The 57,671-nt window shown below is 33.0% G+C and carries 49 protein-coding genes and 1 tRNA gene (2 of these 50 cut by a window edge); 23 read left to right on the top strand and 27 right to left on the bottom strand.

Annotation, left to right across the window (positions count from 1 at the left end):
- From QMO11_RS06000 to QMO11_RS05975, 6 genes are all read left to right on the top strand, one after another.
- Nucleotides 1–11, top strand: partial view of an alpha-ketoacid dehydrogenase subunit alpha/beta gene (locus tag QMO11_RS06000; protein WP_282036483.1) — the final stretch only. Its footprint begins 2,038 nt before the window's first position; 11 of the gene's 2,049 nt are visible here — the last part of the coding sequence; its start codon lies beyond the left edge, outside the window; it ends in the stop codon at nt 9–11.
- A gap of 24 nt (nt 12–35) precedes the next feature.
- Nucleotides 36–542 carry a flavodoxin gene (locus tag QMO11_RS05995; RefSeq protein ID WP_282036482.1) on the top strand — a complete coding sequence of 169 codons (507 nt, stop codon included), beginning with the start codon at nt 36–38 and terminating at the stop codon, nt 540–542.
- A 1,221-nt stretch (nt 543–1,763) separates the two neighbouring features.
- Nucleotides 1,764–2,249 (top strand): helix-turn-helix domain-containing protein, encoded by a 486-nt coding sequence (locus QMO11_RS05990; protein ID WP_282036480.1) that lies wholly within the window; start codon nt 1,764–1,766, stop codon nt 2,247–2,249.
- A 263-nt stretch (nt 2,250–2,512) separates the two neighbouring features.
- Nucleotides 2,513–3,286 (top strand): dihydroorotate dehydrogenase electron transfer subunit, encoded by a 774-nt coding sequence (locus QMO11_RS05985; protein WP_075602417.1) that lies wholly within the window; start codon nt 2,513–2,515, stop codon nt 3,284–3,286.
- A complete protein-coding gene (locus QMO11_RS05980) occupies nt 3,280–4,191 on the top strand; it encodes a dihydroorotate dehydrogenase (RefSeq protein WP_282036479.1) in 912 nt (303 codons plus the stop codon). Before QMO11_RS05985 ends, QMO11_RS05980 begins: the two co-directional genes overlap by 7 nt.
- 88 nt (nt 4,192–4,279) lie before the next feature.
- Nucleotides 4,280–5,755: a transglycosylase SLT domain-containing protein gene (locus QMO11_RS05975; protein WP_282036478.1), complete on the top strand. Its 1,476-nt coding sequence runs from the start codon at nt 4,280–4,282 to the stop codon at nt 5,753–5,755.
- 278 nt (nt 5,756–6,033) lie between these two features.
- Here the strand turns inward: QMO11_RS05975 and QMO11_RS05970 are convergent, their stop codons facing one another.
- A complete protein-coding gene (locus tag QMO11_RS05970; protein ID WP_282036477.1) occupies nt 6,034–7,212 on the bottom strand; it encodes a hypothetical protein in 1,179 nt (392 codons plus the stop codon).
- Nucleotides 7,213–7,498: 286 nt separating this feature from the next.
- Between QMO11_RS05970 and QMO11_RS05965 the strand changes: the two genes are divergently transcribed.
- The 6 genes from QMO11_RS05965 to QMO11_RS05940 all read left to right on the top strand — a co-directional run bounded on the left by QMO11_RS05965 (nt 7,499) and on the right by QMO11_RS05940 (nt 12,092).
- Nucleotides 7,499–7,768, top strand: a complete 270-nt coding sequence (locus QMO11_RS05965; protein ID WP_139314825.1) for a hypothetical protein — start codon at nt 7,499–7,501, stop codon at nt 7,766–7,768.
- A gap of 39 nt (nt 7,769–7,807) precedes the next feature.
- Entirely contained in the window at nt 7,808–8,959 is a 1,152-nt protein-coding gene (locus QMO11_RS05960) for a lipoprotein N-acyltransferase Lnb domain-containing protein (RefSeq protein ID WP_282036476.1), read from the top strand.
- A 65-nt stretch (nt 8,960–9,024) separates the two neighbouring features.
- Nucleotides 9,025–9,513 carry a TlpA family protein disulfide reductase gene (locus QMO11_RS05955; RefSeq protein WP_282036475.1) on the top strand — a complete coding sequence of 163 codons (489 nt, stop codon included), beginning with the start codon at nt 9,025–9,027 and terminating at the stop codon, nt 9,511–9,513.
- Between the two features lie 41 nt (nt 9,514–9,554).
- Complete coding sequence (locus QMO11_RS05950; protein ID WP_282036474.1) at nt 9,555–10,145, top strand: thioredoxin family protein; 591 nt, start codon at nt 9,555–9,557, stop codon at nt 10,143–10,145.
- A 72-nt stretch (nt 10,146–10,217) separates the two neighbouring features.
- Nucleotides 10,218–11,537 carry a serine hydrolase domain-containing protein gene (locus QMO11_RS05945; RefSeq protein WP_282036473.1) on the top strand — a complete coding sequence of 440 codons (1,320 nt, stop codon included), beginning with the start codon at nt 10,218–10,220 and terminating at the stop codon, nt 11,535–11,537.
- Between the two features lie 75 nt (nt 11,538–11,612).
- A complete protein-coding gene (locus tag QMO11_RS05940) occupies nt 11,613–12,092 on the top strand; it encodes a globin domain-containing protein (protein WP_282036472.1) in 480 nt (159 codons plus the stop codon).
- Between the two features lie 93 nt (nt 12,093–12,185).
- Here QMO11_RS05940 and QMO11_RS05935 read toward each other — a convergent pair whose 3' ends face one another.
- Together QMO11_RS05935 and gyrA are read right to left on the bottom strand one after the other, a co-directional pair.
- Entirely contained in the window at nt 12,186–13,349 is a 1,164-nt protein-coding gene (locus tag QMO11_RS05935) for a tetratricopeptide repeat protein (protein WP_282036471.1), read from the bottom strand.
- Nucleotides 13,350–13,439: 90 nt separating this feature from the next.
- The gene (gene gyrA / locus QMO11_RS05930; protein WP_282036470.1) at nt 13,440–15,962 is read right to left on the bottom strand and encodes a DNA gyrase subunit A; all 2,523 of its coding nucleotides are present in this window, start codon (nt 15,960–15,962) and stop codon (nt 13,440–13,442) included.
- A gap of 413 nt (nt 15,963–16,375) precedes the next feature.
- Between gyrA and QMO11_RS05925 the strand changes: the two genes are divergently transcribed.
- Both QMO11_RS05925 and QMO11_RS05920 read left to right on the top strand, forming a co-directional pair.
- Nucleotides 16,376–18,910 carry an ATP-dependent Clp protease ATP-binding subunit gene (locus QMO11_RS05925; protein ID WP_282036469.1) on the top strand — a complete coding sequence of 845 codons (2,535 nt, stop codon included), beginning with the start codon at nt 16,376–16,378 and terminating at the stop codon, nt 18,908–18,910.
- 158 nt (nt 18,911–19,068) lie between these two features.
- A tRNA-Ser gene (locus QMO11_RS05920) sits at nt 19,069–19,153 on the top strand.
- A 284-nt stretch (nt 19,154–19,437) separates the two neighbouring features.
- On the opposite strand, the gene QMO11_RS05915 is transcribed toward QMO11_RS05920, so the two are convergent.
- The gene (locus QMO11_RS05915) at nt 19,438–20,472 is read right to left on the bottom strand and encodes a hypothetical protein (protein ID WP_282036468.1); all 1,035 of its coding nucleotides are present in this window, start codon (nt 20,470–20,472) and stop codon (nt 19,438–19,440) included.
- 3 nt (nt 20,473–20,475) lie between these two features.
- A complete protein-coding gene (locus QMO11_RS05910; protein WP_282036467.1) occupies nt 20,476–22,467 on the bottom strand; it encodes a phospholipase D-like domain-containing protein in 1,992 nt (663 codons plus the stop codon).
- 227 nt (nt 22,468–22,694) lie between these two features.
- On the opposite strand from QMO11_RS05910, the gene QMO11_RS05905 reads away from it, so the two are divergent.
- On the top strand, nt 22,695–23,645 hold the full coding sequence (locus QMO11_RS05905; protein ID WP_282036466.1) for a helix-turn-helix transcriptional regulator: 951 nt from the start codon (nt 22,695–22,697) through the stop codon (nt 23,643–23,645).
- Nucleotides 23,646–23,823: 178 nt separating this feature from the next.
- Here the strand turns inward: QMO11_RS05905 and QMO11_RS05900 are convergent, their stop codons facing one another.
- From QMO11_RS05900 to QMO11_RS05875, 6 genes are all read right to left on the bottom strand, one after another.
- On the bottom strand, nt 23,824–24,471 hold the full coding sequence (locus QMO11_RS05900; RefSeq protein ID WP_282036465.1) for a PQLLE family protein: 648 nt from the start codon (nt 24,469–24,471) through the stop codon (nt 23,824–23,826).
- Between the two features lie 678 nt (nt 24,472–25,149).
- Nucleotides 25,150–25,314, bottom strand: a complete 165-nt coding sequence (locus tag QMO11_RS05895; RefSeq protein ID WP_282036464.1) for a hypothetical protein — start codon at nt 25,312–25,314, stop codon at nt 25,150–25,152.
- 6 nt (nt 25,315–25,320) lie between these two features.
- The gene (locus QMO11_RS05890) at nt 25,321–26,223 is read right to left on the bottom strand and encodes a diacylglycerol/lipid kinase family protein (RefSeq protein ID WP_282036463.1); all 903 of its coding nucleotides are present in this window, start codon (nt 26,221–26,223) and stop codon (nt 25,321–25,323) included.
- A 97-nt stretch (nt 26,224–26,320) separates the two neighbouring features.
- The gene (locus QMO11_RS05885; protein WP_282036462.1) at nt 26,321–27,247 is read right to left on the bottom strand and encodes a phosphatase domain-containing protein; all 927 of its coding nucleotides are present in this window, start codon (nt 27,245–27,247) and stop codon (nt 26,321–26,323) included.
- Nucleotides 27,248–27,321: 74 nt separating this feature from the next.
- The gene (locus QMO11_RS05880) at nt 27,322–28,968 is read right to left on the bottom strand and encodes an ABC1 kinase family protein (RefSeq protein ID WP_282036461.1); all 1,647 of its coding nucleotides are present in this window, start codon (nt 28,966–28,968) and stop codon (nt 27,322–27,324) included.
- Nucleotides 28,969–29,000: 32 nt separating this feature from the next.
- The gene (locus QMO11_RS05875; protein WP_282036460.1) at nt 29,001–30,422 is read right to left on the bottom strand and encodes a M48 family metalloprotease; all 1,422 of its coding nucleotides are present in this window, start codon (nt 30,420–30,422) and stop codon (nt 29,001–29,003) included.
- 208 nt (nt 30,423–30,630) lie between these two features.
- On the opposite strand from QMO11_RS05875, the gene QMO11_RS05870 reads away from it, so the two are divergent.
- Entirely contained in the window at nt 30,631–31,365 is a 735-nt protein-coding gene (locus QMO11_RS05870; protein ID WP_282036459.1) for an outer membrane beta-barrel protein, read from the top strand.
- A gap of 65 nt (nt 31,366–31,430) precedes the next feature.
- Here the strand turns inward: QMO11_RS05870 and QMO11_RS05865 are convergent, their stop codons facing one another.
- The 9 genes from QMO11_RS05865 to rpsA all read right to left on the bottom strand — a co-directional run bounded on the left by QMO11_RS05865 (nt 31,431) and on the right by rpsA (nt 40,375).
- The gene (locus QMO11_RS05865) at nt 31,431–31,811 is read right to left on the bottom strand and encodes a DUF1987 domain-containing protein (protein WP_075602493.1); all 381 of its coding nucleotides are present in this window, start codon (nt 31,809–31,811) and stop codon (nt 31,431–31,433) included.
- A gap of 22 nt (nt 31,812–31,833) precedes the next feature.
- On the bottom strand, nt 31,834–32,382 hold the full coding sequence (locus QMO11_RS05860) for a SiaB family protein kinase (protein WP_282036458.1): 549 nt from the start codon (nt 32,380–32,382) through the stop codon (nt 31,834–31,836).
- 72 nt (nt 32,383–32,454) lie between these two features.
- Nucleotides 32,455–33,381 (bottom strand): serine O-acetyltransferase, encoded by a 927-nt coding sequence (locus QMO11_RS05855; RefSeq protein ID WP_282036457.1) that lies wholly within the window; start codon nt 33,379–33,381, stop codon nt 32,455–32,457.
- Nucleotides 33,378–33,905: an AAA family ATPase gene (locus QMO11_RS05850; RefSeq protein WP_282036456.1), complete on the bottom strand. Its 528-nt coding sequence runs from the start codon at nt 33,903–33,905 to the stop codon at nt 33,378–33,380. Before QMO11_RS05850 ends, QMO11_RS05855 begins: the two co-directional genes overlap by 4 nt.
- Nucleotides 33,906–35,492 carry a S41 family peptidase gene (locus QMO11_RS05845; RefSeq protein ID WP_282036455.1) on the bottom strand — a complete coding sequence of 529 codons (1,587 nt, stop codon included), beginning with the start codon at nt 35,490–35,492 and terminating at the stop codon, nt 33,906–33,908.
- Nucleotides 35,493–35,618: 126 nt separating this feature from the next.
- Nucleotides 35,619–37,148: a glutamine-hydrolyzing GMP synthase gene (gene guaA, locus QMO11_RS05840; RefSeq protein WP_282036454.1), complete on the bottom strand. Its 1,530-nt coding sequence runs from the start codon at nt 37,146–37,148 to the stop codon at nt 35,619–35,621.
- Between the two features lie 112 nt (nt 37,149–37,260).
- On the bottom strand, nt 37,261–38,181 hold the full coding sequence (locus QMO11_RS05835) for a ribonuclease Z (RefSeq protein WP_282036453.1): 921 nt from the start codon (nt 38,179–38,181) through the stop codon (nt 37,261–37,263).
- Between the two features lie 8 nt (nt 38,182–38,189).
- Nucleotides 38,190–38,540: an STAS domain-containing protein gene (locus tag QMO11_RS05830; RefSeq protein WP_075602500.1), complete on the bottom strand. Its 351-nt coding sequence runs from the start codon at nt 38,538–38,540 to the stop codon at nt 38,190–38,192.
- A 38-nt stretch (nt 38,541–38,578) separates the two neighbouring features.
- On the bottom strand, nt 38,579–40,375 hold the full coding sequence (rpsA, locus tag QMO11_RS05825) for a 30S ribosomal protein S1 (RefSeq protein WP_075602501.1): 1,797 nt from the start codon (nt 40,373–40,375) through the stop codon (nt 38,579–38,581).
- Between the two features lie 359 nt (nt 40,376–40,734).
- On the opposite strand from rpsA, the gene QMO11_RS05820 reads away from it, so the two are divergent.
- The 4 genes from QMO11_RS05820 to QMO11_RS05805 all read left to right on the top strand — a co-directional run bounded on the left by QMO11_RS05820 (nt 40,735) and on the right by QMO11_RS05805 (nt 45,742).
- Nucleotides 40,735–42,063 (top strand): UDP-glucose dehydrogenase family protein, encoded by a 1,329-nt coding sequence (locus QMO11_RS05820; protein WP_282036452.1) that lies wholly within the window; start codon nt 40,735–40,737, stop codon nt 42,061–42,063.
- Between the two features lie 78 nt (nt 42,064–42,141).
- On the top strand, nt 42,142–43,083 hold the full coding sequence (locus QMO11_RS05815; protein WP_282036451.1) for a UDP-glucuronic acid decarboxylase family protein: 942 nt from the start codon (nt 42,142–42,144) through the stop codon (nt 43,081–43,083).
- A gap of 3 nt (nt 43,084–43,086) precedes the next feature.
- Nucleotides 43,087–43,965, top strand: a complete 879-nt coding sequence (gene rfbD / locus QMO11_RS05810; protein WP_282036450.1) for a dTDP-4-dehydrorhamnose reductase — start codon at nt 43,087–43,089, stop codon at nt 43,963–43,965.
- 25 nt (nt 43,966–43,990) lie between these two features.
- Nucleotides 43,991–45,742, top strand: coding sequence for a phospho-sugar mutase (locus QMO11_RS05805; RefSeq protein ID WP_282036449.1), 1,752 nt, complete (start codon nt 43,991–43,993; stop codon nt 45,740–45,742).
- A gap of 144 nt (nt 45,743–45,886) precedes the next feature.
- Here the strand turns inward: QMO11_RS05805 and QMO11_RS05800 are convergent, their stop codons facing one another.
- The gene (locus QMO11_RS05800) at nt 45,887–46,828 is read right to left on the bottom strand and encodes a glycosyltransferase family 2 protein (protein ID WP_282036448.1); all 942 of its coding nucleotides are present in this window, start codon (nt 46,826–46,828) and stop codon (nt 45,887–45,889) included.
- A 23-nt stretch (nt 46,829–46,851) separates the two neighbouring features.
- Nucleotides 46,852–48,477, bottom strand: coding sequence for an ArnT family glycosyltransferase (locus QMO11_RS05795; protein ID WP_282036447.1), 1,626 nt, complete (start codon nt 48,475–48,477; stop codon nt 46,852–46,854).
- A 556-nt stretch (nt 48,478–49,033) separates the two neighbouring features.
- On the opposite strand from QMO11_RS05795, the gene QMO11_RS05790 reads away from it, so the two are divergent.
- Entirely contained in the window at nt 49,034–51,379 is a 2,346-nt protein-coding gene (locus QMO11_RS05790; RefSeq protein ID WP_282036446.1) for an arylsulfatase, read from the top strand.
- Between the two features lie 78 nt (nt 51,380–51,457).
- Here the strand turns inward: QMO11_RS05790 and QMO11_RS05785 are convergent, their stop codons facing one another.
- From QMO11_RS05785 to QMO11_RS05770, 4 genes are all read right to left on the bottom strand, one after another.
- Nucleotides 51,458–51,958 carry a Spy/CpxP family protein refolding chaperone gene (locus QMO11_RS05785; protein ID WP_282036445.1) on the bottom strand — a complete coding sequence of 167 codons (501 nt, stop codon included), beginning with the start codon at nt 51,956–51,958 and terminating at the stop codon, nt 51,458–51,460.
- A gap of 139 nt (nt 51,959–52,097) precedes the next feature.
- Nucleotides 52,098–52,643 carry a Spy/CpxP family protein refolding chaperone gene (locus tag QMO11_RS05780; protein ID WP_282036444.1) on the bottom strand — a complete coding sequence of 182 codons (546 nt, stop codon included), beginning with the start codon at nt 52,641–52,643 and terminating at the stop codon, nt 52,098–52,100.
- 1 nt (nt 52,644) lies between these two features.
- Entirely contained in the window at nt 52,645–52,974 is a 330-nt protein-coding gene (locus QMO11_RS05775) for a hypothetical protein (RefSeq protein WP_282036443.1), read from the bottom strand.
- Nucleotides 52,975–53,050: 76 nt separating this feature from the next.
- A complete protein-coding gene (locus tag QMO11_RS05770) occupies nt 53,051–53,599 on the bottom strand; it encodes an RNA polymerase sigma factor (protein WP_282036442.1) in 549 nt (182 codons plus the stop codon).
- A gap of 177 nt (nt 53,600–53,776) precedes the next feature.
- Between QMO11_RS05770 and QMO11_RS05765 the strand changes: the two genes are divergently transcribed.
- Both QMO11_RS05765 and QMO11_RS05760 read left to right on the top strand, forming a co-directional pair.
- Entirely contained in the window at nt 53,777–56,023 is a 2,247-nt protein-coding gene (locus QMO11_RS05765; protein ID WP_282036441.1) for a sensor histidine kinase, read from the top strand.
- A gap of 32 nt (nt 56,024–56,055) precedes the next feature.
- Nucleotides 56,056–56,754: a 16S rRNA (uracil(1498)-N(3))-methyltransferase gene (locus QMO11_RS05760; RefSeq protein ID WP_282036440.1), complete on the top strand. Its 699-nt coding sequence runs from the start codon at nt 56,056–56,058 to the stop codon at nt 56,752–56,754.
- Between the two features lie 31 nt (nt 56,755–56,785).
- On the opposite strand, the gene QMO11_RS05755 is transcribed toward QMO11_RS05760, so the two are convergent.
- Nucleotides 56,786–57,671, bottom strand: partial view of a uroporphyrinogen decarboxylase family protein gene (locus QMO11_RS05755; protein WP_282036439.1) — the 3' portion only. It continues 188 nt past the right edge of the window; only the last 886 of its 1,074 coding nucleotides appear in the window; its start codon lies beyond the right edge, outside the window; the stop codon is at nt 56,786–56,788.

The following is a 57,671-nucleotide window of genomic DNA, read 5'->3' as shown; positions in this document are numbered from 1 at the left end:
TATCGTTTTAATTATTGACTATAAGAAATTTAGATATGAAAAAGATAGGTTTATTTTATAGCTTTCATTCAGTAAAAACGAAACAACAAGCACAAAAGATTATTGCAGCTCTTGGAGCTGATAATATCGAAGAAGTTAATGTTGAAGAAGCTGATGAAGCAACTTTTAAGAAATATAGCAATTATATACTTGCAGTACCAACATGGTTTGATGGCGAGTTACCTAATTATTGGGATGAATTTCTACCTGCTGTAGAAGATGGATCTTTAAAAGGTAAAACTTTCGCACTTTATGGTGGTGGAGATCAAAAAGGATATGCTGAGAATTTTGTTGATGGTTTAGGTATTATGGCTGATTTCATTGAGGCTAGAGCCGGTAAAGTAATTGGCTTTACATCAACTAAAGGCTATGAATTTGAAGGGTCTAAAGCAGCTAGAGGTGATCAATTTGTTGGTTTAGCACTTGATATTGAGAATCAGGCAGCATTAACCGGTGAAAGAATAGAAGCTTGGACAGAACAGCTTAAAAAGGAGTTTAAATAGAGCAATAAACTCATACTTAATAATAAAACCTTGCAATTAGTTTTGCAAGGTTTTTTTTGTGTCTAAATATTTCAAGATCAGATAAAAAATAAGACCATAAGTTTTTAATGTCGAAATATAATTGATCAGCTACAAACAAAATAAATCGCAAGTAATAGAGCATAAAATAAGCTGAAATTTATTTACATAATTAAATCGATTAGAATTTAATATTCAGATCAAATATGTGCAACATTACGGTTATAATAATCGATTATTTCCTTCCATTTTTCTGAATTTAGGCAATAGAGCCAAATAATGAGAGATAAGATATACTCCGACCAAATTCTTTATGGAATATATCTAATTACAAATATAAACTTATGATGGATATTTAATTCTCACAAGAATTTTATTTACATATGTAAAGCATCCTATTTGAAACGTAGTATAATTTTTTAGAGATCTCAATTATTTGAATTACAAAAGTAATCGCAAATCCGACTAAATTAGTGTTGATATCTGTAACATAGAGTAGGGGAGTCTTATGGTTATCATTGCAAGATGTAACTTCCAAATTCGGTAAATGCATAAATATGCAAATAGTGGATAGCTGCAAAAATAATCCCAATACATATTTTAACAATGGATAAAAGTCCTTAATTATCATATAATTACATTATTTATATGAATTAATAAATAATGTATTCAGACGTTTTCTTTCTTTAAAGGCAATTTTGCATCAATCGCATTGTGTATAAATAACATAATTCATTGTAAGTCAGCGATATAAGAATTCTACCTAAACTAGTACTACAATGTTATCTACTATACGATTAAGTAGCTATAGTTGAGGATGATATAGTTACAACCAAACTGTACAGACTAGACATGTTTAACTAATCAACCATGGATATACTTCCTTATATATATATAGTCACAACTAAATCAATTACAACTACTTAAACTGTATTGTGTGAATTAATAATAACATGCATATTTACTTAAATATGAAATATAAAGGATCATAAGATTAAATTACTGAAAGTAAGTAATAACATTATTAGTTATATACAATTTTAGATAGTTTCATTTTGTAATTGAAATATATTAATTACATTTGTATCGAGCTTTTCATTACAAATGAAATTCACTCACTGATACACATGTAACAGGACTATAAATACTGCTGTTATATATGTAATTAATTATAATTTTATATTCTTATACAATATATTACATATGAAAACTCGTTTACAAACTTTATTATCCTCAGAAGGTATTGCTTCATCAAGATTTGCTGATGTCTTAGGTGTTAACAGATCGAGTATTTCTCATCTTTTATCAGGGCGAAATAACCCAAGCTTAGATTTTTTACAGAAAGTATTGGTTAAATACCCAAAGATAAACCCTGATTGGTTGTTGTTAGGGCAAGGTGAAATGTATAGAAATAATGCTGGTAAGGTAGAAAAACAAGGTGGTAGTGATTTGTTTGATATGGAAATTACAAATAAACCTAAGCAAATGCCTCAGCAATCTTCAAAAATGGTTAATAAACCTATTTTTAATAAGGTAAAAGAGGTAAGTCCACAAGTTGTTCCAGAGCCTGTAATATCAAATAATGTAGCACCTAAGGATCTAGTATCTTTAAGTTCTGATAAGAAGAAATTAAGGAAGATTGTATTCTTTTATGAAGACAATACTTTTGAAACTTTTGATGCTGATTAACGAATAAAGTATTTAATGGCTGTTGTTTCTGGCTTAGGGATAGCAGCGGCATCCTTTGTGAGCCTTTTTTGGCGAAGCAAAGATATAGCGCATAGCCCGCCCCTTGGGGAAGCCCCTTAATAATAACTCTCATTTACTAATTATTCAATTGTTTGGTTTTACATCTGATCAATTTGCTTATATTTGCAAAGTTTTTTAGATATGTACGTTTGTTTACATATGTAAAAGGCTGTTTATTTACAATGTAACAAGCTGAATAACAGATGAAGAAACACGTTGAGTTATTTAAAGTCACTCAAAACAGACGTATAAATGCGGAGTATATGATACTTCACGTCGCTAGTGAAAATAAACTTCCAGAAATCCTTCCTGGTCAATTTGTAGAAATTAAGGTTGAGAATGGGCCAAATACTTTTCTTAGAAGACCAATTTCGATACATGAAGTTGACCATGACAAAAATGAAATTATCCTTTTAATACAAGAAGTTGGCGAAGGAACTCAATTAATGGCTAAACTTCAACCTGGAGATGATTTGGATATGATATATCCTTTAGGTAATAGCTTTACTACGGAAGGTATCAAAAAAGCCGTTCTTGTTGGTGGTGGTGTTGGTGTTGCACCAATGCTTATACTTGGTAGAGAACTTAAAGCCAAGGGAGTTACGCCTTATTTCCTATTAGGTGCTAGAAATAGTGAAATTTTAATGGATCTGGATGAATATCTAAAAATTAACGAGGTAGGTGTTACTACAGAGGATGGTTCTCAAGGAATTAAAGGTTTTGTTACTGACCATAGCCTATTAAATGAGCAATTAGCAGATATGGACATGGTATATACCTGTGGCCCTGATCCAATGATGCGTGCTGTTGCAGCAAAAGCGAAGGAAGCCGGTGTTGATTGCGAGGTTTCGTTAGAAAATATGATGGCTTGTGGTTTTGGAGCTTGTTTATGTTGTGTAGTAGATACTTTAGGAGGTAATAAATGTACTTGTACTGAAGGTCCAGTGTTTAACACTAAAGAATTAAAAGGATGGTAAACTTAGCTGTAGATATAAATGGGTATACTTTAAAAAACCCTGTAATGACCGCTTCTGGAACCTTCGGATTCGGAGAAGAATATGAAGATTTTATTGATATTGACGCTTTAGGAGGTATTGTAGTTAAAGGTACTACGAGAGAGCACAGAGAGGGTAATCCTTATCCTAGAATGGCCGAAACACCTTCAGGTATGTTAAATGCTGTTGGACTTCAAAATAAGGGTGTAGAACACTTTGCAAGTAATATATATCCTCGAATTAAACACTACGATACAGGTATCTTTGTAAATGTATCTGGATCTACAATAGAGGACTATGTAGCAACTGCGGAAAGAATTAATGAACTTGACCATATACCCGGGATTGAATTAAATATTTCTTGTCCTAATGTTAAAGAAGGTGGAATGTCCTTTGGGGTGCATTGTCCATCGGCAATAGCTGTTACAGAGGCAGTTCGTAAAGTTTACAAAAAGCACATGATGGTGAAACTTTCTCCTAATGTTACAGATGTAACTGAGATTGCAAAAGGTGTTGAAGGTGCTGGTGCTGATTCTGTTTCTCTGATAAATACCTTATTAGGAATGGCCATTGACGCAGAAAAACGTAAACCACTTTTATCTACTATAACTGGTGGTCTGTCAGGCCCAGCTGTTAAACCTGTTGCGCTTCGCATGGTTTGGCAAGTATATAATGCTGTTAAAGTACCTGTAATTGGTATGGGGGGCATTATGAATGCTACCGATGCTATTGAGTTTATGTTAGCAGGAGCAACAGCAATTCAGGTAGGTACAGGAAATTTCGTTGACCCAACAATGACTATTAAAATACTTGATGGAATTAAGGATTATATGGAACGTCATAAGATTAATGATGTTAATGAGCTAATTGGTGGCATGCACGTATAGATTTTACATATTTTTACATATATTGAAAGGGCATTTAGTGCCCTTTTTTTGGCTCTAAACGTTAATATGTTTAACCTAAATATAATATATGAAACCATATTTACTATTTGCACTCTTTATTGCTTTAATAGCTTATTCATCCTGTAATCAAGCACCTTCTCAAAAAACTACTTCAGAAGAAATCAACAAAAAGTATAAGCATTTAGATAGCTTACGAGCGCGCTTAACTCCTATAGAAAAGGATTGGGAAGAAATTATAAAAGATGGTAAATTAAAAGTACTAACCACTTATAGTGGAACTAGTTACTTTCTTTATAAGGGAAGAACAATGGGTTTCGAGTTTGAACTCTTGAAGAAGTTTGCTGATGATATGAAGCTTGAAATAGATTTACATATTATCAAGGATATTGATAGTATGTTTATTTACCTTAATCGTGGCGATGGAGATTTAGTGGCACACACCATTGCTCAAACACGCAAACGTAATAACCTTGTAAGCTTTACAAAACCTTTATTTTCAAGTCATCAAGTTTTGGTGCAAAAAATGCCCGAAAAATGGTATGCCTTGCATTGGAAAGTTATTGAAGACTCATTATTGCACGATCCTATTGAGTTAATTGGCAAAAAAGTGAGTGTTAGAGCCAACTCTTCTTACCACGACAGATTATTAAATTTATCTGATGAAATGGGTGGTAAAATTATCATCGACGAGGTTCCTGGAGAAATGACTACCGAAGAAATTATAGAATTGGTTGCTGAAGGTAAATTAAAATATACTGTTGCTGATAATAATATTGCAAGTTTACTAGCCTCGTATTATCCTATTTTAAATACAGAAATTAAAATTAGTACCACTCAAAATATGGCATGGGCAACACGAAAAAATTCGCCAGTATTGCTTTCTAAAATCAACGAGTGGCTAATTCAATATAAGAAGGAAACAGATTACTATGTTACCTACAATAAGTACTATAAGAATAAAAAAGACTTTAGAAAGAGAGTGAATAGTGATTTTTATAGTTTAAAAAACAATCAGATAAGTAAATATGATGATTTAGTAAAAAAAGAAGCAGAACAGCTAAATTGGGATTGGCGATTATTAATGTCGCAAGTATATCAAGAGTCTCGATTCGATCCGCACGCAGTTTCATGGGCTGGCGCTTCAGGCTTGATGCAGATTATGCCTTTAACAGCTAAAGAATTGGGAGTTAAGAACCGAAATGATCCTAAGCAAAGTTTAAACGGAGGTGTAAGGTATTTAAAATATTTAATGGGACAGTTTGAAGATGTTCCGGACACCTTACAAAGGATAAAGCTAGCATTGGCATCATATAATTGTGGATATGGGCATGTAGCAGATGCGCAAAGGTTAGCCTTAAAAAAGCATTTAGATCCATACAAATGGGATGAAAATGTTGAAGAAATGATACTTGCTCTGCGATATCCTAAGAACTATAATGATGAGTCTGTTAAACATGGCTATACTAGTGGTTTAGAACCTTATACTTATGTAAGGCAAATATTTGAGAGATATGAACACTATAAAGTGTTTATTAGAGAGTAAGCCTATCGATATAGTAAGAAAGAAAACCACATCTGATATAAATAAGTATCAGGTGTGGCTTTTTTTATTGATTTGAGTTTCTTCAAAGTAAGAATGATTGAGAACCTATTGAGTGATCTATGCTAGTTTAGGGTTCCTAAACGAATAAGAGAATGATTTACAAATCTAAATTATAAAAGAAATAGGACTCTGAAAAGTGAGTTACATATGTAATGGTGATAATCTTTTATATCTATACATATGTAACGAACGTAGTAGTTACAATACTAAACATACTATTACCCCAAATTCCTCAAGTGGATATCTTTTTTGGAGGTTACATTAATAACTGGCCTGAAATTCTCCTTAATAAAAGCCCAGTCATTAGGGAATTCCTTAATCAGAATATTAATTCGTTCCTTATTCTTACTTAAGAAATCGGAAATGGCAGCTGCAGTAATAGGGCGTTCCATCGACTTACCAACATTAGAACTGGTCAAACTGATACCTTCTTCATATACCCAAGTAGCTGTTTCTTCTAGCTTATCTAAGAAGGCTTTTGTTTTTAATAAACGAGGTGATAATTGCTCTATTTTAATCTGATCCTCGCCGTATACATTTGTAACAAGGCTTCTTGATTCTTCCGTTTCCAATTGTAAGTATGATAATTCTATTTCAATACTATCTGTATTTACGTATGTAAATAATAATTTTGTATACTCTACAGCTCCAGCAATTGCTTTTTGTAATGGTAAAAATGGTCCTTTGTAATTCTGAATAAACTCGATACACTCCTTATTGTAAACATAATTAACTCCGTCAGAATTAGAAAATTCTGCTAAATATTGATGTGCCCATGATACAACGAAATCATTATTATTATGATCCTCTTTAAGTATCTTATTTTCAATATGCTGTTTGGTAATAATTGCTTTACTTTTTTGAGCAAAATCAGAGAATAGTTTATTATTTCGGTTAAAATCGTCTATAAATGAAAATACAGATCCAGATATTAAACTTGCTATAATAGACTTGTTTTGCGTATTCAGAACTTCCTTTGTATGATGAACTCCAAAATGGCTAATATCATCTTTAAAGTAAATAAAAATTAAACCTCGCGTTTCAACGTGGCTTTGCGGTATTTTTAACAAAAGTATTAAATGCTTGTACTCATCAAATATATTTTTTTGGAAAGTAGAAATATCGGTCTGTTCAAAAGGAATAGATTTTCGATCAACCCATTTAGATACATTATTCTCCTTTTGAAGCAATATTAACTTTTGGGCAGTCTCACTATCAATATTCAAAGTATATTCTACCAGTCTATTATTTAATAGTTTTAAACCAATTCCTTCAATAACATTCTCTGCTTCTTGCTGATTATAAATACCTATAATACGCTCTATACCATCAACCAATTTTACAATATGGTTAAAAGTAGCCTGAAATAAATTATATGGTGTTTTCGCGTTTGGCATCAATAATTAAGCAAATAAGATGTCATATTTAAGCTGAGTCCCTACAAATTTAAGCAAAATTTCGCTAGTTATTAAGTGATATTTAAGTTAAAATTTCAATACTTAAGCAGTTAAGTAAAGCTTTATTATAGCTTAAATTACTTAAATCACTATCAATTAGAACGGTATTGCCATTACTTTTGTAGTACAACAATTATAAATAAAATATTCTTAAGTTATGGCTTCAGTAAAATTAAGTTTTTCTATTATGCTAATTCATTGGTGTAACAAATTAATAGATTGGTTTATGAGGTTTTTTGAGGATTCAGATTTATACTGGACCGACTCATCAGAAAATGTAAAAATAAAAGATACATTTACAAAGGCTCAAAAAACTACTGCAAAAGTTGCGAAAAAGACGACTCCCTTCACTTCTCGAGTGAAACGATTTTTCAGAGAAAGAACCTTTCTAATTGTTATTTTAACAGTTATCATTATGCCGTTCTTTTATTTAAAGCATCAAATGAGAATAATATCTTCATCATTAAAAGGGTCGATTATTAATATGTTTGATTGACTAGGTAAAACCATTATATTTGAGGCAAAATAAGAAAACATGTCTCGAATTACCTTACTCATTATTTCAATTGTTATTTGCCAATACTCATGGTCTAAGCCATTAAAGCTTTCATCCAACTCTAAAATTTCAGTATTAACTTGTGACTCAGGAGAAGAATTATATTCAGCATTCGGACATAGTGCCTTAAGAGTTAAAGATAGTATCAATAATATTGATTTAACCTTCAATTACGGGACTTTTGATTTCGATACGCCTAATTTTTATCTGAAATTTGCAAATGGGAAGCTGAATTATATGCTTAGTGCTAGTAGGTTTAAGTATTTTCTTCCTTCTTATTTTCATGAGAATAGAACAGTTACAGAACAAGTCTTAAATTTAAATATAAAGGATAGGCAAGCGATTTACGATGCACTTATTTTAAACTATCAACCTGAAAATAGAAATTATAAATATGATTTCTTTTTTGATAATTGTGCAACCCGCATATATGATATTATTAACAATAATATTGAAGGTGGATTAATATTAAATAATTCTGCTAATTCAGAACTAACATTTAGAGAACATCTGCATACTTATCTAATTAATTCTCCATGGGTTGAAACAGGTTTAAATTTATTACTAGGTCTTCCGGCAGATGACATTGCAAGTATTGAAGAATCAACCTACTTGCCTAATTTCTTATTATTGGCTTTAGAGGATGCAACTTTGGTTAATGGCAGCAAAGCTGTTTCAGAAGAAATTGTACTTCTTGATTTTAGTGATACTCCAAAATCACCTCAATTGCCTATTACACCAGCCATACTGTTTTGGTTATTATTGGCTTTGGGAGTCGTTTTATCTTTGCTTTCTATAAAATACAACTTTAGTTTATTATGGTTCGATAATATGCTTTTTATAATATCAGGATTTATAGGTATATTCTTAAGTTATATGTGGTTTATAACAGACCATCAAGTTCCGCAAAATAATTTGAATGTTCTTTGGGCAGTGCCATTTGCAGTACTCATTCCTTTTGTTAGCAAACGTAAGCCTTTTGGAAAGCTATGTATAAAGTATCAGTTGATCAGTTTATCTATTTTTGTACTTGGGTGGTACTTTTTACCACAGAGCTTCCCTCAAGCAACTTTACCTTTTGCTATCTTACTTTTGTTACGAACAGGCTTTATTTATAAAAGATGTTCGTAATTTTAATTTAATCTGCATAAACATTAAGATAGTTGCTTTGTTTTAATGCTATAACAAATAGCAATATGAAGCATCTAATTTTAATTATTTTTCTTTCTCTATTTCTAGTAAATAGTTACTCTCAGCAAACTAATGTTAAGAGTGTCAATATCAACCAACTTAAGGCTCGTTTCGAAAATAGCAATGATACCATATTCTTTGTTAATTTTTGGGCAACATGGTGCAAACCTTGTGTTGAAGAAATGCCATTAATTGAGAACATTCAATCCAGTTTTAAAGGGATTCCTGTTAAGGTTCTTTTGGTTAGTTTAGATTTCAAAAGCCAATTAGAAAGTCGGTTAATCCCTTTTATTAAAGAAAACTACGTACAAAGTGAAGTACTAATTCTTGACGAAGGAAATCCTAATGAGTGGATACCTAAGGTTGATAAGAGTTGGTCTGGTGCTATTCCTGCTTGTTGGATTTACCATAATAAGCAAGAAGTCTTTCACGAAGGACAAGTTAATCCTAAAATTATAGATGACTTGTTAAGTAAGTCAATATCAAAACAATAATATAAAATTCAAACTGAAAATTAATAAATTCAAGAGTTGTTATGAAAAATATATTAAGCGTTATCGTTATCATGTGTATTAGCCTTGTTTCACAAGCTCAAACTAAAATAGGTGAACAGGCTCCAAATTTCACTTTAAAAAATATTGATGGCAAAATAGTAAGTCTAACAGATTATAAATCGCAAAAAGGTGTGATTATAGTCTTTACCTGTAACCATTGTCCATACTCTAAGTTATATGAGGATAGGATTGTTTCGTTAAATACGAAATATGAAAAAGAAGGATTTCCGCTAATAGCCATAAACTCTAATAATCCTAAAGATTATGAAGAAGACTCATATGAAAATATGATTATTAGAGCAAAAGATAAAGGATTTACATTTCCATATTTAGTTGATGATAAAGGTATTTATAAAAAATATGGAGCCAGTAAAACACCACATGTTTATCTGCTAGAAAAAAAGAATAATTCTTTCGAAGTAGTTTACATTGGAGCAATTGATGATAATGCAAGGGCACCCAAAGAGGTAAAAGAAAAATACTTAGAGAATGCTATTCAGGCAATAAAAAAGGGAGATAAAGTAAATCCTAGTGTAACAAAAGCAATAGGATGTAGTATTAAGCCTTATTAAGGCCATATAATATTTAGGTTTGTTTTAAACTAAAGTGCATTTTGCTATTTTTGTGTAAAATGCACTTTTTTAATGACATTCCTAAGAAAAATATTTATATCGTTAATTGTAATTACACTAATCACTACACTCAATGTAATTCTGTTCAGTTGGAATAACGCTTTTGATATTGATTTCATTCCACCAACGGTTCAAAACTCCTCGAATCACATTAACAATACTTTATCTGAAAGACCCGAGTTTAGACACATTGATAAAAATGTTGAACGGTTTATTAAACGAAATAACCTGGCAGGTGCATCATTAGCAATTACTAAGAATGGAGCACTCAAATTTGCTAAGGGATATGGAAGTGCTGATAAAGAATTAGATATTGCCGTTCAGCCATATAACATATTCCGGATAGCGAGTGTATCTAAGCTTGTTACTGCAACAGCTATTATGAAGTTGTGTGAAACCAATAAAATTTCATTATCGAGTACTGCATTTGGTAGTAATGGTATTTTAAATGACTCGATTTATCTCAATTATAGAGATAAAAAAGTTGAGCAAATTACAGTTAGAGATTTACTAAATCATACTAGTGGTTGGACCAACAGGTGGGGAGATCCTATGTTTATCCATAGAGCTGTCGCAAATCAACCGGAGTTCTCATATCCAATTACTGGAGAAGATATAATACGCTTCATGCTTAAGAAACGTTTACATTATCCTCCAGGAACACTATCATCATATAGCAATTTCGGTTATGCAATACTCGAGAAAATTATTGAAAAAGCATCAGGAACTAGCTATGAGAACTATGTGAAGACTGAAATCTTATATCCATTAGAGATATTTGATATGAAGATTGGAGGAAGCTATTTATGGGAAAGATATGATTTGGAGGTTAAATATTATGAACCAGATGAACCATACTTAGTACCTGATCATCTTGAACGAGATAAGCAAGCACTGCGTAGTTACGGTGGAAACGATATTAGAACACTAGGTGCTGCAGGCGGTTGGATAGCTTCATCAACAGACATATTAAAACTAGTTTCTGCAATTGATGGTTTTGAACACCCAGATGATATATTATCATTTGAAAGCATTAGGCAGATGACCGAAATTGAAAATTTAGGTGATAGTCCGTTGGGTTGGAGAGGTATACGAAAAGCATATTGGTACAGAACCGGAACTTTAGCTGGTAGTTCAGCATTAATTGTTAGGTATGATAATGGAATTTCGTTTGCTATAATCTTTAATTCAAGTTCATGGAAAGGACCAGAGTTTGCGAATGACATTAAAAAGATGATGGACAAATCGTTAAAATCAGTAAAAACATGGCCTGAATATGATTTGTATAATTTGAAACTAAACACCAATAATACTGAAGATATAATTTTCTAATATCTCAAAACAATAATAAATATGGAGTGTTTAACGAATATTAAACTCACATGTTCTTAATTAGGTTAAATAGAAATGATAAATATAGATAAATTTAAAATAAGCGAAATTCCATTTGGAGAAAGACGAACTACATTTAAACCAAATGTTGAATTGTATAATTACTTAGGAGAAGATGGATTTAGAAAGATTATTGGTAGCCATTATGATCTGCTAGTAAAGAGTGAAATAAAAGATATATTTCCAACGAGTGATGAAGAATTAGATGGTGCCAAGAAACGATCTGCAGACTTTTTCATTCAACGTTTTGGAGGTCCTGAGTATTATAAAATGACACGAGGTAATCCAATGCTTGCTAATAGGCATTTGCCTTTTAAAATTAAGCCAAGTGGTCGTAAAGTTTGGTTAGATTGCTACAGACAAGTTTTATCTCAGGTTAATGATGTTCCTGAGAACCTAATAATGGATTTGTGGAATTGGTTAGATGAATTCTCTAATTGGATGGTTAATACACCTGAAGAACCTAAATTCAAATTAGGATTTTCATTAAAATAGTACAATTATTATATTTGTCCTATAGTTTATATTATGTTAAATAGAATGTATTAAAAGAAACCGAGGCAATATAAACCTCGGTTTTCTTTTATATTATAAAGACTTTAATTTATCATTAACCTCTTTGTATTTATCATTCATTTCAAATCTGTAGTAAAGTGTTTTTAAACTCTCTAACACAGCAACCTCTTCAGGTTTAACAGATAATGCACGTTCAAAAAATGGTAATGACTCTTTGAAAGTTCCTTCAGCAGCTTCTTTTTTTGCTTCAAACTTTTTAAAGTCAGTTTCTTCATTAGCTAAGTTCATTTCTTCAACACCTTTGTTAAAATACATTACGCCAATATTATACAATGCATTAAAATACTCAGTATCAATCTCTAAACACTTATTATAATCAGCTAATGCAGCTTCGAACTCACCGCTATTATCATTTAAAACTCCTCTAGCGTAATAAAATGATGGATTATCTTTATCTCCTTCAATTGCTTTGTTAAGGTAATTTAAAGCTTTATCATTCTGATTGCTTTCTAAATAGAAATTAATCAAAGAAGTTAAAATTCTATCATCCTCAGGGTAAGTTTCAAAACCTTTAATTAAGTTAGGACCCATTTTTGCTGAATCACCAGTTGCGGTGTGTACTTGTTGTAATAATAAGATAGCATCTCCACCTCCATATTTGTAATCAACAGATTGATTAAAATACTTTTCAGCTTCCTCCCACATTTCGCCGTTATAAGCAGCTAAAGCAGTATTAAAAATGATTGATGTATCAACTTTCTCCCCTTGTAATTCAATCATATAAGGATGTGAGTTAATGGCTAATAGATCTTCAAACGCAGTTACAGCATCTTTAAAGTTCTCCTTATTGAATGCATCAACACCATCGTTAGTTAGTTCTCCTGAGAAAAATAGTAAAGACTGTCCAATCTCTTTCTTATATTTACCAACTTTCTTTCCTTTAGCATCACCTTTTTCATCTAGTTCTATAGCTTTCTTATAAAACTCAAATGCTTTAATAGTCCCTTGATCATCTTTACCTTTTTTATCAAGTTCACTATAAACTTTAGCTGCCATGATATAAGTCTTTGGCCAAGTGTTACTTTTCTCACTTGCTACGGCTTGATCAATAGCTTCTTTTGCCTTCATAATGTCGCCACTGGCCATTAATGTTTCGGCACTAGTTACTTTTCCTTTTTGGGCAAATACTGCTGATACAGAAAGCGCCAGTGTTAGAAATAAACTAATTTTCTTCATCGTATTACTTTTTAATTTTAGATTAACAGGGCTGATTTAATCTATTCAGCCCTGTTGTGTGTTATGATTTATTTATAGAATCTGTTTTTATTATTCTTCTGTTGGTATTTCAGGAGTACCTTCGCTGCCTTCAACTTGATCTTCTTCTGTTTCTGTTACTACTTCCTCTTTATAAGCAGGAACTCTTGCAACAGAAGCAATTTGATCTGTCTTTTTAAGATTTATCACTTTAACTCCTTGTGTAGCACGTCCCATTGTTCTTAATTCAGACATTGCTAGACGAATAGTGATACCTGATTTATTAATAATCATCAAATCATGTTCATCAGTAACATTCTTGATAGAAATAAGAGCTCCAGTTTTTTCAGTGATTTTCATGGTTTTAACCCCTTTACCACCTCTATTGGTAATTCTATAATCTTCTATTTTCGAACGTTTTCCAAATCCATTTTCAGATACCACAAGAGCATCTTCTTCTTGGATATTATTTACACAAATCATACCAACTACTTCATCTACCTCTGTATCAATACTTATACCCCTAACACCTTGACCTGTTCTACCAATAGTTCTGATGTTTGTTTCGTTAAATCGAATAGCTCTACCTGATCTTGTAGCCATTAAAATTTCGGTTTCTCCATTCGTTAATCTTGCTTGGATTAACTCATCATCCTCCTTAATTGTAATCGCATTCACGCCATTTACACGAGGGCGTGAATAATCAGCAAGTAGTGATTTTTTAATAATACCTTTTTTGGTACCCATCACAATGTAGTTGCTATTTACGTAATCTTCTTCGTTAAGTTTCTTAACCTTAATGAATGCTTTTACTTGATCGTCGCCCTCAATATTTAATAAATTTTGGATGGCTCTACCTTTAGTACTTTTGGCTCCCTCAGGAATCTCATATACTTTAAGCCAGAAACAACGTCCTTTCTTGGTAAAGAAGAGCATTGTATTGTGCATTGTAGCAGGATAGATATGCTCAATAAAATCTTGATCACGTGTTGTACTTCCTTTAGAACCAACTCCTCCTCTACTTTGCGTTCTGAATTCAGCAAGTGGCGTACGTTTAATGTATCCTAAATGAGAAATAGTAATGATCATTTCATCATCAGCATAAAAATCTTCAGGATTAAATTCTTCTGATGAATAAACGATTTCAGTTTTACGCTCATCACCATATTTTGCCTTAATTTCAACTAACTCTTCAGTAATAATCTCCATACGAAGACTCTCGTTAGATAAAATATCTTTTAAATGAGCAATTTCCTTAACCAACTCATCAAATTCGTTACGCAATTTATCTTGCTCAAGACCAGTTAATTGTCTTAAACGCATTTCAACAATTGCTCGTGCCTGAATATCAGAAAGTTTAAAGCGCTCAATTAAGTTATTACGAGCCTCTTCAGGATTTGAGGCTGCTCTAATAATTTTAATTACTTCATCTATATTATCACTTGCGATAATAAGTCCTTCTAAGATATGGGCTCTTTTTTCAGCTTGTTCTAACTCGTATTGCGTTCTACGAACTACAACATCATGTCTGTGCTCAACAAAATTACTGATCATGCCCTTTAAGTTCAATAACTCCGGACGACCTTTTACTAAAGCAATATTGTTAACACTAAATGATGATTGAAGTGCAGTAAATTTATATAGGTTATTTAAAACTACATTTGCAATTGCATCGCGCTTTAAATCAACTACAATACGCATTCCGCGTCTATCTGATTCATCATTAACATTGCTTATGCCTTCGATTTTTTTATCGTTAACTAAATCGGCAATCTTAATAATTAATTCAGCTTTATTTACTAAGTAAGGTATTTCAGAAATAACAATTTTTTCTCTTCCGTTACTATCTGTTTCAACCTCAGCCTTAGCTCTTACAACTACTTTTCCCCTACCCGTTTCAAAAGCATCTCTTACACCTTTGTAACCATATATAATACCTCCCGTAGGGAAATCAGGTGCTTTTACATATTCACATAATCCATCAATATCAATTTCTGGATTCTCAATGTACGCAACTGTAGCGTTAATAATTTCGGTTAAGTTATGTGGTGGCATGTTTGTTGCCATACCCACAGCAATACCTGAAGCTCCGTTTACTAATAAATTAGGAATACGTGTTGGTAATACGGTTGGCTCCTTAAGCGAATCATCAAAGTTTAACTGAAAATCAACAGTTCTTTTGTCGATATCAACTAAAGTTTCTTCAGCAATTTTGTTTAAGCGTGCCTCGGTATAACGCATTGCTGCAGGACTATCTCCATCAACAGAACCAAAGTTACCCTGTCCATCAACCAATGGATAACGTAAAGACCAATCTTGGGCCATACGAACCATTGCGAAATATACTGATGAATCACCATGCGGGTGATACTTACCTAGTACTTCTCCAACAATTCTAGCAGACTTTTTATATGGCTTTGAGGCTGTAACTCCTAGTTCACTCATCCCGAATAGCACACGCCTGTGAACGGGCTTAAAACCGTCCCTAACATCAGGAAGTGCTCTTGAAACAATTACCGACATCGAATAATCGATGTAGGCAGACTTCATTTCTTCCTCAATATTTATTTTAATTATTTTCTCTCCTTCAGCCATTTATATTTTAAATTTTGAATTAGAATAAACAAATAAAACAGACCTAATAAGTCTGTTTTTTCGACCGCCTAATTTAGCATTAATAATGCTAACAATAAAGACTTTTTTCATATTTTATTAAGGATCATTTAACGCTCTGAAATGCGCATTTTTACTGATATTTTTGATTTTCTACTAAAGAATAAATATATTCAAGTTTTTATTCATAAACCTACATCCAAATGAAACTATTTTTAAAGTATAAAATGAAAAATAAAGTTTGTATTTATTTGATTTATAATTGATCATTTTTTTTGTGTAAGAATATACACTCATCAAACTTTAATATGGTTTAACCTGTTATATAATCGTATATCTTCGAAAATTAAAGAAGATGTACATTTTTTCTGACATATTTAATTTGATATATTTTAATGAATTTAAATTTTTCACCACAAATAAATGATGTATTAAGCAATTCAAAAGCTGAAGCAATACGCATGGGAAACCCATATATAGCGCCTGAACATCTATTATTAGGAATAATTTTAGATACAAAAGGAAATGCTTATAAGCTATTAAAAGAGCTTAATATTGATTTAACAGAACTAAAAATAAAAATTGAGGATAAATTAAGAGAAAACGAACCTCTTAAACACAAAGATCATATACCACTTTTAAAGTCCACAGAGAGAATACTCCGGTTAGTTTTTCTTGAGGCACGTATTTTACAAAGCGAAAACATAAATACCGGACACTTGTTATTAGCTTTATTAAAAGATAACCATGGATATATCCCAGAACTTATGACAAAAGAGAATATTAATTATGAAAGAGTACACGGTTTGATGAATAATAACAAGCCGATGGCTAAGGCCGATTTACCCGAAGATGATGATCAAGATAGTCCATTTGCAGGAGGAAGTGCAGGTGGCGGCGATAACCCTAGAGCATCAAGCGGATCAAAAGGCTCAGACACTCCTGTGTTAGATAACTTTGGCATTGACATGACTCAAGCTGCTGAAGAAAACAAACTAGATCCAATTGTTGGTCGAGAGCAAGAAATTGAGCGATTGGCTCAAATTTTAAGTCGACGTAAGAAGAATAACCCAATTTTAATTGGAGAACCTGGAGTTGGTAAATCTGCAATAGCAGAAGGACTTGCCATTCGTATTCACGAGAAAAAAGTATCTCGAGTGCTATTTGATAAACGTGTTATTACACTCGATTTAGCTTCAATTGTTGCAGGTACAAAGTATAGAGGACAATTTGAGGAACGAATGAAGGCGATTCTGAATGAACTCAGTCGTAATCCGAATATTATTCTGTTTATTGATGAAATCCATACTATTGTTGGTGCGGGTGGTGCTACAGGATCTCTTGATGCTGCAAACATGCTGAAACCTGCCTTAGCGCGTGGTGAGATTCAATGTATTGGAGCAACAACCCTTGATGAGTATCGTCAACACATTGAGAAAGACGGAGCTTTAGAGCGTCGCTTCCAAAAAGTTATGGTTGAACCAACATCCATTGATGAAACTATTGAGATTTTAAATAATATAAAAGAAAAGTACGAAGATCATCATAATGTTGAGTTTACACCTGAGGCAGTAGAAGCTTGTGCTAAGCTTACAGAACGCTACATTACCGATCGTCATTTACCAGATAAAGCAATTGATGCTTTGGATGAAGCAGGATCGCGTGTACATATTTCTAATATTGTAGTTCCTGAAACCATCTTAAAACTTGAGGAACAGATTGAAGAAACAAAAGAAAATAAAATTAAAGCGGTTAAAGCACAAAATTTTGAATTAGCGGCAAGCTTTAGAGATAAAGAAAAAACATTTTCTGAAGATTTAGATTCTGCAAAAGAAAAGTGGGAGAAAGAATTACAACAACACAAAGAAACTGTTGATGTTGAAAAGGTTGCTGAAGTTGTAGCCATGATGACTGGCATACCTGTTCAGAGGGTTGCACAAGCTGAAGGTTTCCGATTACTTAAGATGGGTGATCAATTGAAAGGGAAAGTTATTGGTCAGGAAGAAGCTATTGTTAAAATTGTGAAGGCTATACAGCGCAATAGAGCTGGATTAAAGGATCCTAATAGACCAATTGGATCATTTGTATTTCTTGGACCAACAGGCGTTGGAAAAACGCACCTAGCTAAAATTTTGGCAAAATACTTATTTGATTCTACTGATGCTCTCATTAGAATTGATATGAGTGAGTATATGGAGAAATTTGCGGTTTCAAGGCTTGTTGGAGCCCCTCCTGGATATGTAGGCTATGAAGAAGGTGGACAGTTAACAGAGAAGGTACGTAGAAGACCCTATTCAGTTATTCTTTTAGATGAAATTGAGAAAGCTCACCCAGATGTATTTAATTTGTTACTCCAGGTTTTAGATGAAGGTAGACTCACCGATAGCTTAGGTAGAAAAGTAGATTTTAAGAATACCATTATTATTATGACTTCAAATATTGGAAGTCGTGAATTAAAAGATTTTGGACGAGGAGTTGGATTTCAATCTGCGTCTAGAGAATCAGATTCTGACCATGCACGTCATGTAATTCAGAAAGCGCTTAAAAAAGCTTTTGCCCCTGAGTTTATAAACAGAATTGATGATGTTGTTGTATTCAACACTTTAGATAAAAATGATATTCATAAAATTATTGATATTGAATTAAAGGGTCTTTATTCTAGAGTTGAAGCTCTTGGTTACACACTAAAACTTACAGATAAAGCCAAAGATTACATTGCTTCAAAAGGATATGACAGTAATTTTGGTGCGCGCCCATTAAAAAGAGCGATTCAGAAGTATCTTGAAGATGAAATGGCTGAAGTAATCATTCAGGCGAGTATATCTGAAGGAGATATTATTAAGGTCGATTTTAATGATAAGGAAGAGAAAATTTTTAGTGAGATTAAAAAAGCAAAGAAACTTGTAAATAAAGAAGAGAAAAAAGAATAACTAGGTCTATTCTTAGAATACTAAACCCCAAGCCTTTGTAAGCTTGGGGTTATTTTATTACAAAAAAACCAAAAAATTTTATCATACATTTATTTGCAAACTAAATTATTTAGTCTAAATTTGCAGCCGTTATCAAAAAGGATAACAGCAGAAGTATTGGAGAGTTGGCAGAGTGGTCGAATGCGGTAGTCTTGAAAACTATTGTGCGGCAACGTACCGGGGGTTCGAATCCCTCACTCTCCGCTGAATGCAAAAGCAATTTAAAAAAACCCTGTAAGTGTTACTTACAGGGTTTTTTTATGCGCAAAAGTGTGCAATAAAAAGTATTTGAAACAGCAATTTCAAGCTATTTTGGACTTTGAAAAATAAATTTCAATACTCATATAGATCTTTAAGTGCTAATTATTACCACCTTCATAGTTTATTAACCTTTTTTCAAATCTTCTTACAGCAAGTATGAAAATTTGAAAAAAAGCAACCCTTGAACATTAGATTGATTAATAATAATTAATCAACCCAATTTTAAATTACTTTTGCAAGGCAAAATGCCTAATAGCTCGATTAGCTGATTTTACATCTTCAAAACAAGAATGTAATTCAAACCTTTTTACACCAGATTTGGTTAACCAATCGTTCCAAAAGAGTTCTATTATATCATTATCTGTTGGGTATACTGTGGCATTTCCAGTCTCTGTTAATGAGCGATCATACAACTCCATTACAATAACTTCTATATCTTTTAAGTACTCATTCTCAACAGGTACAATTCCGTACTCATTCTCATTAAAAAATGTTTTCATATCGCTCATTCCCGACTTCTTGAACTCCTCTCTAAATGCCTTTATTCTTGATTGGCTCAGATCATACGATAGATTCTTACTAGTACCTTTTGCGGCTGTTTTTGATAAACCTGACTCCATATAACCATCAGTAAATAATACTATTATGTTCCTGTATTTTTCTTGAAAAGAGTGTCCGTTAAATTCAAATGGCTCTTCTGGACTTTTTACATTTGAATCTCCAATACCCGTGTTAAAGAATGACCATATATCTGCACCATCGGTATTTTTAACTGCCTCTGCATACATTTTGTCACATTCATCCTCAAATTTTCTAATGTCAGTATTGAGATTATTATTTTCATATCCTTCCCTAGCTTTGATATACCCAATACGCTGATACTGTGTGTCAAAATCGGCAAAATCGATATCCAAATTATCTTTATCAATATTATACATGAGTATAAGTCCTTTATTAAGGAACGATACATTATATGAATCTTTTTGGTCGGTATCTCTATGTCCTTCACGAAGAACTTCGTCAATCATACTTAGAACTGAACTAATTATTTCCTGATCATCAATAGGCTTTGGGTGTATTTTCATGTCTACACGATTTGATAAATCAGGAACAATTAAAAAATTATAATGATAAATTCCTGTTGCCTCTTCAGTTGTAAGTTTTGCTTCTTTTTTATCAGAACTACTAGAAGCTCTTAAGCCAAGAAAAGCTAGGCCGATAACCGAAATTGCTAAACCAATTAATAGTGACTTTTTATTCATCTCTTATTTATTTTCTAATTGAACTTTTGTACCGAACCACTTATCTTTAGTTACACTTGCCTCTGAGCTCATTTGAACAGCTTTATGTATTGAGTATGTATGGTGTAAATAGTTTACCCATCCTTCAATAAAGGTGTTTACTCTATCTTTTAGTGCACTAACCGAGAATTTTAGCTTATTATTATCAATTTTAGTTTGATAAATAGAAACAACATCTTCGATCTCGGATATCTTAAGTTCGTAACTTCTTATAATGAATTGTTTTTTCTGCTCTAATATATACGGAAGTTGATTTTTCTCCTGATTCAGGGAATTATTCTGAGCTTTCACCGATACAATCATCATATCGATATCGGCTACCTTAGTCTCATATTTTTTAAGCTCCTGTTCGTTTTTAATAGCCTTCTCTTTTTGCTGAGCAATTATAACCTGATTTTTAGCTCTTGTTAAATCGCCGTTACGCTCCTCTAATGAGCGGTGAATTTTTTCATAAGCAAATTTAAAAATTACAAGACCCAGGGCGCCCATAATAAAAACCAAGAAAAAGTTTTCGTTAGCAAATACATTTAATGGTTGCCATACCTCCTCTACTTTACCAGCCATATAATCTATTTCGTGAATAGATTTAGCTACTACATATGCTAGCAGTCCATCTACCATTACGATTAAAGTCCAGATACCTATTTTAGTCCCAATGGTTACTTTCTTTAGAAACATCTTACCTATTGCTAAACCTATAGGAATAATAACAAATAAAAACATGAAATATGGTGCAGTTCCCCCTTTATCCATAGCTTTAGAAATAGCCTCAGCATCAAAAACCTCGGTAGGTACTACCGGCATTCCATTCATCTGCGCCAATTTCGCATCAATGGTACTATAAATTAGTATATAAGCTGCCGACGAATAAAAAACAACTAAATATACAAGCATAGTTAAAGCAACCAAACCTGCAGGAACTAGCTCGTGCCATCTTAATTTTGTTTTTACAAATTCAACTTGTAAGGTTGCGATTTTGTCATCTATAGCGGCATTTTTGCTTTTTAGTGTAGCTATCTCACTATTTTGAATTTTCTCTTTCTCAATCTCATGGTGAGAAATGGTTAGTTCATTTGTATTGAGCTCTTGATCAATAGTCGCTTCTTTTGCTTTTATTTCTGATTCTTCTAGATGAACCTTCTGATCTCTCTCAAGATTTAATTTATTCAGTTTTGTTTTCTTAAGTTCTTCTATTTTGACCTTTAATAATTCTTTTTTTTCCTGAGCAATATCTAAGCTGTTAACAAAATCGGCATAAAGTGTATCTAATGTATTGGGTAAAGTTTGATGATCTCCATTTACCAATTTCGCCTTATTAAAACCTTCTTTAATAATAGTCTCTTTATTAAACTGGAAAAATTCAGATTCAACCAAGCCGTCTAAAATTTGCTCAAACTCTTGCCCAATCGATAATTCAATAGGTTCTTTGATATCTTCCTTTTCTTCAACAACTACGGTTTCCTTTTTATTTAGAGACAAGCTATTCTGTATTTTATTCAGTAGACTTATTTTACCTTTTGATTGTTCTACTTCCATATTATTGATATTTAAATATATTTGTTTTAGTTCCTTAATTGTTTTCGAATGGCTGGTTACAATTACACTCTCTTGGTTATTTGTACGAGCATTAACACTCCAGTTATACGAACCATGAATAGCAATTTTATTATCTATGATGCAAAATTTTTGATGCATCATACCTCTACCTTTTTTCTTTATCAGCGATAGCTTGCCACCTAGTTCTTCAAACTTCTGAAAATCAGTTTTTTCATTTTCCTCATTATCTGCAATAACAACATTTACACTTACCCCTTCTTCTTGCTTAAGGCACAAAATATCCAGAAGTTCCGCATCAGTAAACCATGCTGTTACCACTACTATTTCTTCCGACGCTTTGTTTAGCTCGTCTTTTAAGGTTTGAAATATTTCTACATTATTAATTACATCTTGCCTCACCGGAACATATTTTTAATTAATACTTAAACTGTGTAATACTGAATATTCTATTTCTGATTACTGAACTAAAATTCTATGCGACAAAGATATTTAACAACAAACTACCTAAATGATTAATCTATAGCCCATAATGCTCTTTTTGTTTATTCTTATTTGTGTGCTTATGGAGATTTCTTTAAATTGATTAAGCTAAGTTACTTTTTGGATAATGATATAAAATACATTTTATGAAGAGCATCGATTTATTGGGATATAACAACTCAGGGCTTATAAAAAGCATAAAGTCGGAATTATTAGCCAATGATGAAGATGGTTTTATTAGAATAAATAATAGTATAATTGAAGGCACTATTTCGCATTATTCGCTAGCTAACTTACTTCACATACGAGTTAACAATATTCATATCAAAGAAACCTTTAAAGTAAATTTCCACCCAGATAAAGATATGATATCGTGCTATTTTTTTTACGACATACAAACCAACCAACCTTTGTTAATAAGCAACGAACCTATTAATCATGATATTTTATGCGTTAAAAACAATACCCCCCTATGCTATACATTGCCTAAAAACACAACGGCCAAGTCAATTCTTATAGCCATTTCAAAAGACTTTTACGACGATCAAAGTTTAATTAAGAATACTATTATAGAAAAATTATTTGCCTTAGAAGATCTGTGTTTATTTCAGATGGAAACCCCACAAATAATGGCGTTATGCCGTAAATTGTTTGATGTACAAAAAAGCAAAGCCCTTCGAAATTATTTAAGCATTGGTACCTCAATAGAATTGTTGGGCTATTTTTTTGAGTTATTAGATAAACGCGACAACAATATTCCAACATCGACACTAAAGGAGCATAACTTTCAGAAAGTGATGAAGGCCCGGACATTGCTATTACATGATTTAAAAAACCCTCCTATGATTGAAGACTTGGCCATTAAGGTTTCATCGAGTAGTAGTCAGTTGCGTAAACACTTTAAAGAACTCTTTGGGCAATCTATTTACCAATATTATAAAATATATAAGTTAGAAATGAGCTACATGTGGCTACAGGGTGGGATTTCAACTATTAAGGAAGCGGCTATTAGAACCGGATATAGTTCCTATTCAAAGTTTAGTGCCGAATTTAAAAAACACCATGGTATTTCTCCTAGCGCTATTCAAATTCTCTAATACTGCTAGCCAATAACCTAACACAAATTTGTGCTGGCCGCCCTTATTCTTCTTTCTTGGCAACATACCTAACTGCTATCGAATTATAGCTAAAAATAAAATTGCACATAATAAAAACATAAAAACCTCCCCTGCTTCATCGTCCTTTACTACAGGGGAAGTTATTATAGCTTAACTTTTACGATGGACTGATGATGCCCAACATTTCGAGGTACTGTGGCTGATCTGCTAGTGCTATGCGAGCAATCTCAATATAATCAGAGTACCACTCTTGTAGCTCATCGGCTGCAGCATCGCGCGTTTCGGTGGCATTTTGTGCCTCGCCCATTTCTTTTTTACGCACAGCTAGCTGAGCATCTACTGCCAATACAAGCTGAAGACCTACTTCTAACTTCGCGCTACTTTGCCCAAATGACGCCATTTTTTCTAAGGCCTTTGGGTTTGCCAATAGGTTATTATAAAATACCTTGGTTTGCCCCAACCAAGCCGATTGTTTTTGCTTGCGCTCTCCTCGTAACTCAAGTTGCGTGCTAAGGTTAACATCATTTTTAAAGGCTATACGCGCAATTTTTAAATGCGGCATATACACTACATTGGCCTTTTTAATACTATGATTTAAAACTGAAGTGGCCTCTTTTTGCTCACCATCTTCTTTTATTTGCAGTCTGTTTAACTGCTCGGTGGTATTTAGTAATCCCTCTCCTACAGCTAAGCGCTCGGGCGTATATCCAAATTCCGACAATAAAGTCGCTATGGGTTCTTGTTGTATACCATTTGTTATGGCTACACTAGCTTTACTGATTAAAGCATCGATTTCTTTACTCATAATTAAATATTTATTTTTGATTAGGACGATCTGTTTTAATAATGACCTGAAGCCATTTCTGAGTGACCTTGAATGATTTCTGCATGACCTGGAGCCATTCCTGAGTGACCTGAAATGATTCTGGCACGACCAAAAATCATTTCTGAGTGACTTGCAACGATTTCGAGGTGACCTAAAATCATTCGCCAGAGGCCTTGAGTTATTCGCATATGACCTTATGCCATTTCCCAGTGCCTTTGAATGATTTACTGATGACCTTGAACGAAAGTTTATGGCTTAATGGAGTTTCTTTGGAGAGTGTTTGTGCCGTGCTGCTCTCTTTAATAATACCTAAAGGTAAACTAGAGCTAGCTGATAAAAATAGAAGGTACCTTGCTTGAATTGTATTACAGCACTTTTGTTGCAGGCATGCAGATGCGTTAGGTATGGTGATATTAGGCTTACTCATTTCAATAGGGTTATGTACTGATTAATAAAACATTAAATTTTACCCCATGAAAATATAATTATAAAATGATGTAGACTAGTAGTTGATGCAATTTAAAATTATTTTAAATAATAAGCGTTCAAAATATCAACCCAAACCGACAAGTTAGAGGACTCAAATGGGTTGCTTTATAGTCTTTTATCACAAGCGATAATTCAGGGGATTAACCAAAGGCAACAATTGTATTAATATTAATATAGGTACATTAATTCCACAGGGATATAACTGTTTAAATTAAAACTATACCTATTTAAATCGCTTACCTTGAGGTAGGAATCAATATTTACACCTTCGTTTTTTAACTTGTCGATAATTGGCAAAACATATCCAGCTTCAACAATATGCAAATCGGTCATATTATTCTATTTAGCTGATATGTAAGTATTACTTTTTGTACTAATAAGCTGAACTGCTCCTTTTAGCATTTCAATTTTTATCTCTTTGTAAAAATCAATGACCTCTCCATCGAGTTGTAATAAACGAGGCTTATCAAAAATTATTTCGGCGCTTTCGGCTGCGATAACCTGACCACTTTGATCATCCATAAACTGCTCATCAAACTTTGAAAGACCTGCCTTTATAAGCGATGTAAAATTGACTTCTTCTATTAAAACAATCTCAAACTGACCATCCATTGGGTTACTTAACTTATTTAAAGGAACGCCTGTACCGTATTTCCTGGCATTACATATTGCTGTCATTAAAACATGACTCGATACTGATTTGCCATTTGCGTTAACCGTAACTTTAAATGGAGATAATGTTTTAAGTGCCTCAATAAAATATTTGGCATAGGTGGCCATGCCTCTGTTTTCATCTTTCTCATAGGCTTCAACAATACTTGCATTTAAACCAACGTCGCCAATGTGCATGGTATAATGCTTATCGTTGATGAGAAGCATATCTAGGCCTTCAATCACATTCGACATAAGAATGTCTTTTAAGGCTTCCAAAGGATTCAGGTTAACAGATAATTCAACGGCCATTCCGTTGGCCGATCCTAAGGGAATAATACCCATGGGAATATTCAAATTCAGCAAGGCAATAGCAGTAAATAGCGTGGTTCCATCTCCACCAATTGAAACTACCCGCGTAGGCTTAAATGCATCAATTGCTTTTTGCACCTCAGCTTCATCGTTAGTACCTGTTGTTTTAAAAATCTCATATTTAATTCCGTAGTTGATACATAGAGCTCTGGCTTCTATTAAAAACGGCTCTTTATCAACTCCACCGGAGATAGGATTTACTACAAATAATAGTTTCATGTGCATAATTTTATTTATCAATGGTCACATGGAACTCACAAATAAATTTTATCATCGCCAGTATGTATATTCGGATCATTAAATTTACATGCTCGTTTCATATTACGTTTTTTAAAAGATCGGGATTAAATTTATCAAATGGTTTAAAATAGTTAACAGGTACACCTTCAGCCACCAAAGCGTCACAACTCTTTTGCTGAAACTCCGTCCGAATTGGCCCTACCTGGCGAATAAAAACTAGCTTAATTCGGCTCCTATATTTCTTAATTACTTCGAGGTAAACTTGCATATCTTGCTGGGTATCATCCCCAATTAAAACATATGACTTGTTTCCTGACTGTTCAATTAATCGGCTAATTATATGGAATTTATGACTCTTTGATTTATTAGGCTTGAGTAATTGGTTCCATTTTAATAAGGGGGTTAAAAATAATGCACCCTTTGGCAAGTTATGATAAGATATGGTATCGCACAATAGGTTAAACAAATTACGCTCACTTCTTGACACATAAAAATAATTTGGTTTATACTGCTGTGTATACTCAAGCAAACTTTCAGTATAAGGTACCGTTTTTCGTTTTTGAGTTGTTTTAAGTAAGGTAGTAACTATCCGCTTAAAATGGTTTAAAGTGTGCGAAACTAAAATAGTATCATCTATATCTGAAATCACATCGAATTTACTTTCGGATATCTTAAAAAAGAAAGGATAAGACTGTACTATATCCAACATTTGATTATTACCAGAAATTGTAATTTTAGAACTACGATCGCAATCTTGGTCAATTGAAATACTAAACCCTCCGTTCTCATCTGTTTGGGTATAATAATTTTGATTATTCAGATGGATGTTAATATTCTGCTTTGAATAAGGCGTTTTAAAATAAGACTTAATGGTATTGGCAAAATGTGTGAGCTTACCCACATTCTCCTTCCTATTATGATGTTTTCCCGAGCATATAGATCCTTCTATGTAAGTATGCTTACTATTAAAGTTTATGATGATCAACTGCCAAACAACATACATACTAAGCTATTTTAAGAATATCAACTCATTTTGAAAACTGAAACTACACTGTGTTTTTCTATTTGATTTAGTGTCTATTTATTCGATCGTTTAATACTTTTAATTAAAGAAACGCCAAGATAAATTGCTGATATAATACCTGCAATTCCGGGTAAAGAATAACCATTTACTATAGGTGGAACTTTTAAAGCCCAAAGCAACGATGAGCCAAGAAATAATGAAGCGGATAGCAATCCAAGAACAATACGATTTACAGACTCCTCTAGATTTCTGTGTTCCAGATTTACCTCAAAATTGTCACTGCCTGCTTTTCTAAAGAATTTCTCCAATGCCTTTGGAACCAAATCAACTATTCGCTCCCAGTGGTTTATATTCTTCATAGCCCTTTTTAGCAAAGCTTGTGGGGCATACCTACGTTTTATTATCTTATAATGGTAGTTTTTAAATAAAACTACGATGTTAAAATCTGGGTTTAATAATCTCGAAGAGCCTTCGAGTAGCATCACCACCCTAAGGAGATTCGACATACTAGCTGGAAGTATCAAATGGTATTGATGAATAATTGAGGTGCACTCTTCTACAGAAGCACTCATATCAAATTCATTTAAAGGGAGATCAATGTATTTATTGATGAATTCTTCAATTTGACTACTTAACTCATCATAGTCAATGTCTTTAGGAATAGAACACATATCCAATATGGTATTTCTAATATGTTCGGTATCCTTTTGTGCAACTCCAATAATTAATTCTTCAAGTATATCGTTTGTTTTAGCATCCACTTTGGCAACCATACCACAGTCTATAATACCAAGAGAGCCATCTTCGCGAACAAATAAATTTCCAGGATGTGGGTCGGCATGATAGAAACGATCTCTGAACATCATTTCCATAAAAACATCAGCACTCTCTTCTGTAAAATCTGTTTTTTGTTCAGGTGTCCATTCCAAATCAGCAACCTCAGGCAATGGTACTCCATCTAGAAAAGACATGGTTAACACTGTTTTACCGGAGCATTGCTTAAAAGCTTCAGGAAAAACTACTCTGTCATCTTCTTCAAAATTATCTGTGAAGCGAATTATATTTTTTAATTCTTTATTAAAATCCAACTCGTCGAGCATACTCTGCTTAAACTGTCGGATAAATGCCGCTGGCTGAAAGGCTTTAAGTGGTCCTCCATGCTTTTGTGCTAGTGAAGCAAGCGTTGTCATTATGTCTAAATCAGCAATAATAGTTCTTTCAATATCATCATGCATGACTTTAACTACTACACTCTCCCCTGTTTTTAACTTTGCCGTATGCACCTGAGCAATAGAAGCAGATGCTATGGCTTCAGTGCTAAAGTCGTCAAATAGCTCATCAACTGAATTAATTCCGAATTCATCCTTAATACGTTTACTTACTTGTTCAATATTATCAGCCGGGGTCGAAGACTGGAGTTTAGCAAGTTCATTAGCTATGGGCTCACCGACTAAATCTGCACGTGTACTTAAAATCTGGCCTAGCTTTATAAATGTTGTACCTAATTCAAGAAAGGCCAATCGTATACGCTCTTCTGTAGATAAGTCTTGAGAGTATTTGTGTTTATCTGATTTAACAAGCTTCTTTATCCAGTCTGATTTACTCTGGCTGAGCCAATCGGCAATGCCGTATTTAACTAATATTGAAATTATTTCTTTTAAGCGATCTTTACTTTCAATAGAAGTTTTTATTGCCGTCATAATAAATGGTATTAGGATTTTAGATGATTGATTTAATTGAAATAACTTTCTTCAACAATAAGTTTAACAAGAGTACCTTCTTTTAGCTTACTTGTTGGGTTCATACCATTTATAAATGCGATAAGGTCACTTGAAATTACACAATTATAACGTTTACAAATTTGATCAAATGTTTCATCAGCTTTACTTTCAACTACACGTATTAGCTGTTTCTTTATTGTACTTTTTTCTTTGTCGGTAAGCGGATGAAAACTTAGAACAGAACGCTTAAGTTCATCTTCGGCTGATTTAGGACCGATACCAATAACTTTGAATATTTTACCATCCATCTTTAGCCAAAGCGTATGGATATACATTTGTTTTTTGTCTGATTTATCAAGATAAGAAACTAAATAGCCATCGTAATTATTTATTTTAGAATGGTCTGAAAAAATTGGTTTTACCCCATGTTCTTTCTCAATACCAGCAATAAATTCTTCGGCAAGTGCTTGGGGCGACTTAGATGCATCATCTAAACCTAAGAACAATGCAGCACTTTGGTCTTTATTCATCCCATTTACTGAGGTAGGCTTATTTTCGGTATGCCAATCATCTGGAAACTGAAAAGAAAAGTTCATTGTAGGATGAATGAATGTGTTATCCAGAAAAAGACCTTTCTCAGGGTTTACACCAAACAATAAAGAATTCAATGGCTGAGGGAAGTTACTTGAAACTTTATCTTTAATTTCCCAATCTAACTTCGCTGAAGTTTTTGTTATGCTTTCTAATCTATCGGGAGTATATGGGTGATCATTAAAATAACCTTTTGTTTCTTTCTGACTGGTTAATATCTCCATCGACTTTGAAAGTCTAAGTAAAATAGATTTCATTGCATCTGGATCATATCCTGCTTTGGAAGCAAGTGTAACACCTTCTTCATCAGCTTCCTTTTCGTGAGATCGACTATACGAAGCCAGCAGAAGACTATTACTTGTAGCAATTGGTGCAGTTAATATTCGGCCTATATCTTCGTTAATTACCTGGCCCACAATCCTTCCTGGCAATTCTAGTAATTTTGGCAAAATACTATTACCCATTTGCTTTACTGAATGCCTGTTTTGAGCATGTATAATTTCATGGGCCATTACACAGGCTAACTCATCTTCATTTACAATTATTGATAAAATACCTCTGGTAACGTAAACATAACCACCGGGAGTCGCAAAAGCATTTGGAATAGGATCATCGACTACATAAAATTTATACTCGAACAAAGATTTATCAAGGTGAGAAACTAAACGCTGTCCGATAGATGCGATATATTCTGTAAGCTCATCATCATTATAGATGCCCATTTCAGCTTCAACAGATTTGGCGCTCTCAGCTCCTAACATTTTATCAATTTCTAAACTTTGAGCACTTGCGCTAATTAGTGAATAGCAAAAAACTATCAGAAATATGCTGAATTCCTTCATATGAACGATTATATAATTTAGTTGGTACGCTTCTAGTTTGAAACATAGTTTTAATAAGAATGTTCAGCATCAACTCTTAGATGCTTCCCAATAAGTTTGATGATTTTCAATTATTTAAGAGTTATTCTCAATCCCTCACTATAAAGACTTATAACTCCCTATTTAAATTCTAATAATATGCTTATATTAAACATGTAAAATAAACATTATGGAAAAGCACCTATTCTCTTTCTTTCTTTTTATACTTATTTCCATTAATGCCAATTCGCAAGTATTAATATCTCTTTTACTCGGAGATAAATTGAATAGTGATAAGATTGAATTCGGTATAGATGGAGGATTCAACTATTCAACACTACATGGAATTGAATCTGGAAGTTATGCTAGTGATCTATTTTTAGGTTTTTATTTTGATTTTAAGCAAAGAAATCCCAATTGGATTTTACATACTGGAGTTCAGGTTAAATCAAGTGTAGGTGCAGACGAGGTTCCTTATAACTACATTGAAAACGAGGAGATCAGTGCAATATTAGAAGGAACTAAATATAGAAAAGAGATTAGTTACTTCTATGTACCTTTTACTGTAAAGTATCGTTTTTTGACACTTTTTAATGTTGAGGCTGGAGTACAATTAGGTCTTATGCATGGTGCAACTGACACCTATAAATATAAACCTCCAGAAGGAGGTAAATTAACTTACGAACTTGATGCAAAACATCAAGTTAAAAAGTTAGATGCGGGATATTTAGTTGGCATAGGTTCAAAGCTGAGTAAAGAAAATAAAAGTATGCAATGTGGAATTAAATACTATCGAGGCTTTATTGATATTGATGCTCAGAACATCACATCAGGTACTTATAATTCGTCTATTTATCTGTATTGCAGCATACCAATTGGAGCTAAAAAAGCAGAGAAATCTGCTGCAAAAAATAAGCTTCCTTAATAGAGCACAAATCCTTAAATATTCTACTATTTAAGGATTTGTGCTTTAATTAATAAACAGACAAACTACTCTTCAATTTCAATCATTTTAAATGGTAAACCAATGATCGACTGATAATCTTCACCAGCCTCAAACATATCTTCGTCATCTTCTTCGTAGAACCAATTTACTTCAATAGAAGAGTTCTTTTTATGTATTAATTCTAATTTTTTGAATATATCAAGTAAACATTTAGATGAAGAAGTATTAAAGTATTCTAATTGAACATTAACTGCAATTTCACTTACTTCTGTTGATGCAAGATTCTCCAACCAATCAATTAGCGGCTTGTAAAACTCAATTGAATTTTCTGGTATTGAACGTCCTTTTATTTCTATTACTCCATTTTCTCCATCAAACCTTACATACGGTGTTTTGGGTGTTCCTTCTCTTTTAATTGCTTCCATATTGGTTTATAATCAATGGTGTTTAGCTAATGTAAACATCAAGTGAAAAAAATATATTTTTGTTATTGTACTTGTAAAAATAATAATCTAATTTATTTCCTGTTTTTCTAACTATATCTAGCATTCCCAAACCTCCACCTCCTTTATCTGAAAACTCTCCATTACTAAGAATATCTATATAAAGCATTTTTATTTCAGCTTCAGTTAGTGAATTAACCTGATCTATTCGGTCTTTAATGACTGTTATCTTATTTTTATTAACAAAATTTCCTGTTGATATTCTATAATAAGGACCATCTTGACTCAAAATAATAATACCAAAATTATCTTTTTGCTTAAAGTCTAATTCTGATGGAGCTTTATCTACATGGTGAAATAAATTTTGAAGACATTCTACGAATACATTGTAAACTTTTTTACGAACTCGATTCTTTTCATTTTTAAGATTTAAGCTTTTCTCAATTGTATTTAGAACATCCGTAATAATATTAGGGGTGATAGAACCGTTAAAGTTTAAAATCACATCACCATCTAATTTATCTTTATACCATTCTGCTATATCAAAGTTCATATAAGTAAATAGGATTATTGGCAAATATATAACATCTTTAACAAAATATCTTTACATTTTCTAATTATTAAGTTATATTCCTCCTCCTTCTGAATATAAAAGATCCCGTGGTTTAAACTGTACAATTTTAGAATCGGGTTTAATAGTATTAGTCACCCATACATTACCTCCCACAACAGAACCTTTTCCAATTGTGATTCTGCCCAAAATAGTTGCTTGTGCATAAATAACCACGTTATCTTCAACAATAGGATGCCTTGCAATTCCTTTAATTGGATTTCCATCATCATCAAGAGGAAAGCTTTTTGCACCTAATGTAACTCCTTGGAAAAGCTTCACATTTTTACCTATAATAGAAGTAGCTCCAATCACAACGCCTGTTCCATGATCAATTGTGAAGGATTCATCTATTTGGGCTTGCGGATGGATATCAATTCCTGTCTCTGAGTGTGCCATTTCAGAAATAATTCGAGGAATTATAGGTACACCAATTGACAATAAAGCATGTGCCATTCGATAATTTGATATTGCCCTTATTGCTGGATAACAAAAAATAACTTCTCCCTTGCTTTTGGCTGCAGGATCACCAACAAACGCCACATCAACATCAGTAATTAATAATCTTCTAATTTCAGGAAGTTGAGCAATAAATTTAACTGCTAAATCATATGCATTTTTCTTGTTATTAATCAAGGCTTCTTCATCGTTGGCATCACATGCAAAGCATAAGCCTGCTAAAATTTGAGTATTCAATACCTCAAATAACCTTTCGGTATTTACTCCAACATAATAATTTATACTCTCACTACGAACGGGCGAATCTCCAAAATATCCTGGAAATATAATTTCTCTAAATAAATTAACAGCCTCAGCTAATTTATCACTTGACGGCATAGGGTGCTCATAGTAATGCGTATGGCATACCTCGCGGTAAGATTCTTCTGATGTTAATTCCTTTATTGTTTTTTGTAAAATTGTGGGGTATCTAAATGCGGTCATTTTACTATAGGTCTTATATTAATATTCTCAATTTTTTCAATTGCATTCTTTATACGTTGTTTACCTGAACCACTTATAATCTCATATCGCAATCCTAAAGAATCTAGGATTGATTGATATTCATCGAACAAGTAATCTCTTTTATGTCCATTCTCTCTAACATTATCCTTTTTCCAGTCAATGTCAGGTTTACACAAAAGATATAAATCAACGGGCCTTTTTTCATACTCTCTATTAAACCACGATGGTATTTTATGATAAACCTGCTCAAACCAAACCTTTGTTATTTCAAGAAATGTATCAAAAAAAAGAATACGATTCTCATTAAGATGGTTATCATAGGAATCTATTTGATGATTAGCAATATATTCAACATCTTCGTATTTATAAGGTCTTCCAAGATTCTCTACATAAAACCTTGCATATTCCTCGATACATATACCGTCATATATTTTAGACAACTCTTTTGTTAGTGTTGTTTTTCCAACAGATTCTGGTCCTGTAATTACAATCTTTACTCCCATTTAGTTAAGTAGCTTATTGTACTCTTTAGGGTTATTTAGTAGCTCAATAGCTTTAGTATAGGCTTCTATTGAAGGATTAACCACTTCAAAATATTGTACGGTATCCCAAAGATTTCGTGCAATTAAGGCTTTTATCTGCATTTTCATTAAGCTTTCAGATTTTTTCAATCCTTTTTCATCAAACTTAATTTCAGAATCTGAAGCTTCTTTTATTAAAGCATCCATTAAAGGTTGCCCTACTTTAAATCTATCATTAAACTCAATAAAAGTATTGTATTCTGTTTCTAAGTCTGCTCTATGATTATCAATGTAATCTAAAATAAAACGATTTAATACACCAAATGCTATAATATCTCTGTAATAACTTGAAAATCCTGATGTATCCATAGCTACAAAAATATCGGGCATAATTCCCCCTCCACCATATACTAAACGCTTATTATTGGTAAAGTATTCTTCAGATTTGTTTAACTTGATACTATCTTCCTCATATCCCTCACCATGCTCAAGTCTTTCATAAACTTCTAATGAGTAATCTTTTTTGTTTCCTTTTGTATAAGGCTTTTGAATACTACGACCCGAAGGCGTAAAATATTTAGCAATAGTTAATCTCATCATTGATCCATCCTGCAAGTTTAAGGGTCTTTGAACTAATCCTTTTCCGAAACTTCGTCTGCCGATAATTACTGCTCTGTCCCAATCCTGCAGAGCCCCTGAAACAATTTCACTTGCTGATGCACTTCCTTCATCAATTAATACAGCAACTCTTCCTTTCTTAAACTCTCCTTTAGAGTTTGAGAAGCTTTCTTGTTTTGGGCTTGTTCGTCCTTCAGTATAAACAATTAGCTTTTTAGATTCCAAAAATTCATTAGATACATCGATAGCTGCACTTAAATAACCTCCAGGATTTCCTCTTAAATCCAAAATAAGGTTTTTCATACCTTGTGAATTTAACTCGTTTAAAGCCGCTAAAAATTCTGAATGCGTAGTAGCCGAAAACTGATTGATCTTTGCATATCCAATAGTTGGAGTAGCCATATAATAAGCTTCGACACTATGAATAGGAATTTTATCCCGAACAACAGTAAAGCTAATTAAATCCTTCACCCCTCGCCTCTTGACTTTTAAAATAACTTTAGTTCCTTTTTTACCTTTTAAATACTTAAAGACATCGCTATTTTTAAGGCCTATACCAGCCACATCGTCTCCATCAATATTTACAATTCTATCGCCAGCAACAATTCCAACCTTTTCAGATGGTCCTCCTGAAATTGGAGCTACTACCATAAGTGTATCATTAAAAATATTGAATTGAACACCAATTCCCTCAAAGCTCCCGTCCAGTGGCTCATTTAATTTAGAAACTTCCTCTTTCGATAAATAATCAGAATGAGGATCAAGTTCACTTAGCATACCTACAATGGCATCTTCAGCCAATTGGTCGTTGTTTACTGAATCGACATAAAATGTTGAAATTAGCTTGTAAGCTAATTGAACCTTTTGAAGTTCTTTAGTTTGAGAAAAACTTACCTGATTAAACGGTATCGTAATTAATAAAAGAACAAAAAGTTTGAGTTTAATATTCATGATGTTTGTATAATTTCATATGAAGGATTGACTATCCAATATTTAAGACAAATATGCTTTATATATGGATTATAAACAAAAAAAGGCCGGATTAGTTCCGGCCTCTTTACTTATATTATGTATATATTATTCCCACTCAATAGTTGCTGGTGGCTTAGAGCTAATATCATAAACTACTCTATTAACACCTTTAACCTTATTAATTATATCATTAGAAACTTTAGCAAGGAATTCATATGGCAAATGTACCCAATCAGCTGTCATACCATCTGTTGACGAAACTGCTCTTAGTGCTACAACCTTCTCATATGTACGTTCATCTCCCATTACACCAACAGAATTAACTGGTAACAACATTACTCCCGCTTGCCAAACTTCATCGTATAAATCATTATCCTTTAATCCTTGGATAAAAATATGATCAACCTCTTGAAGAATATCAACTTTCTCTTGAGTAATATCTCCTAAAATACGAATGGCTAAACCAGGACCTGGAAATGGATGACGTCCTAATAACGATGGAGAAATACCCATTGCTTTACCTACTCTACGTACTTCATCTTTAAATAAAAGATTTAAAGGTTCAACTACCTTTAATTCCATATCATCAGGTAATCCGCCTACATTATGATGAGATTTAATAGTTGCAGATGGCCCATTTACTGATACCGATTCTATTACATCAGGATATATAGTACCTTGACCCAACCATTTTACACCGTTTATTTTACTAGCCTCAGCATCAAAAGTCTCAATAAAAACTCGTCCAATAATCTTACGTTTAGTTTCTGGATCAGAAACTCCGGCAAGTTCATCTAAAAAGGCTTTTTTAGCATCAACACCAATAACATTTAAACCCATATGCTTATATGAATCTAAAACATTATCGTATTCATTTTTACGCAATAATCCGTTATCAACAAAGATGCATGTTAAGTTATCGCCAATAGCTTTATGTAATAAAACACCTGCTACTGTTGAATCAACGCCTCCTGATAAACCTAAAACAACTTTATCGTCACCAAGCTTCTTTTTTAAGCTATCAACTGTAGATTCAACAAATGAACTCGGTGTCCAATCTTGTGAACATCCACATATTGAAACAATAAAGTTATGAAGAATTGTAGCTCCATCTGTAGAATGATAAACCTCAGGATGAAATTGCATCGCATAGGTAGTTTCACCTTCAATTTTGTAGGCTGCTACATTAACATCGGCAGTACTTGCAATAATTTTATAGCTATCAGGTAAATTAACGATGGTATCACCATGAGACATCCAAACTTGTGAATCATCAGGTACACCAGTCATTAACTCATTGGCTTTATCAATAAACCCTAAGTTTGCTCTACCATACTCACGTGTATTTGAAGCTTTAACTTCACCACCATAATTATGAGCCAAATATTGTGCTCCAAAACAAACACCTAAAAGAGGCATTTTTCCTTTAATCTGATCTAAATTTGGCTTTGGTGATTTTTCATCTCTTACACTGTAAGGGCTGCCTGAAAGAATAACTCCTTTAACAGACTCATCCATTTCCGGAATTGAGTGATAAGGATGTATCTCACAATAAACATTGATTTCTCTAACCCTACGGGCAATTAATTGGGTATACTGTGACCCAAAATCAAGAATAATAATTTTCTCCTGCATTAATCTGAGGCTTAATGATTATTTGACTAATAAAATTGCCGCAAAGATAGATTAATTAAGTGAAAATATGATGGCTTATTACTGAATTGTTTTCAGCACTACTAAGAATTAATTATTTTACTGAAAACACAGAACCTTCAGTGGCAAGATAAGTATTGGAGAAGGTTTCTTTAGCCTCCTTAAGAAATGGAGTAAGATTCTTATATCGTGAAGAAAAATGCCCAATTATTAATTGTTTTACATTTGCTTCTTTAGCAATTTTAGCAGCTTGCTCAGCTGTAGAATGATAGGTCTTTTTTGCCAGATGTGATTTATCACTTAAGAATGTTGACTCATGATATAATAAATCGACTTCCTTTAGCTTCTCAGTTATCTGTGGTTTATAACGAGTATCTGTACAAAAAGCATATGACCTTGGCTTGATTGATGGCAATGTAATATCATTATTTAAGAGAAGTTCTCCTGATTTTGCAGTAAAATCTGCCCCTCTTTTAATACTAACCATCTCCTTAATTGAAGGTTCGTGCTTAAAAACAAATTCCTTCCTTAATTTAAGTTCAGTGGGCTTTTCTCTGAAAATAAAACCAACAGTTGGTATTCTGTGTTTCAAAGGGATAGTTTCAACCTCAATAGTTTTATCAGAATATATTATCTCTGATCCTTTAGTATTGATGGAGCTAAAAATAACTTTAAAAGGTAAATCTGTACAGAAGTAATGTAATTGAGGAGTCATCATTCGCTCTAAATCTTCATGGGCGAATATCTGAAGATCTTTAGTTCTTCCTAACAAGCCTAATGTTGATATTAAACCAATTAAGCCAAAGCAATGATCTCCATGTAAATGGGAAATAAAGATCTGATTAATCTTTGATAAATTAATCTTATTACGGCGCAGTTGCATTTGTGTACCTTCACCGCAATCTATCAAAAAAAACCGCTCAGATGCATTGAGCACTTGAGCGGTTGGATATCTTTCTGATGTTGGTAATGCTGAATTGCTACCTAAAATAGTTACAGAAAATGTTTTCGACATAAATAAATTTAGTCAATAGCTTTACGCATTATTTCTATTCCATTTTCGATATCAGGAGCAATTGTTAAAACCGAATCTAGTTGTGAAACCGAAATTAATCGCTCCACAGCTGGTTGTAATCCTGTTAAAACAAATACTCCATCAGCATTTTTACATAATCTATTAGCTACTAGAATAGCACTTAATCCTGATGAATCACAATAACTTGATTTAGATAAATCGAGAACAATATTCTTTTCTCCATTACCTGACAATAAAACTAGTTCAGATTTTAAAGAGGGAGCAACATGAGTATCAAGCTTCTCCTTTTGCATCTGAATTTGCGTAAAACCATCTAATTTATCAATTTGAAAATCCATATAAAGATCTATTTAAGTGCTACATTCTAAAAATTAAATTATTTCTTCTCGTCAGCCTCCATTTGATCTTTTAGAGCCTGTAAGCTTGAAATATCGCCTAAAGTAGTCTTTTCTAAATTATCTTTCAACTTCTTAACACCTTTTTTAGTAGTTTTTACTTCAGTTGCTCTTTCTGAATCATCAGCAGCTTTTTTAGCGTCTTCGAAAGTTCTTGAATGGGAAAGAATTATACGCTTAGATGCTTTATTAAACTCAATTACTTTGAAATCTAATTTTTCATCAACTTTCGCATTAGAATTATCCTCTTTAGTTAAGTGACGTGGAGTTGCAAAACCTTCAACACCATAAGGAAGAGCTATTACAGCACCTTTGTCGAATAACTCAACAATTGTTCCTTCGTGTACAGAATCAACTGTAAATAAAGTTTCGAATACATCCCAAGGATTCTCTTCTAATTGCTTATGTCCTAAGCTTAATCTTCTGTTTTCTTTGTCGATTTCTAATACAACAACCTCTACTTCTTCACCTATAGAAGTGAATTCTGCTGGATGCTTAATTTTCTTAGTCCAAGAAAGGTCTGAAATATGGATTAATCCATCAATACCTTCTTCGATTTCAACAAATACTCCGAAGTTTGTGAAGTTACGTACTTTTGCTTTATGCTTAGAGTTTACAGCATAAACCTCTTCAATTTTCTCCCATGGATCAGTTTTTAATTGTTTGATACCAAGAGACATTTTACGCTCGTCGCGATCTAAAGTTAAGATAGTTGCTTCAACAGCTTCTCCTACTTTTAAGAAATCTTGAGCTGAACGTAAGTGTTGTGACCATGACATTTCTGAAACGTGGATAAGACCTTCTACACCCGGAGCAATTTCAACAAATGCACCATAGTCAGCCATAACAACAACTTTACCGTTTACTTTATCTCCAACTTTAAGCTCTGAATCTAAAGCATCCCAAGGATGAGAAGTTAATTGTTTTAATCCTAAAGCGATACGTTTTTTCTCGTCATCAAAGTCTAAGATTACAACGTTTAATTTTTGGTCTAATTGTACAATCTCCTCTGGATGAGAAACACGTCCCCATGAAAGATCTGTAATATGGATAAGACCGTCAACACCACCAAGGTCGATAAATACACCATAAGAAGTGATGTTTTTAACAGTACCTTCAAGTACTTGACCTTTCTCTAATTTAGAGATAATATCTTTTTTCTGTTGCTCAAGTTCAGCCTCGATAAGCGCTTTATGAGATACAACAACATTTTTGAATTCTGGGTTAATTTTAACCACTTTGAATTCCATAGTTTTACCTACGTACATATCGTAGTCACGGATAGGCTTCACATCAATTTGTGATCCTGGTAAGAAAGCCTCAATTCCGAATACATCTACAATCATACCACCTTTAGTACGACATTTGATGTAACCTTTGATTACTTCGTCGTTTTCTAAAGCAGCATTAACTCTATCCCAAGAACGTAAAGCACGTGCTTTTTTATGAGAAAGAACTAATTGACCTTTTTTGTCTTCTTGACTCTCTACGTAAACCTCAACTTTATCGCCAATAGCTAATTCAGGGTTATAACGAAATTCGTTTCTACTAATGATACCATCAGATTTGAAACCAATATTAATTACAACTTCTCTTTTAGTTAATGCGATAACTTCACCTTCGATTACTTCTTTTTCAGAAATAGTTGAAAGTGTTTTGTCGTACATTTCCTCTAATTCTGATACAGAAGTAGATCCTACAACATCACCTTGCTCGAATAAATCCCAATCAAAATTGGCATCTGAAGTTCCAGCTACTTTTTCATTTAATTCACTCATTTGAAATTCAATTAATTACTAGTTGTTAGACATTATATTGCTTAAAATCGAGCGCAAAATTAGTAAATATTTTGCAGATTCTAACATTATACACATTTTTTTTGATCACATAGCCTAAGTATAATCAATATGTTACCAATAAAAGTTATTCTTTAATCTCCTTTATTTTTGAATCATTATTATAATAGAGATTAATTTTTACCTAAAATTATTTACTTTTGGGCTTTGTTGACTATTATGTGTAGTTGATAAGGAATTTAATTTAGTTGATGTACAATATTAACTAAATAGTTATCCTTAATGCTATTTTAGCATTTTACTTTATTAATGATGATTTTAACTCAAAAGACTATAACAAGATGAAGATTTCTATTGTAGGAACTGGCTACGTTGGACTTGTTTCAGGAACCTGCTTCGCTGATGTTGGTGTAAGTGTAACATGTGTTGACATAGATAATAAAAAGATTGAGAACCTTAAAAAAGGTATTATTCCTATTTATGAGCCGGGTTTGGAAGATATGGTTCATAACAATATTGAAAAAGGTAGGCTTAATTTTACTACAAGTTTGAAAGATTCTCTAGATCAAACTGATGTCATTTTTATTGCTGTAGGTACACCACCTGACGAAGATGGCAGTGCTGATCTTAAATATGTACTTGAAGTAGCACGCCAAGTTGGTAGAAATATGAATAACTACCTAGTTGTTGTTACCAAAAGTACTGTACCTATTGGAACTGCAAATAAGGTTAAAGCTGCCATAAGTGATGAATTAGAGAAAAGAGGTGTCGAAATTGATTTCGATGTTGCCTCTAATCCTGAATTCTTAAAAGAAGGAAATGCAATTCAAGATTTCCTAAAACCGGATAGAATTGTAGTGGGTACTGAAAGCGAAAAAGCTGAGGAAACCATGAAACGTTTATATAAGCCATTTTTGTTAAACGGTCATCCAATTATTTTTATGGATATACCTTCTGCTGAAATGACAAAATATGCTGCTAACTCAATGCTTGCTACAAAAATTAGCTTTATGAATGATATGGCCAATTTATGTGAGATTGTGGGTGCCGATATTACTTCAGTAAGAAAAGGTATTGGATCTGATGCTCGCATTGGAAATAAGTTTATATATGCTGGTGCCGGATATGGTGGATCTTGTTTCCCTAAGGACGTTAAGGCTATTATAAAAACAGCCAATAACAATGGATACGATCTTAGGTTATTGCAGGCTGTAGAAGCTGTAAATGAATCTCAGAAACATGTTTTGGTTTCAAAAATAAAAGAACAATTTGGGAGTAACTTAAGTGGTAAGACTTTTGCAATGTGGGGTCTTTCATTTAAGCCAAAGACTGATGACATGCGTGAAGCACCATCATTAGTAGTAATTGATGAGTTAATAAAAATGGGAGCCAAAGTAAAAGCATATGATCCCGTTGCACAGGAAGAAGCAGAGAGAATATTAGGTGATACAATTGAGTATGGTAAAGATCAATATGATGTATTAATCGACTCTGATGCTTTAATTGTAATTACTGAATGGCCTGAATTTAGAATTCCTAATTTTAAAGTACTTGAAAAACTATTAAGTACTAAAGTGATTTTTGATGGAAGAAATATTTACGACCCTGAAGATGTTGTAAGTAATGGATTTACCTATCATAGCATTGGTCGAAAAGTAATCAATGCCTAAAAATTTGTTAATGGTGCTTTGATTCCTTCAGAGCACCATTTTTTCAATTAGAATAAATTATCAACTACAAAATAAATAATGAAAAGAATTCTTGTTACAGGCGGTGCTGGATTTATAGGTTCACACTTGTGTGAAAGATTATTAAATGAAGGAAATGAGGTTATTTGCCTCGATAATTATTTTACTGGCAGTAAAACAAACGTCATTCATTTACTTGATAATCCCTTCTTTGAGCTAGTAAGGCATGATGTTACCCACCCTTATTTTATTGAAGTTGATGAAATTTACAACCTTGCTTGTCCAGCCTCTCCTATTCACTACCAACACAATTCAATAAAAACCATTAAAACTTCAGTGATGGGCGCTATTAATATGCTAGGTCTTGCCAAGCGTATTAATGCAAAAATATTACAAGCCTCTACTTCTGAAGTATACGGTGATCCGGATATCCATCCACAAACTGAGGATTATTGGGGAAATGTTAATCCAATAGGTATTAGATCGTGTTATGATGAAGGTAAAAGATGTGCTGAAAGTTTGTTTTTTAATTATCACGACCAAAATGATGTTGCCATCAAGGTAATTAGAATATTCAACACCTATGGTCCAAGAATGAATCCCAACGACGGTAGAGTAGTTTCAAATTTTATAGTACAAGCACTAAAAGGTGAAGAAATTACTATCTTTGGAGATGGCCAACAAACAAGAAGCTTTCAGTTTGTTGATGATTTAGTTGAAGGGATGATTAGAATGATGAATTCTAAACCTGACTTTTTAGGCCCAGTGAATATTGGTAACCCTAATGAATTTACCATGTTAGAATTAGCTCAACAAATTATAAAATTGACTAATTCAACATCTAAATTAACTTATTTACCTTTACCTACTGATGATCCTACACAAAGGCAACCTGATATTAGTTTAGCACAGAAAGAGCTTAATGGGTGGGAACCTAAGGTTCAGCTTAATGAAGGTCTTATAAAAACTATTAATTATTTTGATAATTTACTTAGTAAATAAATTATGACCAAAATATTAGTAACTGGCGGAAACGGTCAGCTAGGAAATAGCATTAATTCAATTAAAGATAAATTTAGTAACCTAGAAATTACTTTTACGGATATTGATAGTTTAGATATTTGCAATATTGATGACGTAGAAAAATTTGTTCAACAAAATAAATTTCAATATATAGTTAATTGTGCAGCATATACAGCTGTTGATAAAGCAGAATCGGAAGAGAACTTAGCTACAAAGATTAATGCCTCTGCGGTTGAAAATCTTGCTATTGTAGCAAAAAACAATAATTGCAAGTTGATAAATGTATCAACAGATTATGTTTTCGATGGAAATGCTCATAAACCATATATCGAGGACGACAATACTGAACCTACATCAGTTTATGGTAAAACAAAACTTAAAGGAGAGCAGTTAGCATTCGCATCAAAAGCGGAATGCATTAATATTCGAACCTCGTGGTTATATTCAGAGTTTGGTAACAACTTTGTGAAAACAATGATAAAACTGGGCACTGAAAGAGATCAATTGGGTATAGTTTGGGATCAGATTGGAACACCAACTTATGCTGTTGATTTAGCCAAAGCTATATTAGATATTATTGAAAGTACATCTTCTGGTGAAAAAGAATTTCAATCGGGTATATATCATTATAGCAACGAAGGTGTTGCAAGTTGGTACGATTTTACAATCAACATCCATCAAATATATGGCATCAATTGCGACGTTAGTCCAATTGAAACAAAAGAGTACCCAACACCTGCACCTCGCCCTTGCTATAGTGTATTAAACAAGGCGAAAATTAAAAACGTTTATTCAATAACTATCCCGCATTGGCGAAATAGTTTAGAACGTTGTATTGAAAGTATAAAAGCGGAACAATAGATATAAATTAAAACAACTATCAAAAATGGAAAACCAAGATGTATTAAGTTTGGTAACCGAAAAAGCCAATCAATGGCTTTTGGGCAATTATAACGAAGAAACTAAAAACGAAGTAAAAGCCCTACTTGAGAATGAAGACAAATCTGACCTTATCGATGCATTCTATAAAGATTTAGAATTTGGAACAGGTGGTTTAAGAGGAATTATGGGTTCTGGTTCTAATCGTATGAATATTTATACTGTTGGAGCTGCAACACAAGGTTTAGCGAATTACTTAAACGCTCAATTTTCAGATCTTGATGAAATCAAGGTAGTTATTGGTCACGATTGTAGAAACAATAGTCGTTTATTCACTGATATTTCTGCAAAAATTTTATCTGCAAATGGTATTAAAGCATTAGTATTTGATGATTTACGCCCTACTCCAGAAATTTCATACGTAATTAGAGAGTTTGGATGTCAAAGTGGTATTATCATTACTGCATCACACAATCCTAAAGAGTACAATGGTTACAAAGCCTATTGGAACGATGGAGGTCAAATGATTGCTCCGCATGATACAAATGTAATTGATGAAGTTAAAAAGATTGCTTCTGTTGACGATATCAAATTCGAAGATACCAACAATCTAATTGAAATTTTAAGTTCAGAAGTTGACGATAAATATATTGAGAAAGTAAAATCTATTTCACTAGATACAGGTGCTATTGAGCGTCAGAAAGACCTTAAGATTGTATACACTCCGATACATGGTACTGGTGTTAAATTAATTCCTGATGCTTTACGCAGCTATGGTTTTACTAACATTATAAACATTCCTGAACAAGATGTTGTTAGTGGCGATTTCCCTACTGTTATTTCTCCAAACCCTGAAGAGCCTGAGGCTTTGGCAATGGCAGTTAACAAAGCCAAAGAAATTGACGCTGACTTAGTAATGGCTTCAGATCCTGATGCCGATCGTTTAGGTGTAGCTTGTAAAAACGATAAAGGTGAGTTTATTTTATTAAACGGTAACCAAACAGCTCTTCTATTAACGTGGTACATGGTACAACGTTGGAAAGAAAACAACCTATTAACAGGGAAAGAATTTATTGTAAAAACCATTGTAAGTACTGAATTAATCAAAGAAATTGCTATCAAAAATGATATCGAATACTTTGATGTATATACTGGCTTTAAATGGATTGCAGCTAAAATTCTTGAATTAGAAGGAAAGAAAAAATATATCTGTGGTGGTGAAGAAAGCTATGGTTTCTTACCTGGAGATTATGTTCGCGATAAAGATGCTGTTGCTTCTTGTGCAATGTTTGCAGAAATTGCTGCATGGGCAAAAGACTCTGGCGTTACTTTATTTGAACTATTGCAAAACATTTACCTTGAGTATGGTTACTCAAAAGAGAAAATGATTTACATTGTTCGTAAAGGAAAATCAGGAGCTGACGAGATTCAACAAATCATGAAGGATTTAAGAGAAAACCCTCCAACAGAATTAGCTGGTTCACGTATGTCAATAGTTAAAGATTACGGTGTTCTTAAAGCTTATAATAAGATTGAAGGAACTGAAGAAGCTATTGATTTACCTGTTACAAGTAATGTATTACAGTTTTACACTGAAGATGGCTCTAAAATTAGTGTTCGTCCATCAGGTACAGAGCCTAAAATTAAGTTCTATTTTGAGGTTCGTGGTGAAATGAATTCAAGAGAAGAATATTACTCAGCAGATGCAAAAGCTGAAACCAAGATTCAAGCAATTGTTAAAGATTTAAAAATTGACTAATCCTCAATTTTAAATTATTCTATAAAGGATGTTCTTAATTGAACATCCTTTTTTTGTAGCCAATTAGATCAAATGCATAATCCTAAATGTAAAAAGGCACAATCTCTTTCGAAATTATGCCTCTCCCTATTTTATTTCCTAAACTTATTTATCTGCCAGCTCAGTATTCCGTATTTTATAAACTTTCTTATCCTGAGATTCATAATGCGTTCTCATTAATAAGTCCATTGTAATTCCTGTAGTTATAATCTGAAAACCTCCAAATAAAAATATAATTCCAACAAAAATAATCGGACGCCCCCATATATCGTCACCCATTATCTTTAATACCAATAGATACATTAATATTACTATACCTATAAAAACAGCTTTTACACCTATAGAACCTAATAAATGCATTGGTCGCGAGGCATATTTACTTGCAAAACGCATTAATATTAAGTCACTAATTACTTTAAATGTTCTGCCTAAGCCATACTTTGATTCGCCAGCTAACCTTGCCCTATGATTCACGGGGATCTGCTCAACCTTCGCACCTTCGTTTATAGCAGATATTGCAATAAAACGATGCATTTCTCCATACAACTTAATTTCCTTCGCTATATCAGCCTTGAATACTTTTATTGCACAGCCATTATCAATGATGTTGGTTTTAGATACCTTACGTACAATTTTATTGGCAATTTTAGATGGCACTTTACGCAAAATCATACCATCTTGTCTCTTTTGTCGGATACCCGTTACAACATCACATCTCTTTTCTTTAATTACATCCATCATTCGAAGAATATCTGCAGGGTCGTTCTGTAGGTCTCCATCAAGTGTTGCAATATAATCTCCGGTAGCATAATCAATTCCCGCTTTTAAAGCAGCACTTTGGCCATAATTCTTTCGCAGCTCAATTAAAACTACATTTTTACCCTTTATTTTCAATACTTCTTCTGCAGTATTGTCAGTTGAACCATCATCAACAATTACCGTCTCAAAATTATATTCTGAGTTTTTTAAAGCATCGTATACTTGTTGAGCCAATGGAGCAACATTCTGTTCCTCGTTTAAAACGGGTATTATAATAGAAATCTTCATTCTCAAATACTTCTTAAATCTAATTATTCAACCTTTATAAGGTAAATATTTTTTAAACTATTCTCTCGCGTTCGTGGATTAAGAAACTTACCATCCATCTGTGAGATTTTTTTATGCTTAAATATTTCTGTTCTGCTTATTCTATCTTGATAAACGCTATCAACTTCTGATTTTCCTTCTTGGTTAGTAATTATCCAAAAATTAGATTTGCGTTTATATTTCTCAAGGTTATCTATATCCATCGCTCTTTCTGAAACTTTTTTTGCATAAAAGAACGTTTCAAATTGCTTGTATTTATAGGTTAATAGCAATTCATCATCGTTGGCTAACTCGTCATACATATTACAAGCTCTTATGGCTCCATGATACGAAAATGCCTTTGGCATAAAGTGATAGTTTAATACAAAATTAAGCATCAGTGAAGAAATCACTAAAGGAATAATCAATTTTGTTAAAACATCATCACTCTTAACTAATACATAAACTATAACTACAATACCTATAAGTAAAACTAGCCATATCAATAGATTACTTGTGCCAAAAACAAATGTTACTGCTAAAAGAACAACAATTAAACTTAAGCCAAGCATTATATACCTTCCTATTGAAAATGCTTTGAGAATTCCACTTGCGTTTTTTACAATGCTTGTATTAATAAAATCTGCTACAATAACGGTTAAAAATGGAATTACAGGATACAAATAATGTGGCGCTTTTTGTCCAGAAACCGAAAGTATCGAACCAAAAATTAACAAAGCACTATAGGTATAGAATTCATTACGATTAAACATGGCCTTTTTATTTTTGACTATAGACCTAATGTGATTGTAAAATGTAATGAAGGCGTATGCCGACCACGGTAGATAAATATAGATTAAAGTATGTAAATAAAAAGCATAATCTTTATTCATACCATGTGAACCTGCAATTCTTCCGGCATTATTGGTCCAAAAGAAGAACTTGATTCCCTCCCACCCGAACTGATCATAAAGACCTTTTAAGGTCGGAAACAATACAAGTGACAAAATAGGTATTGCCAAAAGCCAAATTGGAGAAAATATTTGTTTCCAATTTTTAGAGATTAACAGATGACCTCCTACAGCAAATGCCGCAACAGCTAAACCAATTGGTCCTTTTGTACTTACTGCAAATCCAATAAATACAAAGCCTAGTATAAATTGCCATAATTGTTTCGTACTTAAATAATATGCTATAAACGAAACACCTATAACTACATTTGCAGTCATTAAAGCATCTGTATGCAAATCGTTATGGTATAAAAATAGCATTTGCGATGACGCATACATTACTGCAGCAATTATTCCTGTATTCTTACTGTAATAGAGTTTTGTAAACTTGAACAATGCAAAGATACTTGCAAATGTAAATAGTAAAGTAGGCAGTTTAAACGCAAACATTGACATCCCAAATATTTGGAATGATATAGCATTTAACCAAAACATAAATGGTGGCTTTTGCAGATATGGTTTTCCATAAATATGCATATGTAGCCAATCTCCACTATCAATTATATATCGGCTTACGCCTGCATACTTTGCTGAATCGATACCCACTTCTGGGAATAATCCGATAATGTAAATAATAACTATTGATGTAAATACTGCAAAAAGGGTATTCTTGGAATTCATAAACTTTATACTGCTTATATTTTAATTGAAAGAAATGGTTTTATTTAGTATTGGAAACTATCTGAATAATACAATAGCTAAGCTAAAAAATCATAATCGTTGGATAGTTTTTTTTATTAATAAAGTGCAAAGATTGACAATCAAATTCAAACAAAATATTTCATCTAAATAAATTTTTCCCAAATGTAGTTATTTATGGCTAAAGTAGCTTTTCTAGCAGTTAAATATTAAAAGCATTTGGCAATAATTTTCAGCTCCGTTTGACTTCCTAATTCAACAATGTCGTAAGCTAATATTGGGATACAATTAGACGCTCATTAAACATGCACGATTAATTACACACAGTAATGACTAATCTATTCGTGAAAAAGACAGAAGAATAACACAAGTATTAGGCCCTATCACAATTATCCTGATGAGAAAACTTGATGCAAAAACCGTTTATGCTAAACATTAACTGCATTTCTAATGTTGATATTAAACAATAGATATATTACCTTGACTGTGAAATAGTTATTGCCACAATTAAATAATAGTTTAATTAATCTACCAAAAAATGAAAAACAAACAATTCAAAATGATTCTTGCCATGTTCTTATTGGGCTACGCAAGTCTATCAGCTCAAGATTTTATGAATCGTGAAATACTTCCGATTGTTCCCCCAGAACCTCAAACGTATTCTGAATTAGATGCACGCAGAGCAACACCTCCAGAACCTTTCTTTGTAAAGGCACCTAAGGATGCACCCAACGTTGTAGTTATCCTAATAGATGACCTTGGTTTAGGCGCAACTTCTGCTTTTGGAGGACCAATACAAACACCTACTATGGATAAGTTAGCCAAAAATGGCTTACGTTATAATAACTTCCATACTACTGCCTTATGTTCTCCTACCAGAATGGCATTGAAAACGGGGCGCAACCACCACACATGTAACACTGGTTCAATTATGGAAACTGCTACAGCATATCCAGGCAATACAGGATCTTTGCCTGGTAGTGTTGCACCTTTAGCCGAGATGTTACGTTTAAACGGGTATAGTACTAGTGCATTTGGTAAATGGCACGAAACAGCTGCTTGGGAAACTAGTGTTTCTGGCCCATTTGACCGTTGGCCAACACATCAAGGCTTTGATAAATTTTATGGGTTTATTGGTGGAGAAACAGACCAGTGGGCACCACTTATTTATGATGGTGTAAAGAAGGTAAATCCTCCTAAAATGGAAAATTACCACTTTACAACCGATATGACTAACCAGGCAATTAATTGGGTTCAAGCCCAACAGTCAATGACTCCAGATAAACCTTTCTTTGTATACTTTGCAACTGGTGCTGTACATGCTCCCCACCATGTTTCTAAAGAGTGGAGCGACAAATACAAAGGTAAATTTGATAAAGGATGGGATGCCATTAGAGAAAATACTGTAGCAAAACAGAAGGAAATGGGTATTATACCTAAAAATACAAAATTGGCACCTAAACCAGAGGACATTAAAGACTGGGCAAAATTAACTGATGATGAGCGTAAATTATTTGCCCGTCAAGCAGAGGTATTTGCAGGATTTATGGAAATGACCGATTATGAAGTAGGTAGACTAATGGATGCTATAGATGCAATTGGAGAATTAGATAATACATTATTTATTTTTGTTGCAGGTGATAATGGTACAAGTGCCGAAGGTGGCATGGTGGGTATGTATAATGAAATGACTTACTTTAACTTTGTTGAAGAAAAAGTTGAGGACTTAATTCCATTAATGGATGATTGGGGATTAAAGAATACTTTCCCACATATGGCAGCAGGATGGGCTGTGGCTCTTGATGCGCCATTTACATGGACTAAACAAGTTGCTTCTGATTTTGGCGGTACTAGAAATGGTTTAATTATTCATTATCCAGATGGAATTAAAGAAAATAATGGAATCAGAACACAGTTTTCTCACGCTATTGACATAGCACCTACAGTACTTGAAATAGCAGGATTACCTGAACCTAAGGTTGTAAATGGTGTACCTCAAACCCCTATTGAAGGTACTAGTATGGCATATACATTTAATGATGCTAAAGCGGCAGAACGCCATACAATTCAATATTTTGAGATGTTTGGAAATAGGGCATTATATCTAAATGGTTGGTTCGCGCGTACTATTCATCGTGCACCTTGGGAAATGAAAGACTTTGCTCCTCTCGAAGAAGATGTTTGGGATTTATATAATGTGAGAGAAGATTTTAGTTTAACAAGAAATCTTGCATCAAAATACCCAGAGAAACTTGAAGAAATGAAGAGTCTATTTATGGCTGAAGCAGAAAAATATCATGTTCTTCCGATCGATGATAGAGTTGTAGAGCGTACAAACCCCGCAATTGCAGGACGCCCTGATATTATGGGAGGGCGTACATCACTAACTCTTTATGAAGGTATGGAAGGAATGATGGAAAATACTTTTATTAATGTTAAAAATAAATCGTTCACTATAACAGCTGATATTGTTGTCTCTAACCAAAATTCACAAGGTGTAATTTTAACACAGGGTGGACGTTTTGGAGGATGGGCGCTTTATATGATTGATGGTAAACCTGAATTTACTTATAACTTCCTTGGTTTAGAGCGCTTTGTTATATCATCAAAAGATAAACTACCCGTTGGTGAATCAACTGTAAAATTTGATTTTATATACGATGGAGATGGACTAGGTAAAGGTGGTAAAGGCATTTTGCATATTGCCGGTAAGGAAGTTGGTGATGCTCGAATAGAAAGAACTCAACCTAACATGTTTTCTGCTGATGAAACAGCTGATGTTGGTTTAGATAATCAAACGCCTGTTGCATTAGGTATTGGTTACGGCCCAGAAGAAACTAAATTCAATGGTAAAATAGAAAAGGTTATTGTTGAAATTAAATAAGTTTTAAATATAGTAAATGGCAAGCTTGTTGAAATTAATTTTCAACTGTAGCTTGCCATTTTTGCTTACTTCTATAACTTATGATAATTTACCTGGGTGCTCACCACCTCTGTCTGCACGAGGACCTCTTTGCCCTTGACCAGGCTTACCTTTTCCCTTTTTGCCACCTTTCATTTTACTAGAATGTGCATCAAACATCACTTTTTGCTCATCGGTAAGAAGATTTCTAACTTCTTGCTTATTGGCAAAACGCTTTTTCATCATGTCTGCCTTAAGCTCAGAGATCTGATCGATTAACTTATTCACTTCCTTAGTGTTTACTTCATCACCTTTAGAAGCTTTATTCAGTTGAGCTTCAAGAACTGTAATCTCATCCTTAATAGGCATATTTTCTTTAGTAAATTTTACATGCAATGCCTTAATCTCTTCTTTTTGAGTATCAGTTAACTCTGCAAAGAATTTACCTTTCATTTGCCCCTGACGTTCTCCTTTATTACAGCTACCCTTTTGAGCCAAAATATTATTTATTCCAAATACGCTTACAATGGCTACTAATGCTAAAACTTTTAATGATTTCATAATATTAATTTTTAATAATTTACTTAATATGTTACAACTTTTAATTATGTAATTGGATGCATCTTTCCCGATTTGCTTATACAAGTCAAGCAATTACCTTAATTAAAATATATTTAAATGGATTTTAATTCCGTATCAACTACTCTTGATCCTGGTTTGACACTTTTCGCTCTCTTCCTCTGCCCTCTTTTCCATTAGGTCCTCCACGATTAAACCCTTTATCTTTATGAAAAAGCATTTTTCCAAATAGTAAATCAAAATTTACTTGCTGCTCTGAAGTACAGATTCTGCGCATACTAATGAAGTGATCTATCATTTCGGTTTCTATCGAACCCTTTATCTGAGCCATCTCTTCAATTATTTCCTTTTGCTTTATTTCATTATCATCAGCTAAGGCTTGCATCAAATTCTTCTTAAGCTTATCGAGATGTTCATCTTTATTCTTCATCTGCTTAAAATGGCTATATCGTAAAGCCTTAAATTGTTGCTCTTGTTCTGCAGTTAAATCTAACTTACTAATTAGAAAACGCAAGCCTTTCTCTTCAGCATTATCTTTACCTCTTAAATGTTCTACTCGTTGCTTAATGTTTTTTTCAACCGTTGGTCTTTCCCACCACATACGCCAGGAAAAAACGTTTAGAACTACTAATAGTAGAATTATAATTATATAATGTTTCTGATTCATATTATTCCGTTTTCAAGTATTCTTCGTAATAAGTCATAGCAACTGAATTATAACTGTATTCAGTATATAGTACTTCAGAATCTGACGCCGCAACTTCTGTTACACCAATATCGTTAGTCAAGAAGTAGTTGGCTAAGTTTAATGCAACTAGAGCCGCAATACCAGGCTTCAATACATAACCCCAATTTATTCTAAAGGAAGATTTATTTCCTTGTTGTTCGATCTCATGCAATACCCTATTTGTAAAAAAGGGAGATGGTGAAACCGGTTCTTTTCTAGTAGTACTATTCAGTATCTTCTCAACTTCAATATTTATATTTCTTTTTTCCATTATACCAATCTTTAATAAGATTAACAGCTTTACTACTATTCTATTAGACGTCATGTTTATTAAAACCCTTCACTTTTTACAAATAATTCTTTATTTGCTTTTCAAGAACGGTCTTTAATTTTTTACGAGCCCTTACCACTAACACTTCAATACTCTTTACTGTGGTTTCCATAATTTCAGCAACTTCTTTCTGTGGTAAGCCTTCAACCTGCGTTAGAACAAATGCCTCTTTTTGCCTATTGGCTAATTTACTCAAACCAGCATACAAAAATTCTTTTCTTTGTTCATTTATAATCTCATCCGATGCGGTTGATTCTGAACTTTTGAATGCGGTAAGATAATTATCATCTCCTAAAAAACTAACCAAGCCTGCTCCTCTTTTTGCGCGTCCTTGTGCTCGCAAAAAATCTAAACTTTTATTGGAAGCAATTCTATAAATCCAAGTTGAAAAAGTTGACTTATTGTTAAAATTTTTCAACGATTTAAATAACTCAATAAAAACTTCTTGTGCAATATCTTCAGCATCATGTTGATTATTACAATATGAATAGCAAATATTAACAACCTTCTCCTTATAAGAGTTAACGATATGTTCAAATGCTTGAATATTGCCATTTGAAGCCATCTGTATTTGCTCTATTTCATTGCTTGTAGTCATTCAGTTTTGTTCTTTATAAATACTTAGACGCCATAAACTAAAATATCCTTCACATTCATCAAAGTAATTTTAAAACAATAACATTTAAGTACTCAAAGAATCTTTTTTTTGTAAATTTAGGTAATCTAAATTCCATATGCATTTATGAAATCACCTTTTGTGATATTATTTTTATTTATCTACAGTAATCTATGTGCTATAGACGACGAAATACATGATGTACTATTACTTAATTCGTATCATGTAGGTTATAATTGGACAGATATGCTTACAGAGGGTGTTATTGACGGATTTGGAGCCTGCTCAGGATATCGGATATTTGTAGAATACCTAGACTCTAAAAGATTTTACGACCAAACTTATTTTAATTCTCTTAAAGACATCTATAAATACAAATATCGCGACAGCAACATAGATGGAATTATATGTGCCGATAATCATGCCTTTGAGTTTTTTCTTACTTATGGTGATTCTATTTGGAAAGATCCTGTTCCTGTTACATTCTGTGGAGTTAATAATATTGATGATATCGAATATGATAGAAATAGATATAAGGGAGTAAGAGAAGATATTAATGTAAAAGAAAATCTGGATTTGATTTTTAAATTTCACCCACAAACAGATACGCTTGTTATTATTTCTGACGAAACCTTATCCGGAAAAATTTTTCACCAACAGGTTACTGATGGGCTAACGAATAATTATGCGCACATACCATACATAAATATTGATGGAACAGAATTCTCTAATTTATGTAATAAGTTAGATTCCCTTAATAAAGAAAATAAAGTAATTATACTTCTTAATTTATATTCAATAAAAAATTCTTTACCAATTAATTTACATGATTTTGGAAAAGATATTTTTCAAAATACCAATATACCCATATATAGTTTTTGGGATTTCTTACTAGATGACTTTATTGTTGGCGGCTGCTTAGTTTCTGCTCATAGTCAAGGGTATGATGCGGCTAACCTCTTAATGAATATGATACATGGCAAGCCTTTTGCAAAGGCTAATTTATCTACAAATCATATCAATACTTTTGACAACAGTTTACTACTCAAGTATAAAATTGATGAAAAGTTATTGCCTGAAAATAGTATTATCATTAATAAACCAGCCACATTTTGGAACAAATACAAAACCTATATCGTCTTCGTTTTTACAACCTTAATTTTATTAATAGTTGCCAATATATTGATGGTAAATCATATGCTAGCCAGAAGAAAAGCTGAAACCAAATTATTAGATAGTGAGAAGCGATTAGAAATGGCATTAAATAGTGCCAACGAAGGTCTTTGGGATTATATAATAGGTAATGAAAATATTTTTATTAACACTAACTTAGCAATACTCCTTGGCTATAATTCTGTTGAAGATCTTAACCTATCACCTAAAAATTGGCGTCAATTTATTGTTGAGGAGGACAAACAAAAACTTGAAAGCGCATTTAATGCACACCTAAATAATACAACAGACTTCTTCAACTGTGAGTTACGAATGTATAGAAAGAACAGAACACAAGGATGGTATGCTGTGCATGGGAAAATTACTGAGTTTGATTCTAAAAACCAAGCAATTCGAATAACTGGGATATTGATTGATATTAATTCACAAAAAGATTTTGAGAATGAATTAAAGCAAGCCAAAGAAAAAGCCGAAGAAAGTGACCGTTTAAAATCGTCCTTCTTAGCTAATATGAGTCATGAAATAAGAACACCGATGAATGCTATCCTCGGGTTCTCTGATATCGTAACTGAGCAGGAACTTGAAACTAAAGAACAGCATATTTACCTAAGGCAAATAAAGTATAGCGCTGAAAAATTACTAAATATCATTAATGATATTGTTGATATCTCGAAAATTGAATCTGGTCAATTAGATATTAATTTCGTTAATTTTGATGTAGAAAAATTAATTGATAATATATCCATAACTGCACGTCCGTTACTTAAAGATAATCCAGAAGTATCTTTAATTATTGATAAAGATGAGAAGCTTAAAGGCTACTATATACATACTGACCCATTAAGATTGGAACAAATACTACTTAATCTTATAAGTAATTCTGCTAAATTCACAACAAAGGGTTCAATAATTTTAAGGTATTACCTTAAAGGAAATGAGTCAATAATATTTAATGTAATTGATACTGGCGAAGGAATTGCTAAACAATACCATAAAGTAATATTTGAACGTTTCCGACAAGGTGGAAAATCAATTAATAAAATTAGCTCTGGAACCGGATTAGGGTTATCAATTTGCAAAAGTCTTGTTGAACTAATGAATGGTAAAATTAGTGTTGCGTCTAAAGAAAATATGGGCTCTACATTTATTGTTGAATTACCATTAATTTTAATTCCTCAGAAGAAAAAGGATTTGATTTAATATATTTGCGCTGATTATTAAATTGATTGTATATGCAGCTTTTTTACGAACCAAATATATTAGATACACATACACTAAATCCGATTGACTCAAAACATTGTGTTAGAGTATTAAGACACACTGTTGGAGATCAAATCTCCGTAATGGATGGGATTGGAAATTGGTTTAATTGCGAAATAATTGAAGATAATCCTAAAAAATGCAAAGTATCTATCCTAAGTAAAAAAGATGATAAACCAAGAAAATCATCTTTGCATATCGCTGTTGCTCCAACAAAAAATATTGATCGTTTAGAATGGTTTCTTGAAAAAGCCACCGAAATGGGAATAGAACAAATTACACCTATTTTGTGTGAACATTCTGAAAGAAAAATAATTAAACCCGAACGATTAGAGAAGGTTATTATTAGTGCAATGAAACAATCACTGAAAGCATACAAACCTATCTTAAATCAACTTACTCCTTTTAAAACTTTTATTGCGACTAATTCTAATGCGGATAATAGTTTTATTGCTCATTGCAATGAGGGTACTAAAGACATTCTTAAGACTGTATATCCTAAAGGAGAAAACACTACAATAATGATAGGCCCTGAGGGTGATTTTTCTGTGAGCGAAGTGGAGTTAGCATTGAAAAGTAACTTTAGGGCAATTAGCTTAGGCGAAGCTAGATTAAGAACAGAAACAGCAGCCTTAATGGCTTGTGCCACTTTTAATATCACCAATATGTAATTCCATATTGGTGACAAACATTTACCTACAACTATTCCAATTCAGGGTAAGTCCAGGCGCGAGCTGCTTCATACATAGCTAGTACATTCTCAACAGGTGTATCCTCTGTGATTTTATAACTAGGGCCCAGTATAAATCGTCCTCCTGGTGCCATAGTATCTAATAATCTAGTAACTCCCTCTTTAACCATATTCGGCGCTCCCTGTTTTAATAACAGTTCTTCATCCATGGCTCCACAAAAGGTAATTATTTTTCCAAAATCCTTTTTAAGTCCATCTGCAGACATTCCGATAGCAGTAGTTTGAATTGGGTCTAAAACCTCAGCACCAGCGCTAATAAATTGAGGTAGTAATTTACGAACGCCTCCACAGCTATGCATATAAAAATGTGCATTATTATTTTTTGCTTCCTCGGTGAATGCATCAATTGCAGGCCTAACGTATAAATCCCATTGATCGCTACTAATAGTTACACCATCTTTTGTGCCGAAATCATCTGCAATTCGTATAAAATCAACTCTATCTCCGGCAACTTCGAAGAAATGCTGCATGAAATCAGTGTAAAACTCCACTACTTTTAAGCAAAGCGCTTTAAAGAACTTAGGATAATCCATCATCACCTCCGTAAAGGTTTGTTCTCCTATCAGTCGTTTTACAATACGGAATAATCCGGGAGAGGAATAACCAGGCGCAGTCATAATAGCGTAATCCTGATACTTTGTTAACTGCTGATCTAAAGATGAAAAATCAAATAAATCAGAACTTGGCCAGCTATAATCTTCTAAATAAGTAGGATCAGTAATTCCTTCAAAAGGGTGAGAATCGGCTAACCAATATGCATTATTACCCTCTTCAATACGAGTGTATCCAACACCCCAAATATCTCTTTTACGCTTTCTATCTTCGCTTATTAATTGA

This window comes from Saccharicrinis aurantiacus (genome assembly GCF_947489045.1).
In the GTDB taxonomy this organism is placed as follows: Bacteria; Bacteroidota; Bacteroidia; order Bacteroidales; family Marinilabiliaceae; genus Saccharicrinis; species Saccharicrinis aurantiacus.
This window is presented reverse-complemented; position numbering and strand designations above follow the sequence as displayed.

Coding starts and splice junctions, on each gene's coding strand:
- QMO11_RS05995 (WP_282036482.1), top strand. CDS start 36: ATGAAAAAGATAGGTTTATTTTATAGCTTTCATTCAGTAAAAACGAAA.
- QMO11_RS05990 (WP_282036480.1), top strand. CDS start 1,764: ATGAAAACTCGTTTACAAACTTTATTATCCTCAGAAGGTATTGCTTCA.
- QMO11_RS05985 (WP_075602417.1), top strand. CDS start 2,513: ATGAAGAAACACGTTGAGTTATTTAAAGTCACTCAAAACAGACGTATA.
- QMO11_RS05980 (WP_282036479.1), top strand. CDS start 3,280: ATGGTAAACTTAGCTGTAGATATAAATGGGTATACTTTAAAAAACCCT.
- QMO11_RS05975 (WP_282036478.1), top strand. CDS start 4,280: ATGAAACCATATTTACTATTTGCACTCTTTATTGCTTTAATAGCTTAT.
- QMO11_RS05970 (WP_282036477.1), bottom strand. CDS start 7,212: ATGCCAAACGCGAAAACACCATATAATTTATTTCAGGCTACTTTTAAC.
- QMO11_RS05965 (WP_139314825.1), top strand. CDS start 7,499: ATGAGGTTTTTTGAGGATTCAGATTTATACTGGACCGACTCATCAGAA.
- QMO11_RS05960 (WP_282036476.1), top strand. CDS start 7,808: ATGTCTCGAATTACCTTACTCATTATTTCAATTGTTATTTGCCAATAC.
- QMO11_RS05955 (WP_282036475.1), top strand. CDS start 9,025: ATGAAGCATCTAATTTTAATTATTTTTCTTTCTCTATTTCTAGTAAAT.
- QMO11_RS05950 (WP_282036474.1), top strand. CDS start 9,555: ATGAAAAATATATTAAGCGTTATCGTTATCATGTGTATTAGCCTTGTT.
- QMO11_RS05945 (WP_282036473.1), top strand. CDS start 10,218: ATGACATTCCTAAGAAAAATATTTATATCGTTAATTGTAATTACACTA.
- QMO11_RS05940 (WP_282036472.1), top strand. CDS start 11,613: ATGATAAATATAGATAAATTTAAAATAAGCGAAATTCCATTTGGAGAA.
- QMO11_RS05935 (WP_282036471.1), bottom strand. CDS start 13,349: ATGAAGAAAATTAGTTTATTTCTAACACTGGCGCTTTCTGTATCAGCA.
- gyrA (WP_282036470.1), bottom strand. CDS start 15,962: ATGGCTGAAGGAGAGAAAATAATTAAAATAAATATTGAGGAAGAAATG.
- QMO11_RS05925 (WP_282036469.1), top strand. CDS start 16,376: ATGAATTTAAATTTTTCACCACAAATAAATGATGTATTAAGCAATTCA.
- QMO11_RS05915 (WP_282036468.1), bottom strand. CDS start 20,472: ATGAATAAAAAGTCACTATTAATTGGTTTAGCAATTTCGGTTATCGGC.
- QMO11_RS05905 (WP_282036466.1), top strand. CDS start 22,695: ATGAAGAGCATCGATTTATTGGGATATAACAACTCAGGGCTTATAAAA.
- QMO11_RS05900 (WP_282036465.1), bottom strand. CDS start 24,471: ATGAGTAAAGAAATCGATGCTTTAATCAGTAAAGCTAGTGTAGCCATA.
- QMO11_RS05895 (WP_282036464.1), bottom strand. CDS start 25,314: ATGACCGATTTGCATATTGTTGAAGCTGGATATGTTTTGCCAATTATC.
- QMO11_RS05890 (WP_282036463.1), bottom strand. CDS start 26,223: ATGAAACTATTATTTGTAGTAAATCCTATCTCCGGTGGAGTTGATAAA.
- QMO11_RS05885 (WP_282036462.1), bottom strand. CDS start 27,247: ATGTATGTTGTTTGGCAGTTGATCATCATAAACTTTAATAGTAAGCAT.
- QMO11_RS05880 (WP_282036461.1), bottom strand. CDS start 28,968: ATGACGGCAATAAAAACTTCTATTGAAAGTAAAGATCGCTTAAAAGAA.
- QMO11_RS05875 (WP_282036460.1), bottom strand. CDS start 30,422: ATGAAGGAATTCAGCATATTTCTGATAGTTTTTTGCTATTCACTAATT.
- QMO11_RS05870 (WP_282036459.1), top strand. CDS start 30,631: ATGGAAAAGCACCTATTCTCTTTCTTTCTTTTTATACTTATTTCCATT.
- QMO11_RS05865 (WP_075602493.1), bottom strand. CDS start 31,811: ATGGAAGCAATTAAAAGAGAAGGAACACCCAAAACACCGTATGTAAGG.
- QMO11_RS05860 (WP_282036458.1), bottom strand. CDS start 32,382: ATGAACTTTGATATAGCAGAATGGTATAAAGATAAATTAGATGGTGAT.
- QMO11_RS05855 (WP_282036457.1), bottom strand. CDS start 33,381: ATGACCGCATTTAGATACCCCACAATTTTACAAAAAACAATAAAGGAA.
- QMO11_RS05850 (WP_282036456.1), bottom strand. CDS start 33,905: ATGGGAGTAAAGATTGTAATTACAGGACCAGAATCTGTTGGAAAAACA.
- QMO11_RS05845 (WP_282036455.1), bottom strand. CDS start 35,492: ATGAATATTAAACTCAAACTTTTTGTTCTTTTATTAATTACGATACCG.
- guaA (WP_282036454.1), bottom strand. CDS start 37,148: ATGCAGGAGAAAATTATTATTCTTGATTTTGGGTCACAGTATACCCAA.
- QMO11_RS05835 (WP_282036453.1), bottom strand. CDS start 38,181: ATGTCGAAAACATTTTCTGTAACTATTTTAGGTAGCAATTCAGCATTA.
- QMO11_RS05830 (WP_075602500.1), bottom strand. CDS start 38,540: ATGGATTTTCAAATTGATAAATTAGATGGTTTTACGCAAATTCAGATG.
- rpsA (WP_075602501.1), bottom strand. CDS start 40,375: ATGAGTGAATTAAATGAAAAAGTAGCTGGAACTTCAGATGCCAATTTT.
- QMO11_RS05820 (WP_282036452.1), top strand. CDS start 40,735: ATGAAGATTTCTATTGTAGGAACTGGCTACGTTGGACTTGTTTCAGGA.
- QMO11_RS05815 (WP_282036451.1), top strand. CDS start 42,142: ATGAAAAGAATTCTTGTTACAGGCGGTGCTGGATTTATAGGTTCACAC.
- rfbD (WP_282036450.1), top strand. CDS start 43,087: ATGACCAAAATATTAGTAACTGGCGGAAACGGTCAGCTAGGAAATAGC.
- QMO11_RS05805 (WP_282036449.1), top strand. CDS start 43,991: ATGGAAAACCAAGATGTATTAAGTTTGGTAACCGAAAAAGCCAATCAA.
- QMO11_RS05800 (WP_282036448.1), bottom strand. CDS start 46,828: ATGAAGATTTCTATTATAATACCCGTTTTAAACGAGGAACAGAATGTT.
- QMO11_RS05795 (WP_282036447.1), bottom strand. CDS start 48,477: ATGAATTCCAAGAATACCCTTTTTGCAGTATTTACATCAATAGTTATT.
- QMO11_RS05790 (WP_282036446.1), top strand. CDS start 49,034: ATGAAAAACAAACAATTCAAAATGATTCTTGCCATGTTCTTATTGGGC.
- QMO11_RS05785 (WP_282036445.1), bottom strand. CDS start 51,958: ATGAAATCATTAAAAGTTTTAGCATTAGTAGCCATTGTAAGCGTATTT.
- QMO11_RS05780 (WP_282036444.1), bottom strand. CDS start 52,643: ATGAATCAGAAACATTATATAATTATAATTCTACTATTAGTAGTTCTA.
- QMO11_RS05775 (WP_282036443.1), bottom strand. CDS start 52,974: ATGGAAAAAAGAAATATAAATATTGAAGTTGAGAAGATACTGAATAGT.
- QMO11_RS05770 (WP_282036442.1), bottom strand. CDS start 53,599: ATGGCTTCAAATGGCAATATTCAAGCATTTGAACATATCGTTAACTCT.
- QMO11_RS05765 (WP_282036441.1), top strand. CDS start 53,777: ATGAAATCACCTTTTGTGATATTATTTTTATTTATCTACAGTAATCTA.
- QMO11_RS05760 (WP_282036440.1), top strand. CDS start 56,056: ATGCAGCTTTTTTACGAACCAAATATATTAGATACACATACACTAAAT.